Annotated in this window: 42 protein-coding genes (2 of these 42 running past the window's edge); 22 read left to right on the top strand and 20 right to left on the bottom strand. The window is 48.1% G+C overall.

Annotated features, from left to right (window positions below):
* On the top strand, positions 1-2,479 hold the 3' portion of the coding sequence (gene dnaE, locus AAHN97_RS08710; protein WP_343307188.1) for a DNA polymerase III subunit alpha. It extends 1,160 nt beyond the left edge of the window; the window shows 2,479 of its 3,639 coding nt (coding positions 1,161-3,639); the start codon falls outside the window, past its left edge; it ends in the stop codon at positions 2,477-2,479.
* 106 nt (positions 2,480-2,585) lie between these two features.
* Positions 2,586-2,903, top strand: coding sequence for a thioredoxin (gene trxA, locus AAHN97_RS08705; RefSeq protein ID WP_074238156.1), 318 nt, complete (start codon positions 2,586-2,588; stop codon positions 2,901-2,903).
* 55 nt (positions 2,904-2,958) lie between these two features.
* Here trxA and AAHN97_RS08700 read toward each other — a convergent pair whose 3' ends face one another.
* Positions 2,959-5,649, bottom strand: coding sequence for a T9SS type B sorting domain-containing protein (locus tag AAHN97_RS08700; RefSeq protein WP_343307187.1), 2,691 nt, complete (start codon positions 5,647-5,649; stop codon positions 2,959-2,961).
* A 186-nt stretch (positions 5,650-5,835) separates the two neighbouring features.
* Between AAHN97_RS08700 and AAHN97_RS08695 the strand changes: the two genes are divergently transcribed.
* The 5 genes from AAHN97_RS08695 (at position 5,836) to AAHN97_RS08675 (ending at position 12,573) form a co-directional block, all read left to right on the top strand.
* Positions 5,836-7,470, top strand: a complete 1,635-nt coding sequence (locus AAHN97_RS08695; RefSeq protein WP_343307186.1) for a NupC/NupG family nucleoside CNT transporter — start codon at positions 5,836-5,838, stop codon at positions 7,468-7,470.
* A 92-nt stretch (positions 7,471-7,562) separates the two neighbouring features.
* Positions 7,563-9,728, top strand: coding sequence for a M43 family zinc metalloprotease (locus tag AAHN97_RS08690; RefSeq protein WP_343307184.1), 2,166 nt, complete (start codon positions 7,563-7,565; stop codon positions 9,726-9,728).
* Positions 9,725-10,906 (top strand): aminofutalosine synthase MqnE, encoded by a 1,182-nt coding sequence (gene mqnE / locus AAHN97_RS08685; protein ID WP_343307183.1) that lies wholly within the window; start codon positions 9,725-9,727, stop codon positions 10,904-10,906. Before AAHN97_RS08690 ends, mqnE begins: the two co-directional genes overlap by 4 nt.
* A gap of 5 nt (positions 10,907-10,911) precedes the next feature.
* Positions 10,912-11,442 (top strand): DUF192 domain-containing protein, encoded by a 531-nt coding sequence (locus AAHN97_RS08680; RefSeq protein WP_343307182.1) that lies wholly within the window; start codon positions 10,912-10,914, stop codon positions 11,440-11,442.
* A 60-nt stretch (positions 11,443-11,502) separates the two neighbouring features.
* On the top strand, positions 11,503-12,573 hold the full coding sequence (locus AAHN97_RS08675) for a hypothetical protein (RefSeq protein ID WP_343307181.1): 1,071 nt from the start codon (positions 11,503-11,505) through the stop codon (positions 12,571-12,573).
* A gap of 53 nt (positions 12,574-12,626) precedes the next feature.
* Here the strand turns inward: AAHN97_RS08675 and AAHN97_RS08670 are convergent, their stop codons facing one another.
* The 3 genes from AAHN97_RS08670 to smc all read right to left on the bottom strand — a co-directional run bounded on the left by AAHN97_RS08670 (position 12,627) and on the right by smc (position 20,248).
* Positions 12,627-14,897, bottom strand: coding sequence for a DUF7133 domain-containing protein (locus AAHN97_RS08670; RefSeq protein ID WP_343307180.1), 2,271 nt, complete (start codon positions 14,895-14,897; stop codon positions 12,627-12,629).
* 260 nt (positions 14,898-15,157) lie between these two features.
* The gene (locus AAHN97_RS08665) at positions 15,158-16,621 is read right to left on the bottom strand and encodes an MFS transporter (RefSeq protein WP_343307179.1); all 1,464 of its coding nucleotides are present in this window, start codon (positions 16,619-16,621) and stop codon (positions 15,158-15,160) included.
* Between the two features lie 96 nt (positions 16,622-16,717).
* Positions 16,718-20,248, bottom strand: coding sequence for a chromosome segregation protein SMC (gene smc, locus AAHN97_RS08660; RefSeq protein WP_343307178.1), 3,531 nt, complete (start codon positions 20,246-20,248; stop codon positions 16,718-16,720).
* Between the two features lie 426 nt (positions 20,249-20,674).
* Between smc and AAHN97_RS08655 the strand changes: the two genes are divergently transcribed.
* The gene (locus AAHN97_RS08655; protein WP_343307177.1) at positions 20,675-22,912 is read left to right on the top strand and encodes an FUSC family protein; all 2,238 of its coding nucleotides are present in this window, start codon (positions 20,675-20,677) and stop codon (positions 22,910-22,912) included.
* Positions 22,913-23,380: 468 nt separating this feature from the next.
* Here AAHN97_RS08655 and bshC read toward each other — a convergent pair whose 3' ends face one another.
* Complete coding sequence (bshC, locus tag AAHN97_RS08650) at positions 23,381-24,970, bottom strand: bacillithiol biosynthesis cysteine-adding enzyme BshC (RefSeq protein WP_343308270.1); 1,590 nt, start codon at positions 24,968-24,970, stop codon at positions 23,381-23,383.
* A 212-nt stretch (positions 24,971-25,182) separates the two neighbouring features.
* Between bshC and AAHN97_RS08645 the strand changes: the two genes are divergently transcribed.
* Both AAHN97_RS08645 and AAHN97_RS08640 read left to right on the top strand, forming a co-directional pair.
* Positions 25,183-27,465, top strand: a complete 2,283-nt coding sequence (locus AAHN97_RS08645) for a glycosyltransferase family 4 protein (protein WP_343307176.1) — start codon at positions 25,183-25,185, stop codon at positions 27,463-27,465.
* Positions 27,466-27,478: 13 nt separating this feature from the next.
* Positions 27,479-28,489, top strand: coding sequence for a glycosyltransferase family 4 protein (locus tag AAHN97_RS08640; protein WP_343307174.1), 1,011 nt, complete (start codon positions 27,479-27,481; stop codon positions 28,487-28,489).
* Here the strand turns inward: AAHN97_RS08640 and AAHN97_RS08635 are convergent.
* The 3 genes from AAHN97_RS08635 to AAHN97_RS08625 are packed head-to-tail and all read right to left on the bottom strand — an operon-like array spanning position 28,476 to position 32,685.
* Entirely contained in the window at positions 28,476-29,939 is a 1,464-nt protein-coding gene (locus tag AAHN97_RS08635; protein WP_343307172.1) for a glycoside hydrolase family 130 protein, read from the bottom strand. The two genes, AAHN97_RS08640 and AAHN97_RS08635, sit on opposite strands and share 14 nt — an antisense overlap.
* 42 nt (positions 29,940-29,981) lie before the next feature.
* Entirely contained in the window at positions 29,982-31,259 is a 1,278-nt protein-coding gene (locus tag AAHN97_RS08630) for a glucose-1-phosphate adenylyltransferase (RefSeq protein ID WP_343307171.1), read from the bottom strand.
* A gap of 10 nt (positions 31,260-31,269) precedes the next feature.
* Positions 31,270-32,685 (bottom strand): glycogen synthase, encoded by a 1,416-nt coding sequence (locus AAHN97_RS08625; protein WP_343307170.1) that lies wholly within the window; start codon positions 32,683-32,685, stop codon positions 31,270-31,272.
* Between the two features lie 135 nt (positions 32,686-32,820).
* On the opposite strand from AAHN97_RS08625, the gene AAHN97_RS08620 reads away from it, so the two are divergent.
* Together AAHN97_RS08620 and AAHN97_RS08615 are read left to right on the top strand one after the other, a co-directional pair.
* Entirely contained in the window at positions 32,821-33,717 is an 897-nt protein-coding gene (locus tag AAHN97_RS08620; RefSeq protein ID WP_343307169.1) for a DUF72 domain-containing protein, read from the top strand.
* 32 nt (positions 33,718-33,749) lie between these two features.
* On the top strand, positions 33,750-36,671 hold the full coding sequence (locus tag AAHN97_RS08615) for an FAD-binding and (Fe-S)-binding domain-containing protein (RefSeq protein ID WP_343307168.1): 2,922 nt from the start codon (positions 33,750-33,752) through the stop codon (positions 36,669-36,671).
* Between the two features lie 8 nt (positions 36,672-36,679).
* Here AAHN97_RS08615 and AAHN97_RS08610 read toward each other — a convergent pair whose 3' ends face one another.
* Positions 36,680-37,084 (bottom strand): hypothetical protein, encoded by a 405-nt coding sequence (locus AAHN97_RS08610; RefSeq protein ID WP_343307167.1) that lies wholly within the window; start codon positions 37,082-37,084, stop codon positions 36,680-36,682.
* A 100-nt stretch (positions 37,085-37,184) separates the two neighbouring features.
* Between AAHN97_RS08610 and AAHN97_RS08605 the strand changes: the two genes are divergently transcribed.
* Genes AAHN97_RS08605 through AAHN97_RS08580 form a run of 6 tightly spaced genes read left to right on the top strand, consistent with a single transcriptional unit; the run spans position 37,185 to position 43,302 of the window.
* Entirely contained in the window at positions 37,185-38,639 is a 1,455-nt protein-coding gene (locus tag AAHN97_RS08605; RefSeq protein ID WP_343307166.1) for a TolC family protein, read from the top strand.
* Positions 38,636-39,625, top strand: coding sequence for an HlyD family secretion protein (locus tag AAHN97_RS08600; protein WP_343307165.1), 990 nt, complete (start codon positions 38,636-38,638; stop codon positions 39,623-39,625). The genes AAHN97_RS08605 and AAHN97_RS08600 overlap by 4 nt, the downstream gene beginning before the upstream one ends.
* On the top strand, positions 39,622-40,797 hold the full coding sequence (locus tag AAHN97_RS08595) for an ABC transporter permease (protein ID WP_343307164.1): 1,176 nt from the start codon (positions 39,622-39,624) through the stop codon (positions 40,795-40,797). Before AAHN97_RS08600 ends, AAHN97_RS08595 begins: the two co-directional genes overlap by 4 nt.
* The gene (locus AAHN97_RS08590; RefSeq protein WP_343307162.1) at positions 40,781-41,893 is read left to right on the top strand and encodes an ABC transporter permease; all 1,113 of its coding nucleotides are present in this window, start codon (positions 40,781-40,783) and stop codon (positions 41,891-41,893) included. Before AAHN97_RS08595 ends, AAHN97_RS08590 begins: the two co-directional genes overlap by 17 nt.
* Before the next feature lie 19 nt (positions 41,894-41,912).
* Positions 41,913-42,740 (top strand): glutamate racemase, encoded by an 828-nt coding sequence (gene murI, locus AAHN97_RS08585; protein WP_343307161.1) that lies wholly within the window; start codon positions 41,913-41,915, stop codon positions 42,738-42,740.
* 34 nt (positions 42,741-42,774) lie between these two features.
* Positions 42,775-43,302: a ferritin gene (locus AAHN97_RS08580; protein WP_343307160.1), complete on the top strand. Its 528-nt coding sequence runs from the start codon at positions 42,775-42,777 to the stop codon at positions 43,300-43,302.
* Between the two features lie 298 nt (positions 43,303-43,600).
* On the opposite strand, the gene AAHN97_RS08575 is transcribed toward AAHN97_RS08580, so the two are convergent.
* The 9 genes from AAHN97_RS08575 to AAHN97_RS08535 all read right to left on the bottom strand — a co-directional run bounded on the left by AAHN97_RS08575 (position 43,601) and on the right by AAHN97_RS08535 (position 52,329).
* The gene (locus AAHN97_RS08575) at positions 43,601-44,830 is read right to left on the bottom strand and encodes an MFS transporter (protein ID WP_343307159.1); all 1,230 of its coding nucleotides are present in this window, start codon (positions 44,828-44,830) and stop codon (positions 43,601-43,603) included.
* A gap of 9 nt (positions 44,831-44,839) precedes the next feature.
* Positions 44,840-45,592 (bottom strand): 3-ketoacyl-ACP reductase, encoded by a 753-nt coding sequence (locus AAHN97_RS08570; RefSeq protein WP_343307158.1) that lies wholly within the window; start codon positions 45,590-45,592, stop codon positions 44,840-44,842.
* Positions 45,589-46,740: a Gfo/Idh/MocA family protein gene (locus AAHN97_RS08565; protein ID WP_343307157.1), complete on the bottom strand. Its 1,152-nt coding sequence runs from the start codon at positions 46,738-46,740 to the stop codon at positions 45,589-45,591. The genes AAHN97_RS08570 and AAHN97_RS08565 overlap by 4 nt, the downstream gene beginning before the upstream one ends.
* Positions 46,741-46,753: 13 nt before the next feature.
* Positions 46,754-47,563: a sugar phosphate isomerase/epimerase family protein gene (locus tag AAHN97_RS08560; RefSeq protein WP_343307156.1), complete on the bottom strand. Its 810-nt coding sequence runs from the start codon at positions 47,561-47,563 to the stop codon at positions 46,754-46,756.
* The gene (locus AAHN97_RS08555; protein ID WP_343307155.1) at positions 47,560-48,897 is read right to left on the bottom strand and encodes a glycosyl hydrolase; all 1,338 of its coding nucleotides are present in this window, start codon (positions 48,895-48,897) and stop codon (positions 47,560-47,562) included. Before AAHN97_RS08555 ends, AAHN97_RS08560 begins: the two co-directional genes overlap by 4 nt.
* 86 nt (positions 48,898-48,983) lie before the next feature.
* The gene (locus AAHN97_RS08550; RefSeq protein WP_343307154.1) at positions 48,984-49,835 is read right to left on the bottom strand and encodes a chromate resistance protein ChrB domain-containing protein; all 852 of its coding nucleotides are present in this window, start codon (positions 49,833-49,835) and stop codon (positions 48,984-48,986) included.
* Between the two features lie 178 nt (positions 49,836-50,013).
* Positions 50,014-50,136 carry a hypothetical protein gene (locus AAHN97_RS08545; RefSeq protein WP_343307153.1) on the bottom strand — a complete coding sequence of 41 codons (123 nt, stop codon included), beginning with the start codon at positions 50,134-50,136 and terminating at the stop codon, positions 50,014-50,016.
* Between the two features lie 199 nt (positions 50,137-50,335).
* On the bottom strand, positions 50,336-50,773 hold the full coding sequence (locus tag AAHN97_RS08540; protein WP_343307152.1) for a nuclear transport factor 2 family protein: 438 nt from the start codon (positions 50,771-50,773) through the stop codon (positions 50,336-50,338).
* 41 nt (positions 50,774-50,814) lie between these two features.
* Positions 50,815-52,329: a M60 family metallopeptidase gene (locus AAHN97_RS08535; protein ID WP_343307151.1), complete on the bottom strand. Its 1,515-nt coding sequence runs from the start codon at positions 52,327-52,329 to the stop codon at positions 50,815-50,817.
* A gap of 94 nt (positions 52,330-52,423) precedes the next feature.
* On the opposite strand from AAHN97_RS08535, the gene AAHN97_RS08530 reads away from it, so the two are divergent.
* Positions 52,424-53,374, top strand: a complete 951-nt coding sequence (locus AAHN97_RS08530; RefSeq protein WP_343307150.1) for a nitrilase family protein — start codon at positions 52,424-52,426, stop codon at positions 53,372-53,374.
* A 60-nt stretch (positions 53,375-53,434) separates the two neighbouring features.
* Here AAHN97_RS08530 and AAHN97_RS08525 read toward each other — a convergent pair whose 3' ends face one another.
* The gene (locus AAHN97_RS08525) at positions 53,435-54,736 is read right to left on the bottom strand and encodes an O-acetylhomoserine aminocarboxypropyltransferase/cysteine synthase family protein (protein WP_343307149.1); all 1,302 of its coding nucleotides are present in this window, start codon (positions 54,734-54,736) and stop codon (positions 53,435-53,437) included.
* Positions 54,737-54,891: 155 nt separating this feature from the next.
* Between AAHN97_RS08525 and AAHN97_RS08520 the strand changes: the two genes are divergently transcribed.
* The 3 genes from AAHN97_RS08520 to AAHN97_RS08510 are packed head-to-tail and all read left to right on the top strand — an operon-like array spanning position 54,892 to position 56,984.
* A complete protein-coding gene (locus tag AAHN97_RS08520) occupies positions 54,892-55,419 on the top strand; it encodes a hypothetical protein (RefSeq protein ID WP_343307148.1) in 528 nt (175 codons plus the stop codon).
* A gap of 20 nt (positions 55,420-55,439) precedes the next feature.
* Positions 55,440-55,913 carry an SRPBCC family protein gene (locus AAHN97_RS08515; RefSeq protein WP_343307147.1) on the top strand — a complete coding sequence of 158 codons (474 nt, stop codon included), beginning with the start codon at positions 55,440-55,442 and terminating at the stop codon, positions 55,911-55,913.
* A gap of 12 nt (positions 55,914-55,925) precedes the next feature.
* Positions 55,926-56,984 carry a sialidase family protein gene (locus AAHN97_RS08510; protein WP_343308269.1) on the top strand — a complete coding sequence of 353 codons (1,059 nt, stop codon included), beginning with the start codon at positions 55,926-55,928 and terminating at the stop codon, positions 56,982-56,984.
* On the opposite strand, the gene AAHN97_RS08505 is transcribed toward AAHN97_RS08510, so the two are convergent.
* Positions 56,985-57,671: the 3' portion of a DeoR/GlpR family DNA-binding transcription regulator gene (locus AAHN97_RS08505; RefSeq protein WP_317044463.1), read on the bottom strand. It continues 84 nt past the right edge of the window; the window shows 687 of its 771 coding nt (coding positions 85-771); its start codon lies off the right edge, out of view; it ends in the stop codon at positions 56,985-56,987.

The following is a 57,671-nucleotide window of genomic DNA, read 5'->3' as shown; positions in this document are numbered from 1 at the left end:
TGCGGCAGGATCTGCCGTAGCTTATTGCATTGGTATCACCAATATTGACCCTATTAAATACGACCTGCTGTTTGAGCGTTTCCTTAACCCGGAACGTAAGAGCATGCCGGATATTGATACGGACTTCGATGATGAAGGCCGTCAGAAAGTAATTGATTACGTTGTTGAGAAATACGGCAAGCAACAGGTAGCGCAGATCATCACCTACGGTACCATGGCGGCTAAAATGAGTATCAAAGACGTAGCCCGTGTAATGGACCTGCCACTCATGGAATCCAACATCCTGGCCAAAATGGTACCGGATAAACCCGGTATTCAGCTCTCCCGCATTTTCAACGCGCCGCTGGAAGGTGAAAAAAGCCTCCAGGAAAAAGAAGGGTTGGCCGGTGAGGATATTGAAAATGTGAAGAAACTCCGGGAACTGATCAAAGGAAACGATCTGCAGGCAGAGGTGCTCCGGGAAGCCTGCGTACTGGAAGGTTCCGTACGGAACACCGGTATCCACGCGGCGGGTATCATCATTGCGCCGCAGGACCTCTCTGAACTGATCCCCGTTGCGGTAGCGAAAGATTCCGACCTGCTGGTGACCCAGTTTGAAGGAAACATCATTGAAAGCGCCGGCGTGATCAAGATGGACTTTTTGGGTCTGAAGACCCTCACCATTATCAAGAATGCTCTCCAGCTTATTAAAAAGAACCATGGTATAGACATTGTGATAGATGATATTCCGCTGGATGATGCCCTCACCTACGAATTATACCAGAAAGCAGAAACCAACGGTACTTTCCAGTTTGAAAGCCCGGGGATGCAAAAGTACCTCCGCGAGCTGAAGCCGGATAAGTTTGCTGACCTCATTGCCATGAACGCCTTGTACCGCCCCGGCCCGTTGGAATACATCCCCACCTTTATCCGCCGTAAGCACGGATTGGAGCCGGTGGTGTACGATGTGCCCATCATGGAAGAATACCTCGCAGAAACCTACGGGATCAACGTATACCAGGAACAGGTGATGCTGCTCAGCCAGAAGATGGCTAACTTCTCCAAAGGTGATGCGGACGTACTGCGGAAGGCCATGGGTAAGAAACAGAAGGCGGTACTGGATAAAATGAAAGCACAGTTCATGGCAGGCTGTAAAGAGAACGGCCATGATCTGAAAATGTGTGATAAGGTCTGGACGGACTGGGAAGCATTCGCCTCCTACGCGTTCAACAAATCCCACTCCACCTGTTATGCCTTTGTGGCTTACCAGACGGCTTATCTCAAAGCCCACTACCCTGCTGAATACATGGCTGCTGTACTGAACAACGCCAGTAACCTGGAAAAGATCACCTTCTTCATGGAAGAATGTAAACGCATGGGCCTGGATGTATTGCCACCTGATGTGAACGAATCTTACAAAGGTTTTGCCGTGAATAAAAGAGGCCAGGTACGTTTTGGACTGGCTGGCCTGAAAGGTGTGGGTGAAGCAGCTATTGAAAGCATTATTGAAGAACGGGAAAAAGACGGGCCATACGCTACCATTTTCGATATGGTGAAGCGGGTGAACCAACGTGCGGTGAACAAGAAGTCTATGGAAGCCCTGGCCATGTCAGGCGCCTTCGATTGCTTCCCGGAACTGCACCGGGCACAATACTTCTACAAAGCAGATGGTGATAACACCACCGGGCTGGATAAGATCGTGAAGTTCGGGCAGCAGGTACAGGCCGGCAGCCAGAATTCAGGCGGCCTCTTTGGAGATGACATGATGCTGGACATCCAGCCGCCCAAGATCCCCAACTGCGATCAGTGGCCGCTGACCATCAAACTTAATAATGAAAGGGATGTGACGGGGATCTATATCTCCGGGCATCCGCTGGACGATTATAAGTTTGAGATGAAGTATTACAATATGAACACCATCCAGGAGGTGCTGGACTACCAGAACCTCATTTCTGTGGCTTCTGACAACAATAAGGGCCGGGAACGCTCCTTCCGCATGGCTGTTTTTGTGACCAGCGCGGTGGAAAGGATCTCCCGGAACAATAAACAGTTCGGCATCATGACCCTGGAGGATATGACAGGGAAGTTCGAATTTGCCCTCTGGAGTGAGGATTTTCTGAAATTCACCACCCATTTCAAGGCGGGACTCTGTTTATATGTGAATGGCGCCTTCAAATCCAAGCGTTTTAACGAAAACGAGTACGAATTCAAGATCCAGGGCATGCACCTGCTACAGGAGGTAAAAAGGGCTCATACGAAGAAATTAGGGCTGGTTACCATGCCGCAGCACATTACGCCGGAGATTATCGACTTCCTGGTGGACAACGCGGCTAAAAACCCGGGGAAATGTGAGATTTACATGCAGTTGATAGACCGGCAGGAAGATCTGACCGTAAAACTGCATACTTTTAACCGGCATATTGAGATGAATGACGAACTGGCGCAGTTCTTAATGAAACAGCCGGATATCGATATCTATATTGACACAATCAATAAGTAGGCGTGTCAAAAAAGCAGTACTTTTACACCGGTTTAGTTTTTGCATATATTGCAGAGCGAAACACAGAAACCAATCATAGAAATTATAAACTTTTAAATCTATAAAAATGGCTTTAGAATTCACAGATGCGAACTTTCAATCCAGTGTATTGAATTCGGATAAATTAACCGTGGTAGACTTTTGGGCAGAATGGTGTGGTCCTTGCCGCGCAATCGGACCAGTGATCGAAGAATTGTCTAAAGACTACGATGGTAAAGTGAACGTAGGTAAAGTGAATGTAGACAACAACCCTCAGATCTCCATGAACTACGGCATTACCAGCATTCCTGCTATCCTGTTCATCAAAAATGGCCAGGTGGTAGACAAGCAGGTGGGCGCTGTTCCAAGATCTGTACTGGAAAAGAAAATTCAGGCAAACCTCTAATCTTTAGAGAAAGCATAAAATTGAAAGGGCCGCTCATTTGAGCGGCCCTTTTTTATTATCGTATCAGGGTAAAAGAACCCTGTTTCTTTTCTATCACTACTTTCCCGGTATCATCCCAGAATCCATACTCTACTACGTAGATATAAGTGCCTATATCCGCCGGAGCATTATTGAATTTACCATCCCATCCTTTCCGCTGATCTGCAGTCTGGTGCAGCAACTGCCCCCACCTGTTGTAAATGAGCATATGAAACACTACCAGCCCCTGGCTTTTAGGACGGAACAGATCGTTCACACCATCCCTGTTGGGAGAAAATGCAGTAGGCATCTGGAAAGATCTGTTATAAGTGAGCGTTACATTCACCGTATCTGAAGTGATACAGTTAGTGCCCGTAAGCGTACGCACAATATACCTTGTATCTCTCACCGGCCTTGCGCTGGTAATGGCGCCGGTTAAACTGCTCAGCCCGCCATCTATTGGTTCCCATACATAATCAGGTGCATTTTCTGCTCTCAGTATGATCTCATCCCCGATATTGATCGTTGTATCGTTATTAATGATCCGCACACGGTCTGTCCGGTTATTGGCAATGCTGAAATTTGTTGTGCTGCCGCAACCATTCACATCACTCACTGTTACACTGTAATCATCTGCAGACAGGCCCGTGAGTGTAGTATTGGTGCTGCCATCACTCCACAGGATATCGTAAGGCGCAGTGCCGCCTGTAACAGTAACACGGGCTGAACCATTTCCATTATCACACATCTCATCCAGGGTTGCTACCGTTGCAACAACCTGTGCAGGTGCTACCAGCGTCACCATCTGGCTATCCAGACAAACACCGTTCCGTGCATATATTTTATAGGTACCTCCCGCTAATCCTGTAAAGTCCGGTTGCGTTTGAAAAGGCGGCTGTGTTCCCAGCGCAAATTCAAAAGGAGGAATACCCTGTGTTACCAACACTGAGATAGTACCATCCTGTAAGCCAAAGCATGTGGGATTCTGCCCGGATGCGGTGAAGCGGATGATCCTTGTATTATCAATATTGATAGCAAAAGTTTCAGTGGTGATACATCCAACCGCATCCCTTACGCTGATGATATGATTTCCCTGCGCCAGGTTGGAGAACACATTACCGGTGGTTTCCGTTCCGTTGTCCATGGTATACCTGTAAGGCGCAGTGCCGCCCGTGACGCCAATAGTAGCGGTACCGGTGGAATGCGTACAATCAATATCTGTGGTAACCGGATTGACGGTCATGATATTATTGAACGTTACCTGTATCTGGTCTGTTGCTGTACATCCGCCATTGTCTACCGTTACATCATACAGTCCGTTGGTGGTCACAGATATCTGTTGTGTATTAGCACCGGTACTCCAGGAATAACGGCTGAACCCTCCGCCGGCATTCAGGTTAACGGTTGCTCCATTACAAACAATGATATCCGTTCCAAGTGTTACAACAGGAGGATCTAATACCACAATGTTCTTACAGAAACTCTGCTGGAAAGCCGTTCCTTCATCCGTGATCAGGTTCACCGTATAATGCCCGGGGCGTGTATAGTGGAAAGCAGGCGGCGTGGCGGTTGTTGCATTTGGAATGCTCGCATCCGAACAGCTCCTGAATGCCACGCGGGACATGGTGCCATTCTGCACATTTGGAATGAATGCATACAATTCATTATCCACACGGAACACAGAAGAAATGGAAGCAGGGAAAGCGAGTGTTGATCCCGGATTACCCAGGTCAGTACCACTGGGTGTTCCAGCTACCCCACCCGCAAAGTTCAGGCGGGAAATAGAGGGAGTACCATTGAGGATACCATTCACCACTACAGCCATCGTTTGGCCGCACTCTTTCACAACACTGATATCCCGGGGATGGTTAAATACATTTCCGGGATTACCAAGGTCTACCGCAGTGGGCGTGTTATTCAGCAGCGAAGGCCCGAAATTTAACCGCACCAGTTTATTGGAACCTTCATTGGTTACGAGCAGGTACCAGTTGCCGTTTTCCTGCACCGCAAAAATACCGGAAGGTCTGTTCATCAAACCACCGAAGTTACCCATGTTAAAACCCGTTGGCGGATTGCTGAAGTCAGTTCCAAAATCCAGCCGGGTAATGGTGGCGTCTTGAAAGTTATTGGTGAAGCCATAATACCTGCCTCCTTCCTGGAAAATATACAGATCTGTAGGATAAGCCATACCTCCTATATTCCCCCAGTTGGTAACGGTGGGTGCATTATTAGCCAGAGAAGCTCCGAAATCTACCCGCACAATCCTTGAACCCTGTGCCACGGTTCCTCCTACAATGATTGCATGCCAGCCTGCAGCATCCTGCACGATCTGGATACCTTCCCCGCTGGGCGGTACCAGGTTCGGCAGACGGATGGACGTTGGCGTATTCAGCAAACTGCTGCCGAAATCAAGTCTTACCAGGTCCCGATGCGTATTATTGACTACAAACACATAGTAGTTATTCCCTTCTTTGGCGATAGCAGAGAATACCGGGTCAGTAAAATTACCTCCCGGATTGCCAAGGTTGGTTAGTTGAGGCGCACTATATACCGTACCGGAACAAAAGTTCCATAAGTAATTGGTAATGCCGGCAGAAGTATTCTGAAGATTGATGGGCTCATTAACGCAGACCGTATCCGGTGCCAGGAATCCTGCAGTTTGTGCGGTTGCTATACCGGGAATAAAGAGTACGCATAGGCAGATAAACAAACGGTTGAATCTTAACATACTTAGGTAAGGGTAAAGGCCACTCGGGAATTATTGAAAAATCTGGCGCAAGTTAACTATATAATATTAATTTTCATATAACACCGCCGCATTATCAAATAAATTGCACACCTTTTTCTCTTCATATGGCTACTTTCCCTTATTTTGCTCTATAATATGCAACCTCACAACCAAACCTGTTAATGCATGCTACATTGGGAAAATCTTACCCGTGGATTCCTGGGAATGTTCTTTCTTATCCTGGTTTGTTATCTGCTAAGCAATAATCGAAAAGCCATTAACTGGAAACTGGTAGGGCTGGGCATCTTTGCACAGGTTATGTTTGCTATGGGCGTACTCAACACCCAGGCCGGCGGGCAACCCGTTTTCTGGGAGCTCTTCATCATCATGGTATTGATCTTCACCTATAACCGTTTCCGCAGGAAACAGCAGGAAGGTTTTGATCTGCCCAAAGATGCACTGAGCTGGCTGCTGGCACTGGCAGGATTGGCAGGTTTCTATTTTGGTATCATCCGCAGCCATCAGTATGCTTTTCCGGCCATTGCATTTACAATAGGTCTTGTGCCCATTGTTGCCATGATCAAAATACTGCAGAAGCGCTCTCTGGAATTGCTGAAATGGACCATCCTCACCGCCTGCATCCTTTTGGCTGTTTGTGTATTTACGCGTTTATGTAATCCTGAAATATTCCGCAGCGTTCTTTCTTCCGTATCCAGTTCTTTTGTGGCGCTGATCAATAACAGTCATGCCGGTACAGAATTCATGTTCGGCGCACTGGCAGATGCCAGCGGTAACTGGGCTTATATTTTTGCGGTGCAGGTATTACCGAACATCATTTTTTTTGCAGCGCTTTCTTCCATTCTTTACTACCTGGGCATCCTGCAAAAGATCGTATACATCTTTGCTTATCTCCTGAATAAACTGAAGATCTCCGGTGCTGAAAGTCTCTCTACCGCCGCTAATATTTTCCTGGGCCAAACGGAAGCGCCGCTGATGATCCGCCCTTACCTGGAAGGCATGAGCCGCTCTGAGATCCTTTGCATTATGATCGGTGGTATGGCCAACACCGCGGGTAGCGTAATGGCTGCCTATGTTGGTATGCTGGGAGGAACGGATGTAACACAGCAGGAATATTTTGCCTTACACATGCTCAGCCAGAGCATTATGAGTGCGCCTGCCGCCATCGTTTGCTCTAAAATATTATTCCCGGAAACAAAGGAACACCTGATCTCCAAGGAACTGAAGATACCGAAAGAAAAACTGGGCGATAACTTCCTTGATGCCCTTTCGCTGGGTACTACAGACGGGTTGAAACTCGCCGTGAATGTAGGCGCTATGCTGATTGTTTTTACCGCTATGATGTATGTGCTGAATGCCATGCTGGGATGGGTAGGTGATCAAACCAACCTGAATGCGGAGATCAATGCCATCAGCGGGGGAAGGTATAAGGAATTATCCCTGCAACTGATCCTGGGGTATGTGTTCTCCCCTATTGCCTGGATCATTGGCGTACCCTCGCAGGATATGCTCAGCATCGGCCAGTTATTAGGTGAAAAAACCATCCTGAATGAATTCCTGGCCTATAAATCCCTGGGAGAGATGAAGGCCGCTAACCTGATCACCAATCCCAAGTCGTTACTGATCGCTACCTATGCACTTTGCGGTTTTGCCAACTTTGCTTCTATAGGCATCCAGATCGGGGGGATCAGCCAGCTGGCACCCAATCAGCGGAAGAACCTCACGGAACTCGGCGTAAGGGCCCTGATAGGTGGCACCATCGCCTGTTTGATGTGTGGTTGCATAGCCGGCGCCTTATCCTGATCATTCAACCGGAAAAACAGTCCGTTAATCGAAAAATAACGCAGATTTCGCCTAGTGTGAGTACATTTACAGGAAGGAAAACCGTGCATTTTTTGCATATACTATTCACTATCACCTATAATGAACACAACTTGCGTAACTTTACCCTGATCTCCATATTCGTTTTCTTAGGTTTTGGAAGCTTTGCCCAACGCAAATGTGGTACTGCGGAAGTGCTGGCACAAAAGCTGGCGGCACAACCCAAACTGGCAAAAAGGATGCAGGCTATAGAACTGGACCTTCAGAAGAAAAGACCGGACAACAGGCTCTTCCGTGTAAATCCGCTCATCAATATCCCCGTAGTAGTACATGTTGTATTACCCAACCCTTCCCAGGTAACAGACCAGCAGATCCTGGACCAGCTGGCAGCACTTAACCTGGATTACCTGGCCGCTAATACAGATATCAATAAAGTACCAGCCGTATGGCAGGCCCGGACAGGCAACCCGCAGATCCAGTTCTGCCTGGCCGTACGTACGCCGGACGGGGACCCTTCTTCCGGTATCACCCGCACCACCACTACACATGCTGCCTTTTCAGTGAATAGCAGCGCCAGTGAAGTAAAATATACCAGTTCCGGCGGTGCGCCCGGCTGGGATAACACCCGCTTCCTGAACATCTGGGTATGTGACCTGGCCAGTGATTACCTGGGCGTAGCCACCCCTCCCGGCAATATATTCCCTACTGCAGAAGATGGCGTGGTAGTGGATTACAGGGCCTTTGGCAGAATGGGCAGCGCACAGGCTCCCTTTAACCTGGGCCGCACGCTGACGCATGAAATAGGGCACTTCTTTGGACTGAAACATACCTGGGCTGATGATAATGGTGGTTGTACACAGGATGACGGCGTGGACGATACGCCCCTGCAGAGCGATCACACCTACAACTGCCCCGCTTTCCCGCAGCTGGACAATTGCACCAACGTTGCTCCCGGTATCATGTTCATGAATTACATGGATTATGTGAATGATGCCTGCATGTACCTTTTCACCACAGGGCAAACAGACCGTATGCGGAATGCGATAGATGCACAAAGGGCTTCCCTGATCACTTCAGACGGCTGCACCCCTGTGAACCTGAAAACGAAAGACGCCGGCATTACTGCAATAGCCAAACCGCAGGGTTATCTCTGCGAAGCAGGACAAACACCCGTTGTGACTTTAAAGAACCGCGGATCTGAAACGCTCACCAGCGTAACCATCCGTTACACCATCAACGGCGGTACACCGGTAAATTACAGCTGGACGGGCAGCCTCACCATGCTGCAGCAAACAGAAGTTACCCTCCCTGTTCTTACGGCCGGGGAAGGCAATTCCACCTTAAAAGCATATACCGTTCAACCAAACGGCGCAGCAGACGATCAGCCGGATAATGATACGACGGCTGTGAACTTCAGCTACCGCCGTGAAGTAAGCATACCATTTACAGAAAACTTTGATAATACGCTCTTCCCTCCTGCCGGATTCAGTATCTCAAATCCTGACAGGAGCTTTACCTGGGAGCGTTCCACCATTGGCAGCAAAGGCAGCGCCGGTGCTGCATTGATGCGCAACCTCGGCTATGCCCGCAATGATGAAATAGATGACCTGCTTGGCCCGATAGTAGATGCTGCCAATGCAGACTCTATCTTCCTCTCTTTTGACCTCGCCGCTGCTACTGCCAGTCCTGTTGGCATGCCCAATAATCCCTGGGATACACTGGAAGTATTGCTGACAACGGACTGTGGTAAAACATTCATTCCCACCGGTTATAAGAAATGGGGCAGCTCGCTGGTTACCAGGACCATCCCTACCACCCAGGAATTTGTTCCTGCCGCCAGCGAATGGCGTACGGACACGGTAGACCTTACCCCTTTTATCCGGAATAAGCAATTCAGGGTAGTGTTCCGCAATACCACCAATTACGAGAACAATGTGTATATAGACCAGGTCAATATCTTCAAAAAGGATGTGAACAGCACCCTCCGGGATAAAGGCATTCTTATATGGCCCAATCCTTTCAGCCGGCAGTTTTATGTTGAGTTCAGCACCTGGCCGGAAGACCTGCTGGGCATTGCTCTTTTTGATGCCTCGGGAAGGCTTGTATATCAGCAGCAACCGTTAGCCCGCGTGGGTAACAGGGTGACAATTGATTTGGTAAATGGGGCAAATGGTGTTTACTTTGTGAAGTTGTTTTACACGCAACAGGTGAGGACTTATAAAATAGTGAAAGCAAAATGACGACGACCATAGCAACACAGCCGGGACTACTGACCATACTCAATGCCGCTTCTCTGGACAAGGATATACGCCGGATCGCTGACAAAGTTTTGCAACAGGAAAGGCTTACGCAGGAAGACGGCGTAACGCTGTTTGAGAAAGGAGATATCGGCGTACTCGGTGCACTGGCCAACCATGTAAGAGAAAGGAAACATGGCAACAAAACCTACTTCAACCGTAATTTTCATATAGAACCTACCAACGTTTGCGTATTTACCTGCAAATTCTGCTCTTATTCCAGGTTATACAAAAACCGTGAAGAAGGTTGGGAACTTAGCATCGACCAGATGCTGGACATTGTAAAGAAGTACGATAGCCAGCCTGTTACAGAAGTACACATTGTAGGTGGCGTACATCCCAAAATGAACCTGGATTTCTTTATTGAACTCATGCAAAAGATCAAGGCACACCGCCCTGACCTGCATGTGAAAGGTTTCACACCGGTAGAGCTGGACTATATGTTCCGCAAAGCAAAACTCAGCACGGAAGAAGGCATGAAAAAAATGCATGAAGCCGGCCTGCAGTCCTTACCGGGTGGCGGCGCAGAGATCTTCCATCCTGATATCCGCAACCAGATCTGCCACGATAAAGTGGACGGAGACGGCTGGCTGGAAATTCACCGCATTGCCCATAAACTGGGTATGCATTCCAACGCTACCATGCTCTATGGCCATATTGAAGAATACTGGCACCGCATAGATCATATGGAGCGCCTCCGCCAGCTGCAGGATGAAACAGGCGGGTTCAATACCTTCATTCCCCTGAAGTTCCGCAACAAACAGAACGACATGGCACATATACCGGAATCCACCATTGTGGGAGACCTCAAGATGTATTCCGTTGCCAGGTTGTACATGGATAACTTCCCTCACCTGAAAGCCTATTGGCCTATGCTGGGAAGGAATACCGCACAGCTCACCCTTTCCTTTGGGGTGAACGATCTGGATGGCACTATCGATGACACCACCAAGATCTATTCCATGGCAGGTTCAGAAGAACAGAACCCTTCCATGAACACCGCACAACTGGCCATGCTCATTAAACAGGCTGGCAGAGTTCCGGTAGAACGGGATACCGTGTATAATGAGATAAAGGATTATGGTGACGTTGTTTTTTCAGAAGAAGAATTACTCAACTGATATTTATGAATTTTAAGATCATCATACTGGCTGCATGGGGCAGCCTGTATATGGCTTCCTGCCAGAACCAACCAACCGGCACACAGGCGGACTCATCTGCTGTTTCTACCGTAACAGCTCCGGCTCCTGCAGCGGATAATGGCCCGGTTTTCAAAAAAGAAGGGGTACTTTCTTTCATCGGCAAGGAAAAAGGCGATACCATCAAAACCATTGATATTGAGATAGCTGAAACAGATGAAGAACGCGCCAGGGGGCTCATGGACCGCAAATCCATGCAGGATACACAGGGCATGCTGTTCATCTTTGCGGAAGCGGAAGAACAATCCTTCTGGATGAAAAACACCTACATTTCATTGGATATCATGTATGTAGGGGCAGACCAGGAGATCGTATCCATCCAGAAATACGCCACCCCTTTATCTGAAGAGAGCCTCCCCTCCTTCAAGAAAGCCAAATATGTAGTGGAAACCAACGCCGGCTTTGCTGATAAATACAAGGTGAAATACGGCGATAAGATCGTTTTTACAAAAAATTAAAATAAGGGGGTAACAAAAAGGAACATCTGCTGATCTACTTGCAAACAAACAAAAGCAAGTATGAAAACATTATCCTTAAAACCACTGTTCCTCTCTGCGATTGCAGCTCTCAGCATTATTTCCTGTAACAAGAGCGATGCGCCTGAAACACCGCAGAACAGGGATGCTGCCTTAATTACCGAATTCTTTGCCAAAAATGGCCCCGCCGTTGAACGCTTTACCGTGGACGCCAGCACCGGCGGCGTGATCAGTACCTCCAAAGGCACCAAATATAAAATACCCGCCGGTGCATTCGTTAACGCCTCCGGCCAGGTTGTTACCGGCAATGTGGTGGTAGATATAAAAGAGATCACCAAAGTGAGTGAAATGATCCTGGGTAACAAACCTTCCACTACTACAGATGGCGGCATCCTCGTGTCCTACGGAGAATTCTTTGTAAAAGCTTCCCAGAATAATAACCAGTTGCAATTGAAGAAGGATTCTGCTGTACTGGTACAGGTGATCGCTAAACCGGCAGCACAGATCAGGGAAATGCCTATATGGGATGGAGATTCCCTGGTTACTTATACTTCCACTGGTTATGACCATGAGAACACTGCGGTGACCATCACCCAGCAATACGCCGTGAACAAGGGTATCCAATGGACACAGGCGAATGGTTATGCCTTATTCAACGGCACTACCGGTACGCTGGATTTCAAACTGGATTCTTTGCTGAACTGGCGCAATTGTGATGTGCTCTATAATATCCCCGGCGTTAAAACTACGGTAATGGGTTACTTCGCTAATAACTTCAATGAGGAAACAAGTGCGGCCTATGGTGGTGAACAACCCAGCATGCTGTTCTTTAAACCGAAGAATGAGAACTCACTCGTTAAACTATACAATGTGATCCTGAATGCACCAGCTGGTAAAAAAGGATTTCACAGTTATCAGACATCTATCCCCATCGGGCTGGAAGGTACCTTCCTGGCTATCAGTGCAGTGAATGGCAAGTTCTATGCAGAGATGAAAGATGTAACCATTGCAGCGCCCCTGGCAGGCAAAACCTATACGGGTGTAACATTTGATCCGCAGGAAGTTTCAGAAACTGCGCTGCTCGCGTTGATCAATCAAATGAATTCAAAGTAGGCGTGGTACTGTGGGAGTATGTACCGGTACTGTTCAGCCAGTACCGGTTTTTTTTATTTAAATTCTTCCATGGTGAAAGACTTCTGCCGGCCTTTATATTTCCCCCGCACACTCAGTATATCCTTCTCCGTTACCTTCTCTGCTTTATTACCCCATGCGTTGCGGATAAAGCTCATAAGCTGCGCAATATCCCCGTCAGAGAATTCATCATTACTGCCAATCCCCGGCATGTCCGCATTGATCTCAGGGGCTTTGTACAATTTGCCATTCACTTCTACCGGACCGGTCAATCCAAACAATACAATGGCGATCAGTCTTTCCTTTTTACCGGTTACAATTTCAGAATGGTTCAAAGGTGGTGCAAGGGATTGGATGCCTTCTCCATCTGCACCATGGCAGGTTTGGCAAACGGTTTTAAATATCAGGTTGCCGCGCGGGAATTCTTTTGCCAATGCATCGCCCTGGCTGGCTTTCCGGCGGTTAGCGATGTCTTTTAATACCTTTTGCAGGTGACGGCGGATCACCAGGTTGGTATCCGGGTTCCATGCTATCACTTCATCCAGCAACGCTGCTTCCTGGTCTTTTGCATTACTGATCAGCGCATCTGCTACAAAAACATCTTTCGGGAAACCGTAGAAGAGCGCATCAGATAGACGTTTGGCCATGCCTGCATCCAGCTTTTTCAAAGCAGGGAGCACAAGCGCCAGGGAGGGCGCCAGCTGCTTATCTATTAACAAACCGATCAGGATATCTGCAACGGCTGCTTTATTACTGTTATTGAGGATAGAAGGTAAAGTCCAGATGGCCTGTGTTCTAATGGTTACATCCGGCTGCTTCGTCAATGCTTTTACATCTGCTACGTTCAATGCATGCAGGCCTTCCAGTGTCCATAAAGCGTGGAACAGGCCAATCGGTTTGCTCACATCGGCCAGGCGTTGCCTTAACAATGGAATAACAGATGCATATTTACCATCTACCAGCATTTGCTGTGCTTTATCCCGGATCCATCCATTTGGATGATCCAACGCTGCAACAAGTTGTGCCGGATCTGTTGTAAGCTTGAATGGCGTTGGTTTTGCACCATTAGGTAGTATACGATAGATACGCCCGCAGTTCAAAGGATCTGTGAGCTTACGTACAGCAATTTCATTTTTGAGATAAGGAGTGATGAAGGTCCTGTGCTGGATGATACCGCGATACATATCCAATACATACAAAGCACCATCCGGTCCAACATTAAGGTTTACAGGGCGGAAGCGTTCATCTGTACTGGCCAGGAATTCACGGCCTTTGTAAGCCTGTTTACCTTTCACCTGGTAACCACTGTCTTCCAGGATATTGCGCTTTATGAGGTTGGCGGAAGGTTCCGCCACAAAAGCATTGCCTTCATATGCCGCGCCGTATAGCCCTGCGCGGTAGATCACCGGGCCGCATGCTGCGGTGAACCTGATCAGGCGGAGACTATCGTCCAGCACCTTTTTCATGTAACCACGGTTCACACCCGGCGTTGGCCGGGCAGGATATACATTGTTATCCGGTACGATGTTTTCATCATACCCTTTTACATTGCGCTGATTAGGATTGGCGGCGCCCAGTCCCGGTGAGAAATAATCTCCCAGCAGGTTCTCTGAGTTGTTGTTATAGAACAGGCGGCCGTAATTATCCTGGGTAATGCCCCACTGGCCGCGGAAATGTGTATCCTCTTTCAACCAGCGGTTACCTTCTTTCCGGTATCTTTTATTGGATTTGGCATTGTAGATCCAGTTGTCCATAGCCCGCAGGAGGCCGTTGGGCTGGTGTTCCACATTACCACCTTCTGTATAGGCTGAATCCACAAGGGTGCGTTTGCCGGCTTTATCGCCGTTTATTTCAACAAACCAGAGCCGGGGAGGCTCGGCAACGAGGAGGCCATTCTCTATGATGCACAAGGCACGGGGTAATACCAGGGAATCCAGGAATACCGTACGTTTATCAATAGCGCCATCTCCTGTTGTATCTTCCAGGATCACGATCTTGCCGTTCATGGCATTTTCGCCGGTACCCGAAGTATCCGGCATATAACCGGTCATCTCCGCTACCCAGAGGCGGCCCTTTTCATCAAAGGTCATTGCCACGGGTACAATTACCTGCGGTTCAGCTGCTACCAGCTGAACACTGAACCCGTCTTCCGCTTTTAAATGTTGGAGGGATTGTTCTGCCGTCAGCACCGGGGATTCCGCGTATTGCTGACGCATGGCAATGGAATCAGCTTTGGGGGACTTCCCCTGGTTACCACACGACATAAGCGCCAGCCCCGCTAAAGCACATCCGATCAATTTAATCATAGCCCGAAAAGATATAACTCCCAAAATACTGCGCTTCCGCTAATATTCAAATCCACCCATCAAAAAAACCTGCGGCTGAAAATAAGAGGGGCTGGAATAATCACTTATCTAAAAAAACTTACGCCGGGAAAATCCTCCTGAAGGAAAAATAACCACCTTTCTAAAAAACTTACGCCGGAAAATCCTCCTGAAGGAAGAATAACCACCTTTCTAAAAAACTTACACGGGAAAATCCTCCTGAAGGAAGAATAACCACCTTTCTAAAAAAACTTGCGCCTGAAAACATTCTTAATAGTGGAATACCCCGTCATCAGGTTGCCTATCAGGAAGCTCTGCTTGAGGTTATGCCGGATGGTACTGCGCATGATCCGCACCACCATGTCCTTTTCCACCTCTCCGGTTTCCTTCACCCTGGCTAAACGGTTCACCGCTATCAGGGCCAGCAACGCCCCGAAAGCAAAGAGGAAGTTCCATTCATGCAGCTCCACGAGGTGAAAGGCTTTGGTCCAGTTAGGGCTCCCCCACTCTGCATCTATCTTCAGATGGCGGCCGGTGAAATAATCCGCCAGGTATCCACCCGCCAGCGGCGCGAGGGAAGAAAACACTGCTGTAATAATATTCTTTGTGGCAAGATAATAGATGGCGTCCGACTGCGGCGCCAGCTTCAGCCCTATATTGGTGAGGGACAGGTTAATACCCGCATTGGCAAACCCCATCACGATGTGAATACCCGTCAGCAACACCAGGTTAGGCCATAGTTGGGAATAGATACCCACAAAACACCAGCCCACGAGGCACAGAATATACAGAGGCGCACCAATGGCAATAATGGTTTTATTACTGTACCGGTCTGCAAACATACCCCAGAGCCGGATAGTGAGGATGCTGGACACCTGGCTGAGGATGGTGAGGCCAATGATATAAGAAAGCCCCAGCCCCATACTCTTCATCATAAAAACGGTAAAAAAGGGTGCCGCAATGTTCACCGCAAACACCCAGGCGGAATTGAAGATCAGCAGGCGCCTGAAGTTACTGTCCTTTAACGGGCCGCGTAATAAACGGAAGATATTCTCCTTGGTCATATATACCTGCGGTTCCGGCGTTTTGGAAAGGAAGATGGTACCGGAAAGCCCGATGATGCCCGCTGCAATGAACATCCAGCCATATACATTCAGTTCCATCAATGGCTGATGATCACGGATATAGTCTACGCCCAATGCCAGCAACAGGCTTAACACCGCATTCAGCGTTTGCATATAACTGCTGCGTTTGGCAAAATAAGCACCCAGCTGATTGCCCGGCACCAGGTCTTTCATCCATGAATTCCAGCTGGCACCGGCAATAGCACCGGAAAAATAATAGAAGAAAAGAATGGGGATGATCAGCTCTATGGTAGTCCATTCCGGCCAGAGCAGCGGAAATATGCCAATAATGATCAGGGGAAAACGGGCCAGGAAAGCACAGGTCACCGTTACAGCACGGCGGTTGTTAAACCGCCGGACCAGCCAGATAGAGATCAGCTGGAACAGGTTCACCAGGGTGGGCAATGCGGCTATTAACCCCAGCTGCAGGTTATTGGCACCCAGCAGAATAGCCATGGCCACAATGAAGGCACCACCTGTTAAGGTGGTCATCGCTTCGGAAGCCAGCCCATCTCCAATTACCAGTTTTAAACCCCTGCTTACGTCTGTTTCTGTAAGTGACTGACTTGGCTTCAGATCCATTACAACTATTTTTTCGAGGTAAGTGGGCAATCATTGTACCATAAAAAAAGGTGTACTGTAAGAACAGCACACCTTTATAAAAAGTTGATGTAAATTTTAATTCAGACTCCTGAAATCCACCGGTACCAGTTTACTTACACCGGCTTCCTGCATGGTTACCCCGTAGATCACATCCACAGCCGCCATCGTTTGCTTGTTGTGCGTTACGATAATGAACTGGGAGTTATCGGAGAACTTGCGGATCATATTGGTGAACTTACCTACGTTGGCATCATCCAATGGCGCATCCACCTCATCCAGGATACAGAAAGGTGCTGGTTTGATCAGGTAAATAGCAAAGAGCAATGCCGTAGCCGTAAGGGTTTTTTCTCCACCGGACAATTGTGTAATAGCCGCCGGGCGTTTCCCTTTCGGTTTAGCGATGATCTCAATACCCGTATCCGCCAGGTTGGAAGGATCGTTCAGGATCATATCGCACTGATCTTCTTCCGTGAACAAAGCCTTGAACACCCGGATGAAGTTCTCTTTCACCTGGTTAAAGGTATCCAGGAACTTCTGGTTAGCCGTGGATTCTACTTCCTGGATAGTTTGCAGTAAGGATTCTTTAGCCGTCACCAGGTCGTTCTTCTGTTCTAAGATGAACTCGTAACGTTTCTTCATTTCCGTATACGCTTCAATGGCTGTTGGGTTGATCTCACCCATGTTCTCCAGCCTTTTCTTGAGGCGTTCCGCATTGTTTTGCAGGTCTTCCACAGACTGGCTGCCCGTGCGGTCTTCATCCAGGATCTCATCCAGGTTGATCTTGAACTCCACGCTCAGCCTTTCCTTCATGGAAGAGAGTTGCAGTTTGAGTTCATTCACCTTGTCTTTGATCAGGTTCAGGTTCTGGTCCAGCAGATCGCGCGTTTTCAGTTTGGAACGCAGCGTGCTTTCCAGTTCCTGCAGGTGGTTACGGAAGTTGTAATACTCCTGGTCCTTTTCATTCACACTCTTCTCTTCTTCTTCACGGCGGCGGAACAGGTCTACCAGTCCGTCTTCAGAAGAAGCCAACCTGTCTTCCGCTGCAGCGATGTTACCCGCTGTATCTTCCAGTTGTGTTTTATTGCTTGTTACCTGTACATACAGGTCACTCAGCTGTTTACGTTTAAAATCCAGCTCCTGTTTGAGACCCTGCACTTTACTGTGCTGGCGGGTATGTTGCAGGTTCTGGTTATTGAACTGCACGCTGGCCTGGTTGAATTGCTGCTCTGCTTCCTGTGCTGCCCTGTCTGCCGCCTGAATGCTGTCGTGCAGGTTATGCACTTTTTCATTGAGGCCATCCAGTTCATCCCGTACGGATGCAATACTTTGTTCATTGGCTTCCAGCTGCTGCTCCATTTCTGTGAGGCGCTTGCTGCCGGTTTCAATCAGGTGATGGAAGTTCTCGATCCTGTTCTGCAAACCAAAGAGCTGATTGTTCAGCTGGTTCACTTTTTCCTTTAAAGCATTGATCTTGTTCTCATTCAACTGACTGTTGTAACCCAGCACCTGATCATGCTTAGCTTGCAATTGTGCTTTAAGGCTGCTGCATACAGCTTCCAGGTCTTTGATCTCCTGGTCCAGCTTCTCCAGGTTCTTGGCGCGGCCTAATTTCTTTCCTTCGAACAAACCCACAGAACCACCGTTCATGCTGTATTTACCACGGTGAACGCGGCCGCTCTTTTCGGTGATCAGTACATCCTGGTCCGGCAGTTCGGCGAAGTTCATGGAAGTGAGGTCGTTCGCAATGAACACCTTGCCCAGCAGGTAATTACCCAGCCCTTTATATTTCTCGTCAATCTCTACCACTTCCAGTGCGGAAATAGTGCCCGGAGGCGCAAACAGGGTACCTGCCTGGTGATTGAACTGGTCCAGTATAAAGAAGTTAGCCTTCCCTTTTTTGTGGAGGTCCAGCAGCTGGATAGCCTGGATGGCTTCCTCTGCATTGTTCACTACATAGAAGTTCAGGTAAGGTTCCAGCAGGTTTTCTATACAGGTGCGGTAAGCTTCCTGGCAAAAGAAAATATCGCTGAGGATGGGAGCTTTATTATTCCAGTCTGTGTTCTTTTTGAGGAACTTGATACTCTCGGGATAACCTTCCAGGCTGTCCACAAGGGATTTCAACAGATCGTACTCGTTCTTTTTCGAATCCAGTTTACGGTTCTCGTCTACCAGGCGGTCCCGCAGGCCTTCTATTTCACCTTGTGTGGTGAGGATCTTGCCTTTTGTTTCTTCCTGGAAGTTCACCATTTCTTCCAGCTCATCTTTGCTGTTTTCCAGTACTTCCTGCAAACCGCTCTTCTCTTCTTCCAGTTGCTGGATCTGCGTTAAGCGGTTGGTTTTTTCTTCCTGTAACTGCTGGATGCCGCGCTGGAGGTTCTGTACGGAAGTATCGGCGATAGCCACTTTCTTTTCCGCTTCAAATTGCTGGCGCTGCCATTGCTGCTGGTCTTTCCGGAGGTTTTCCAGGCTGAGTTTCTTCTCTGCAAAATGTTCTTTCTTCTCATCCACCATTTCGTGGAGGGTTTCCAGTTCATCCTGCATGGAATCAAATACTTCCTGCTCGTCTGTCACCTGCGTTTCAGTGAAGGCGATAGATTCCGTGAGGCCTTTTGCCTGGCCTTCCGCGTTGTTGAGGAAATCTGTCAGGCTTTTTTCCCTTTCCTTTAAGTAGGTCAGTTGCTGGGAAGCCAGGTTTTTATCATTCTCCTTGGTGCGGATGGTAGATACAAGTTCGTTGAAAGAGCGCTGCAATACCTGCAACTCCCTTTCTTTCGCCACAAAGTGCAGTTTATCCTGTTCCACCGCTGCCTCATCTGTAGAGATCTCTGCTTCGAGGGCAAACTTGCGGTCAGTTTCCTGCTGCTGCTGCTCTGTGAGGTCTTTAAAGGTGTTGTTGAAACCTTCCAGGGAAGCTTTGGCCAGCTCAATGCTGGCCTCTTTATATTCCTTTTTGATCTCGTAGAACCGTTCCGCTTTGCGGGCCTGGCTCTCCAATGTCTTGAGGTTGTTATTGATCTCGAAAAGAAGGTCCTCGATCCTGTTCAGGTCACCTTCTGTGGCGTCCAGTTTGGATTTGGCTTCCTTTTTCCGGGTTTTGTAGATGGAAATACCGGCGGCCTGTTCCAGCATCCGGCGGCGGCTGTTCTCCTTATCCTTGATGATATCGTCCACCATCCCTAACTCGATGATGGCGTAGGAGTCTGTACTCACCCCTGTATCCATAAAGAGGTTATGGATATCCTTGAGGCGGCAGACCACATCGTTCAAACGATATTCGCTGTCGCCATTCTTATAGAACTTACGGGTAACAGTCACCGTGGTGAATTCCGTAGGCAATACGTTCTTATTGTTCTCGAACGTAAGGCTTACTTCCGCCATACCACTGGCGGAACGGGTACGGGAACCATTGAACACGAGGCCAGCCTGGTTATCTGAACGCAGGTTACTGATCTTATGTTCTCCGATCACCCAGCGGATAGAGTCGATGATATTACTCTTGCCGCAACCGTTAGGGCCAATAACGCCTGTTACACCTTCATCGAAGTGTAACACCGTTTTGTCCGCAAAACTTTTAAACCCTTTGATCTCTAGTGTTTTTAAACGCACAACACCTCCTTTTTATGAGCCGCCAAAGATAATTGAATTAAGTTGATATCAGCATCATGGGGCTTGCCGCTTCGGGATAGCGGTACGCAGATATGGTCACACTCACACGTAAAATTCAATGATGCTGAATCATTTGGTAAGTTACCGGAGAACGTATAATATTTTGTATTTACTTATTCACAGTTGGGGATAATTTTTTCACAATCTGGCTATAAATAATTGATAGTGAGATAAATATTGAACTTATCTCATTTATTACCAGAAGTATGGGTAAAGGCCGGGATAAGGCCGATAAAGGCCGGTTCAAGGCCGATCAAGGCCGTCACGAGGCCGTAAAAGGCCATTACAAGGCCGTAACAAGGCCAGTACGAGGCCGTGGATAACAAGGAAAAAATCTCTGGTTCATATATTGTAATTTTGCACACGATGCAAGAACGTTGGCTCAAAGAAGCAAAAGCCTTTATTTTCAGTTACCATTTCAGCAACGGACTTCGTACTACCCTGAGCGTTGTTGTGCCCTCTGTTATTTTTGCCGCTATCGGGCAACTCAGCACCGGGATAGCAATATCTATGGGCGCTTTATGTACAGCCCTTGCGGATGTTCCCGGCACTATTATCCACAAACGGAACGGATTGATCATCAGCACCATCCTGATCTTCCTGCTGGCTTTAGGAACAGGCCTGCTGCTACCTCACATGGCGCTGTTGACCATCTGGGTGGGGCTTTGCAGTTTCTTTTGCTCCATGCTGCTGATCTATGGCAACCGGGGTGGAAACATAGGCATCGGAGGTATGCTGGTGATGGTGAGCATCATGGCAGAGCAGTACACCACCTGGCAAATGGCAGTGCAGATTTCCTTCCTTACCCTCAGTGGCAGTATATGGTATGCCCTGCTTGCACTATTATTCTGGCAGATCAGGCCCTACCTGACCGTGCAGCAGACTTTAGGTGATTGCATCCAGTCAACCGCAAAATACCTCCGCCAAAGGGCTAATTTCTACGAACCGGATCTCGATATCACCGAAACTTATAAAGATGTATTTGCCCAGCAGGTGATCGTGAATGAAAAACAGGAAGCCGTGCGCGAGCTCCTGCTTAAAATGCGTTCCGCACAACAGGGTACTACAAGTATCAGCAAAAGCATGGTGCTCATTTTCCTGGACCTGGTGGATATGCAGGAACAGATCATGGCCTCCCAGATCGATTATACCTCCCTGCAAAAACGCTTTGCCGGCACCAAAGTGATTGCACAATTGCATGAAACGATCATACAATTCTCAGAAGAACTAGACAACATAGGCATCGCAGTATCAGTGGGTTTTCGCTCTATGCCTAAAGTAAATTTGAAATTAGAATTAGAGAAGGCGCGCAAGGAATTCAAGAACTACCAGGCCAGCCTGCCTTCCCTCAAAGAACGGGCAGACCTGATCCCTTTCGAAAGCATCTTCGACAACCTGCAGCATATCACCCAGCGGATGTATAACATGCACCGCCTCACCAGGCTGGAAAGAGTGAAGGAAGCGAGTTTCGATCATCAGCTTGAGCTTTCCAAATTCACTACCCGCCAGTCGTACGATGTTACTACATTCCGCAACAACCTCACCTTTAACTCCCACATCTTCCGGCATGCGGTTAGAACGGGAATAGCCATGGTATCCGGTCTGCTGTTGGGCCAGGCGCTGCAGCTCAGCAGAACCTACTGGATCCTGCTCACTATTATGGTGATCATGAAACCCGGTTTCAGTCTTACTAAAACCCGGAGTTTCCAGCGGATCATCGGTACGCTGATCGGGGCTTTCTTTGCAGCGGGGATCCTCTATCTTACAAAAGACGATACGGTTATCTTCTGTGTGATGCTGGTTTGCATCCTGGGAGCTTACAGCTTCCAGACCTATCACTATATCACCAGCGTGGTGTTTATGACACCCTTTATCATCTTCCTGTTACACTTCCTCCATCCGGCGGATTTCAACAACCTCACCAACAGGGTGATAGATACGGTGATCGGTGGTACAATAGCCTTTATTTTCAATTACATCTTCTGGCCCAGCTGGGAATACAAGTTCCTGCCGGATTACATGGTCAAAGCCATCACCGCCAACAAACAATACCTCCAACAGGTCACTAACCTGTACACGGATAAACCCTTCAGCTTAATCGCCTATAAACTGGCCCGCAAGGATGTACATGTAAGCATTGCGAACCTTACTGCCGCTTTTCAGCGGATGTTATCCGAGCCAAAGAGCAAACAGAAACACGGCTCGGAGCTCTATCATTTTGTAGTACTAAGTCATTCATTATCATCGCATATAGCGCAGTTATCTGCTTATGCACTGCAACATCATTTGAAGTATAAGCGGCCGGAATACAAGGATATCCTGTTGTTCCTTCTTACCATTATGGACCAGATAGAGCAGTATGTATCAGTGGGTGCTATTATACCTGACCCGGAAACTCCAACGGCATTCCACCGCCTCGAAGAAAGACTGGAAGAACTGTTGCATCTGAGGCAGCAGCAGATCAATGATGGTCAGGGGCATACTGTTGAAAGGGAAGAAATGCTGGAGATCAAACATGTGCGGGATCAGTTCCAGGCGTTGTTCACGGTGCTAAAGGATATGAAGAAGGCTGCGGTACACGGGGCTGTGATTGTTGAAGGCTGAGGTTGGGCCGCGCATAAAAGGGCGGAGTGTTTTATATTTAGAAGGAAACATTCCTTTATTTAGATAGAACAGATTCCTTCTTCCAGATAGAAAAATCCCTTTGCCAAAAAAGAAAAAGCCGCTCTCTGATGCGGCAAAACCTTAAGGCAGCAGTAGAAGGTGTTTTTAAAGGAAGAAAACACCTTTAAAGAAAGGAAACATCATCAAAAAAGAAATGGCCAACCGGCCATTTCAAATATCTTTTTTAAATAAAAATTGTGCAGCAAAGGTCTAATCAAATAAAAAAGCCCTCTGGTAAAGAAAAACACCCTTTACAGTGCAGCAAACGTCTAATCAAATAAAAAAGCCCCCTGGTAAAGAAAAACACCCTTTACAGTGCAGCAAACACAACTTCTAATCAAATAAAAGTACGCTGGTAAAATAAAAAACAATCCGCCCTCTGCTGCGCGGCAAGGTCTAAGCAAGCCTCTACTCCTCCGAAATCACCCCAAACTGGTCCGTTACCGGCTTCACCGCCTTCAGCATCATATCAAACCAACCCGGCCCATATTGCGCGTAATAAGGCATAAAGTTCTCCTTCCGCTCCTGCAAAGAATTACCGGGAAACAACCGCTCTTTCAAAGCCCGGATCTGCTCTGTTTGCCAGGCAAACTTCTTCTTCTCAGCCCGCAGGAATTTATGCTCAAGCTTACCAATAGATTTCAATGCACGCGTGCGCTCTGCATTCACGGTAGCAATCAACGTAACGTCAATTGTCTTTGCTTTCTCTTCCAGTTCATTGAACAGCTTCTCCACCGCCGCATATTCTTCCCGCAACACTAAAGCTGCATTTGTATGCTCATGCACAAAACGGTTCACCAGCAACTCGGTATCCTCAAACAAGGCTTCCGTGCTGATCCCCAGCTTCCGCTGACGGTCATGCAGATCCTTCTTTATCCAAAGGAAAGAGTTACGCAGCAGGATAACAGGATAAGGTACTTTATGATGCTGGAAGAGCTCTTTTAATTCCAGCCAGTAAGCCACTTCTCCTCCACCGCCAATAAAAGCAATGTTCGGCAGAATGGTTTCCTGCAGGATCCCACGAAGGATCACATTCGGACTAAACCGTTCAGGATGTGTGTATAATTCCTCTTTCAATTGCTCCCCGGAAAACGACAACGATGTGTGTAGTATCTTCCACAATTCCCCATCTTTAACAATCCTTTCACGTTTATCCTCAATGAGATAAAAAAGATTTATTTCCCGCGGATTCGCCTGAACTTTATAATGTTCTGCTAATTTTTCGATGGTTTTGCCTACAATAGCAGCAGAACTCTGTTGCCATAATTCTTCCTCCATCACCGGAATCAGCTGTTGCTTGAATGCCGGATTGTCAGGTATCAGCACTAGCAGCCCGTAACAACCAAACAAATCGTTAACAAGGCTTAAAGTAGCCTCCTGGATGGTTTTATGCCCCAGGTAAGCCTTTTCCAGCATTTCCACCAAAGCAGGCCCATGGGGCTCAAACCCCACCGCATCTGCTACCTTTTTGATCATTTCATCCAGCCCGGTAGTGTTCATCCGGCCTACCGCCCCCTTCTGATCCGTATCCCAGGTAAGGGTTTTACCATTCAGCTGTATGGAGCCCAGTTCGTCCAGGTCCGCATCCTCGCTGCCCATGTAATACACCGGCACAAAGTGGTTCTTTGGGTACTTCACCGCTAAATCCCGGGAAAGCTTGATAGTTTGTAGTATCTTGTAGATGAAATAGAGATACCCTGTAAATATATTCGGCTGATGAGCCGTACAGATTGTAAAAGTATTGGTGGCCTGCAACAGGCCTATATTAGCCCTTACTTCCTCCCTTATTTCTACCCCCTGGTATTGTTTATATAAGGCATCTGCCAGTAAATCTCTCCGCAGTGGCTGCGTTGATTTGACATGCATGGCTTTATCAAAATCAGGATTCACCTGTATATACTCATAAAAAGAGCGCAGGGGCGTACGACCTGTCAAAAAATCCGCTATGATCGGACTGCAGAACCCCGTTTCCGTAAATGGCAGGTAATGTTGGCACATTACCGGTTGTATATGATTGATCACTCTTCGAAATTTGGATGCACGAATTTAGGGAATTTGATGCAGCCACTTTTAGAATTTGTTGATGAGGTTACTATAACGGATGGCTGGTAAATCTGGCAGCGAATTTGTAAAATGATCTATGTCCTGCAAAGCACTAAGCTTTCCTGCCCTATACCCCTCAATTAAAATGTAAATAATATTATCTCAATATGAAGATAGCCTATATAGCCTCGTATTTTCCGCGGGAATGCGGAATAGCAACGTTCACCGAGCATCTCATTCGTGCGATCTCTAATGAACAGGATTCAACAGCGCCGGAAGTATCTGTGATTGCGATGAACGATGAAGGGCAAACGTACGAATACCCGCCGGAAGTTACCTTCACTATCCGCCAGCATCATCTGCAGGATTACCTCAACGCGGCGGACCATGTGAATGAAAGTGGTGTGGACTTCGTGATGGTGCAACATGAGTTTGGTATTTTCGGTGGAGAGTCCGGCGTATACCTCTTGCCGTTCCTTCACCGTTTGAAGGTACCTTACCTGGTCACCTTCCATACGGTACTGAAAGAATCTTCTTTCATGCAGCGGATGGTAGTGAAAGAAATTGCACAACATGCGGCGAAGGTGGTCGTAATGAGTAATCTCGCCATCAACTTCCTGGTGAACCTCTACGATATAGAGCAGGATAAAATACTGATGATACCGCATGGCGTACCTGATTTTGAAAAGCTGAGTATTGATGCTGCCATTCTTCCGAAGGTATTACGTGAACGCAAAGTTCTCTTCACCTTCGGATTGCTGAGCAGGAACAAAGGAATAGAGACTGTTATACAGGCACTCCCCGCCATTATCAGCAAACATCCTGATGTATTGTATGTGGTAGCAGGCAAAACCCATCCCGGCGTACTGCGTCATGCAGGTGAAGAATACCGGGACTACCTGCGTAAGCTGATCACAGAACTGGGTGTGGAAGATCATGTAATGTTCATTGATAAGTTCCTTACGGAAGACGATCTGTTTGCGTACCTGATGCACAGCAGTATCTATATAACACCGTACCTGAACGAAGCGCAGATCACCAGCGGCACACTAACGTATGCCATGGGTGCCGGAGCTGCTGTAATATCAACACCTTACTGGTATGCAAAAGAATTACTGGCAGAAGGCCGTGGCCGCCTCTTTGGTTTTTCACAACACGAAGAGCTGGGCGCCATTATCACAGAATTGCTGGACAACCCTGCCATGCTGGAAAGCCTGCGGGAACGTTCGCTGAACTTCGGAAAGGAATTACAATGGAGCAGGATGGGTGCACGTTACCGCCAGGTGGTCCGCAGAAGGCTGCAGAACCCGCCACCAACGCCCATGCTTACACGTAATCTCCCGGAGCCATCCATGCTGCCGCATTTGAACCTTACACATATTCGCCGTTTAACAGACAATACAGGTATTATACAACACGCCAAGTTTGGTATACCCAACCTGAAAGAAGGGTATTGTGTAGATGATAACGCGCGTGCATTGATGATGACACTTATGGTGGTGCCGCACCGCCCTTCCAAAGAGATCCTTGACCTGCTGCCCATCTACCTCAGCTTCCTGCATTACATGCAATTGCCGGATGGTAACTTCAGGAACTTCCTCAGCTTCAGCCGGCAGTACCTGGATGAAGTGGGTTCAGAAGATTCCTTTGGCCGTACTATCTGGGCACTGGGTTACCTGATCCGTTATGCACCTAATAATTCCTACCGGGAATTTGCGCAGGAAATGTTCCATGCTGCCATCCCTCACTTCAAAGACCTCGAACATCTCCGCGGACGCGCCAATGCGGCCATTGGGGTTTGCCATTACCTCCATTATCATCCTTCCGATGAAAGGTTGTATGTGGCCCTGCGGACGCTCATTGAACCTTTAACTGACGGATGGGAAAAGAACAGTAACGAGGCATGGCAATGGTTTGAAAAAGATATGACCTACGATAACGGCATCCTGCCGCTGGCACTACTGCATGCGGCAGAGTTCACAGGTAATGAAAAATGGAAAGAGATCGGGTTGCAAAGTCTCTCCTTCCTGGAAAACCTCACCATGCGCCAGGGTTACTTTACGCCCGTAGGCAACGAGGGCTGGCATTGCGAAGGCGGTGATTGTCCTTTATTCGACCAGCAGGCGATTGAAACAATGGCCATGGTGTTACTGTATCAGCAGGCGCATGTTATTACCGGTAACAAAGTATACCTGCAACGTATGTATACCTGCTATAAATGGTTCCTGGGAGATAATGCATTACGCCTCTCTCTGTACGACCAGGAAACACATGGCTGCTGTGATGGACTGGAAGCAAGAGGACTTAACCGTAACCAGGGCGCTGAAAGCACATTGGCTTATTTCATTTCACACCTCAGTGTGCTGAATAGTTGTGCAGCCGTTCCCAAACCGGAAAAGATCCTCAAAACGGCCGTTATTTCAGGAGGCATTGTGAGCAAGATCATTTAGACAGTAAGCAGATATGAAGATTGCAATACTCTCGCCCGTAGCCTGGCGTACTCCGCCGGAGCACTACGGGCCCTGGGAGCAGATGGCCTCAAATGTAGCGGAGGGATTAGTGCAGCATGGTTGGGATGTAACACTTTTTGCCACAGGCAACTCGCACACCGCCGGTACATTGAAGGCCATTTGCGCAACAGGGTATGAAGAAGACAAAACCCAGGATGCTAAAGTTATGGAGTGTATGCATATCAGTTACCTCATGGAGCAGGCAGCTGATTATGAGATCATTCACAATCACTTTGATTTTCTACCCCTCACTTATTCCCGGCTGATCAATACCCCCATGGTCACCACCATTCACGGTTTTTCATCTGAGAAGATCATCCCGGTGTACAAGCGGTACAACGATATCAATCATTACGTATCCATCAGTAATGCAGACCGGCATCCGGAGTTGGATTATGCCGGCACGGTATACAATGGCATCGATCCCGCAGGTTTTGATTATTGCGAAACACCGGAAGATTACCTCCTGTTCTTTGGCAGGCTGCATCCGCATAAAGGTGCGCATGATGCCATTACCCTGGCTAAGAAAACAGGGCATCGTTTGATCATTGCCGGTATCATACAGGATGAAGCGTATTATAATGAGAAGATAAAACCACATGTAGACGGTGAGCAGATCCAATACCTTGGCCCGGCAGGTCCGAAAGAACGGAATACTTTACTGGGAAAAGCAAAAGCCTTATTACACCCCATCTATTTTGAAGAACCTTTTGGTTTAAGTGTGGCGGAAGCCATGATGTGCGGTACGCCTGTGATCGCTTACCGCAGAGGATCTATGCCGGAACTGATCATTAACGGGGAAACCGGTTACCTGGTGAACGACCTCCATGATGCGGCAGAAAAAATAAACACGCTGCCCGAAATAAGCCGGGCAGCGTGCAGAATGTGGGCCATCGAACAATTCAGTATGCAAAAGATGGTAAAAGATTATGTACGGATCTACGAATCCCTTAACCTTCTTTGATCTTCGCTAATAGTTTATCCAGCTTCACGGTTGCAAAGGAAGAGGCGTAGTCAGACAGGCCATAAGGAATGATCAGTTCATCGTTATGGATCAGTGAACCGCAGGAATACAGTACGTTGGGTACATACCCTTCTCTTTCATCCTTATTGGGAATGATCAGGGGTTCCTTCAACCGGCCCAGCTCAATGGTTGGGTCTTCCAGGTCCAGCAGGGTCATACCCAGGCAATAGGTACGCATAGGTCCCACGCCATGGGTGAGCAACAGCCAGCCTTCAGATGTTTCTATCGGGGATCCGCAATTCCCTATCTGCACAAATTCCCAGGGATATTTGGGCGTTTGCAGGATCTGCGGGTTTTCCCATACATTGATCTTATCCGAATACATGATGTAATTGTTGATCCCGTCTATACGGGATAACATGGCGTACTTGCCATTGATCTTCCGGGGGAACAGCGCCAGGTTCTTGTTCTGTGCGCCCTCTCCATACAGCGGCATGATCTTGAAACTGTAGAAATCCCGTGTTTGCAGGAGTTTGGGCTGAATAGTGATACCGTCAAATGCAGTATAAGTAGCATAATAGGTAACACCGCTTGTATCGCCGGTGTACTTCACAAACCTGGCATCTTCAATACCCCTGCTTTCTGCTTCGGAATAAGGGAAGATCACCCGGTCTGAAATATCGGTATCCAGTGAAAAGTTAATGTCGTAATAAGAATCTCCCAGCCATAAGAGGCGCTCCAGGTTCCTTTTCAGCAAATGGTCCACCTGGTACCGCTGCTGCATTTCCCTTATGGCCTGTTTCAGTGCCACATACTCAAATGTATCCGGCAGCATCCCCTTCACCTCGTTCATCACGGAGTCCGGCAACTTAATGGAAACAGCATTCTGAAAGAAAGTTTCTTTATGGTAAACGGCATTGCGGATGATCTCGGGTTCATCCACATAGTTCCCGGCCGGTACAAAACTTACTTCATTATCCTTGCCTATCAGGCCACGGCGGAAAACGATGGAAGAAACGTGCCCTTCCCCTACTGCGCGGAAGCTCATGATCACCCGCTTCTCCCCATCTTCCAGACCACTCTGGTCAACATCCTCCACAATGGAAGGATTGAAGAAAGCAGCAGATTCAATAGAGAATTCGTTGGTGAAGAAAGAACCGATCAGGAGTTTCTTTTTGTATTCTACCCCACTGTAGTCGATGTTCATAGCCAGGAACAGATTGCGCAGCTTCTCTGCATGGCGTTCAAAGATACGAGTGATGTTACGGTGACGTTTGGAGAAATCCCTTAGTATAGGCGTAATGGTGATATCCACTTCTACTTCTGACATTTCCAGTACCTTCAGTATTATTCCTTTGGCTCTCGCATCTCCGTTAAAGAAAAAACGTGCTACCACACGTTTAAGGTCGGGGGTGATCTTTGTTGCCTGTCTTTCAATAGATAATCGCATATACCTTATTTAATCAATAATAAATCCCCCGGGCAGCATAGTCTATGCGAGGCATTGAAAACCATCCGGGAGTATTGCTCCTTTCTTCACAACTACAATGCCATCTTTCACGGTATATTTTTCAAAATCTCCATCTTCCATATGTTTACCGCCATTGATCCTCACATCATTGCCGATGCAGGCATTTTTGTCGATAATGGTATTGTTAATATAACAGCGGTCCCCGATACCAATGGGAGGCCTTCCGTGACTCCGGGCAGCGTTGATCTCGTCCAGCGTCTGGTAGGTATCATTCCCCATCAGGTAACTGTTACTGATAGTAGTACCTTTCCCGATACGGGTACGGATACCCACCACACAGCGTTCCAAACGGCTGGCGTTAATGATGCAGCCATCCGCGATCACGGTTTTCTCCAGTGTGGTGCCGGAGATCTTGGCAGGCGGCAGCATGCGGGCGCGGGAGAAGATGGTCTGGTGATTATCGAACAGGTTGAACTGTGGAATATCATCGGTAAGGCCAAGGTTGGCTTCAAAGAAAGAAGAGATGTTCCCGATATCCGTCCAGTACCCTTCATATTGGAAACTGAGCACCTTATGTTTGTCGATGGAATTAGGGATGATCTCCTTACCAAAGTCCGTTGCTTCCGGCGTGCCGCTCAGCAGATCGAACAGTAATTGTTTATTGAAGATGTAAATACCCATGGAAGCCAGGTAATTCCTTCCCTCCCGCTGCATATCCGGGCTCACCTCGGAGGTCCAGTCCGGCAGCAGGTCTTTCTTCGGCTTCTCTATGAAAGAAGTGATAAAGCTCTCTTCATTTGTTTTAAGGATCCCAAAGTCCGTAGCATCCTTTGCATTCACGGGGATGGTGGCAATGGAAATGTCTGCCCCCTTTTCCATGTGATGCTGGATCATTTCGCGGAAGTCCATCTGGTACAGCTGGTCCCCGGAAAGGATCAGTGCATATTCAAACTCAAAATTCTCCAGGTGCCGCAGGGTCTGGCGTACCGCATCCGCAGTACCCTGGAACCATGTGGGGTTATCAGGCGTTTGCTCCGCAGCCAGTATGTCTACAAAAGCTTTACTGAAATGAGAAAAGTGATACGTGTTCTTGATATGCTTATTGAGCGAAGCAGAGTTAAACTGCGTCAGTACAAAGATGCGATGCAGATCGGCATTGAGGCAATTGGAAATGGGGATATCCACCAGGCGGTACTTGCCTGCAACCGGTACGGCAGGTTTAGAACGACTGCGGGTCAGCGGGTACAGCCGCGTACCGGCTCCTCCCCCAAGGATGATTGAGATCACTGCGTTAGACATAACGTTATTTTTATTTTAGGCTGGTGTATAGATCTAAATATTGCTGCGCTGCTTTGTCCCAGGAATGATCCAGCTGCATGATCGTTTTCCTGATCTTTGAAAATTTGGTTTTGGTGTGGAATAATTCCAACGCCCTGCCGATGGCATGACACACATCCCCAACACTGGCATGATAAAAACGGATCCCGAATCCATCCTCATCACCAAAGTCGATAACGGTGTCTTTCAGGCCGCCTGTAGTACGTACAATGGGCACTGTACCATACCGCATGGCATACATCTGGTTCAGGCCGCAGGGTTCCACGCGGGAAGGCATCAGCAAAAAGTCGGCCCCGGCATATAGTTGATGGGAAAGGGCCTCGTTATAACCGATATAAACATTAAAGTGTTCTCCTGCATACTGCCTTGTTTGCTGCAACATCCATTCCGTATGTGCATCTCCGCTCCCTAATATAAGGAAATTCAATGCACCCGGGTTTTCAAACAGGGAACGCCCGATGATCTCGGGCAGCAGATCTGCCCCTTTATCACCTACCAGCCTGCCGATAAACACAAACAACGGCAGTTCAGGGTCCAGCTTAAAAGTTTCGCAGAGATGCTGTTTATTGGCCTTCTTTCCTTTCAGCTGGCTGCTCATGGTATACTTAGCTGCAATCATACCATCTTTGGCAGGGTTCCAGACTTTGTCGTCTATACCATTGAGTATACCGGTGGCTTTCCCTCTTTCTGTATTGAGCAGGGCCTCCAGTCCGTTTGCGCTGGTAAAAAGCTCTTCCATGTAACTGGGAGAAACCGTGTTGATGCGCCATGCACATTTGATAGCTGCCGCCAGTGGGTTGATACTGCCTCCCCAGTCCAGCATACCACTCTTCCACAGGTCAAAAGAAGGGATGAGGTATAATTTATCCCATCCAAACTGGCCCTGGTACTGTGCATTGTGAATGGTGAGCACCGTGGCGATGTTCTGCAGGCGGTTGTACTTGTAACCGAAGCGGACGAGGAAAGGGATCAGGCCGGTATGATGATCGTGGCAATGGATCACATCCGGCTGATGCTGCCATTCATTCAGCCAGTCCAGCACCGCCACCTGGAATCCGAGGAAACGCTCTGTGTCATTCATGTATCCATATACACCGGGGGTATCCAGTAAACCCGGGATATCCACCTGGTAAAGATCAAAGCCCAGTTCATTGGAGTCTTCTTTCCATACATTGAAATGGAACCATGCATGCCCCACCCATAAACCGCCCTGGTGAACCAGTTCATAGGTATGTGATTCCCGGAATTTTGTCAGATATGCGGGCATCACTACTTTGGCAATTGTTCCTGCCTCCTGTTGATATTTGGGCAGGGCGCCCACTACATCGCCCAAACCACCTACTTTTGCCACCGGATAACACTCCGCGCTAACGTGTAAGATCTCCATGCTTTTTGTATTCGTTTATAAATTAAACCGGAAAAGCCAGAAAACAAAGGGCTTGCTAAAATATTGATAAACAAAGATGAAATGCTATGGTTGTCCACATGTTGTCAGTTGATTAAAAATTAATATTTTAACAGCATGCAATTCGGACGTACAGACCTCGACCTGTTGAACGACATCGACTTCAAACTCCCTGCGGAACCGGTTTTCAACCAGGGCGTACTGCCCGGCAGACCGGCATCAAAGCCCTCCTTTTATCTCGGCGCCACCAGTTGGAACCGAAAAGACTGGGTGGGCAGTGTATTTCCAAAGGGCACCAAAGAAAAGGATTTTCTGGAGCAATATGCCAAACATTATAACTGTGTTGAACTGAATGCCACGCATTACAAGATCTATCCGCCGGAAACTATCCGCAAATGGGCAGAGAAAGTAAAGGGCCGGAATTTTCGTTTCTGTCCCAAGGTGCCTCAGAGCATCAGTCATTACAGCAACCTGGTGAATGCCAAAGAACCCACCACCGCTTTCCTGGAAGGCGTGATGGCTTTTGAAGAATACCTGGGCCCCATCTTTTTACAGATGGGCGAACAGTTCTCCCCTGCCCGCAAAGATCAGTTATATAATTACCTGGCCTCCCTTCCCACAGACCTTACCTTTTTCCTGGAGCTGCGTCACCCGGAATGGTTCATTCAGCCGCAGGAGTTGTACACCACCCTCCGGCAGCTGGGCATCGGGCTGGTGATCACGGATGCTGCGGGGCGGCGGGATTGTGTGCATATGCATCTGCCCCTTCCCAAAGCCTTCATCCGGTATGTGGGCAATGGCTTACATCCAACAGATTATGTACGGGCAGATGATTGGGTGAACCGCCTGCATTACTGGCTGGAGAACGGATTAGAAGAAATCTATTTCTTCCTGCATATGCATGACGATGTGGCGGTTCCGGAAATGAGCATTTACCTGGCAAGCAAGCTGGAAGCGGCTTCCGGGCTTAAACTCACCAAACCGGTCATTCACCGCGATAATACCCTCTTTTAAGTCACGTGTAGAAATGTTAATTTCGCACCATTATGATCAAGCGTGAAAAGCTGGTACAACTCGGCCGGGAATTACGGGGAGAGCTGTACCTGGATGATACAATGCGGACCCTCTATGCCACAGACGCTTCAGCTTACCGTGAAATGCCTTTGGCCGTAGCCATTCCGGAAGATACAGATGATATTAAGACACTGATCCGGTTTGCCCGGGAGCACAAAACCTCCCTGATCCCGAGAACCGCGGGTACTTCGCTGGCGGGGCAGGTAGTTGGGAACGGCATCATTGTGGACGTTTCGAGGAAATTCACTTCCATCCTGGAGATCAATACTGAAGAACATTGGGTACGGGTACAACCCGGCGTGATCCGCGATGAGCTCAATTACTTTCTGAAACCATACGGCTTTTATTTTGGCCCGGAAACATCTACCGCCAACCGCGCGATGATCGGTGGCATGGTGGGCAATAACTCCTGCGGTTCCAACTCCGTTGTATACGGCAGTACCCGGGAACATCTCCTGTCTGTTAACGCCATCCTCAGCGATGGGTCTGAAGCCACGTTTTCCAGCCTTTCACCGGATGAATTCCATGCAAAATGTGAAGCTACGGACGATAGCCTGGAAACCAGTGTATACCGCCAGATCAGGAAGATACTGGGTAATGCGGATAACCAAAGTGAGATCCGCAAACAATTCCCCAAACCTTCTATCCTCCGCCGTAACACGGGATATGCGATAGATATGCTGCTGGAAAGCGCACCTTTCACCGCAGGTACAGAAGACTTCAATTTCTGTAAACTGATAGCCGGTTCAGAAGGTACCCTCGCTTTCCTCACAGAGATCAAACTCAATATATCCCCGCTGCCGCCAAAGGAAACCGGCCTGATGTGTGTACACTTCCCCACCATCGATGATTCCCTTCGCGCCAACATCATTGCCATGCGCTATAAACCCAGCGCGAGTGAGCTGATAGATCATTATATACTGGAATGCACAAAAGATAATATTGAGCAAAGCAAAAACCGCTTCTTTGTACTCGGCGATCCCGGCGCCATCCTGGTGGTGGAGTTCTGCAGGGATACCCGCGAAGAGATAACGGTTATTGCCAACCAGATGAAAGCAGAAATGGAAGCAGCCGGTTTAGGTTACCACTTCCCCCTGCTGTTTGGAGACGATACCAAAAAGATCTGGACACTGCGTAAAGCAGGATTAGGCTTGCTCAGTAACCTGCCCGGCGATGAAAAAGCCGTACCTGTGATTGAAGACACAGCCGTTGCAGTAGAAGATCTGCCTGATTTTATCGCAGACTTCAATGAAGTGCTGAAGAAACACAGCCTGTACGCTGTGCATTATGCACATGCCGGCAGCGGGGAAATACACCTCCGCCCTATCATCAATCTGAAAACCGTAGAAGGTAACCAGTTGTTCAGGACCATCGCTGAAGAAATAGCCATCCTTGTAAAGAAATACAACGGCTCTCTCAGTGGTGAACATGGAGACGGCCGCCTGCGTGGTGAATTCATCCAGCAGATGATAGGCCCGAAGAACTATCAATTATTAAGAGAAGTTAAATATACCTGGGACCCGGAAAACATCTTCAATCCGCACAAGATCGTAGATACACCTTCCATGAACAGCTTCCTGCGTTATGAACCGGGAAAGAAAGCGCCGGACCTGAAAACCGTGTTCCATTTCCCGGAGCAAACCATCCTGCAGCATGCAGAGCAGTGTAATGGTTCCGGGGATTGCCGTAAAACAGAACTGAGCGGCGGCACCATGTGCCCCAGTTACATGGCCACCCGTAATGAAAAGGATACCACCCGCGCACGCGCCAATATCCTCCGCGAGTTCCTCACGCATTCTACCAAAGAAAATAAGTTCGATCATAAAGAGATCTACGAAGTACTGGACCTCTGCCTTGCCTGTAAAGGCTGTAAATCAGAATGCCCTTCCAATGTGGATGTGGCCAAACTGAAAATGGAATTCCTGCAACATTACATGGATGCCAATGGTGTGCCCATGCGCACCTGGCTGATCGGTAACTTCCGCATGATGACCAGCCTGGCGGCCATTGCTCCCGGCATTTACAACTGGCTTGTTAAAACGCGCTTCACTTCCCAACTGATCAAAAAGATCTGCGGTTTTGCGCCTGACCGTTCCATGCCCACGCTGGAAAAGCAAACACTGCGTAGGTGGCTGCGTGCTAATCCGCAAAAAGGAGTGGAAAGCAGGAAAGTATATCTCTTCGTAGATGAATTCACCAATTACAATGATACCTATATTGGGATCAAAGCGGTGAACCTCCTGCGTAAATTAGGATATGAAGTGATACCGGTGGAACATCCGGAGAGTGCAAGAGCTTTACTGTCCAAAGGATTTTTAAGAAAAGCGAAAGTGATCGCGGAAAAGAATGTGCGTTTATTCAGCACACTCATCACAGGAGAAACACCGCTGATAGGCATAGAACCTTCCGCCATCTTAGGTTTCAGGGATGAATACCCTGATCTTGTGGGCGATAACCTGCGCGACACGGCTAAGATGCTGGCAAAAAATGTGCTGCTGATAGATGAATTCATTTCCAAAGAAATAGACCTGGGGCATATCAAAGCAGCACAGTTCAAAGGCGCTAAACAACATATTAAACTGCATGGGCACTGTCAGCAAAAAGCATTGTCCAGCGTACTGCACAGCAAAAAGATGCTGAGCCTGCCGGAAGGTCATACCGTAGAAGTGATCCCATCCGGTTGCTGCGGTATGGCGGGGTCTTTCGGGTATGAGAAAGAACACTTCGACATCTCTTCCCAGATCGGAGAACTGGTATTGTTCCCGGCAGTTCGCAGTGCGGCGCAGGGAACCATCATCGCGGCGCCGGGCACCAGTTGCAGGCACCAGATCAAAGACGGTACCGGAGCTTTGGCCAAACACCCTGTTGAAATATTGTATGAAGCATTGGTTTAACCAATGCTTCATTTTTTTAAGAAGAACTTACCGCCTGTTGAACCCCAGGAGCCTATACGCCAGATACCGGCTAAACTATCCGGCTTATGCAGGGTAGCCTGTATAGAAAAGGTACTGCTGGAGCCACGCACATACGTATATTCACCAAACAGTTTCCCGTTTTTCATGCTGTAGATCCCCTCCGCCATTAACGCAGCGTCTTCCTTACGGCCATCGTAAACGGTCATGGTACCATTGTCTTTAAAATCGATCGTGTAAACGGCGGTGAGCGGCCCAAATGCAGTATCTCCGGGTTCAGGTGAATTGATGTTACCATATCTGCCCACCCAGTTGCCGTTCAGCAACTTTGGTTTAAGGGGGTCTTTTTTACAGGCAGAGAATACTAATAAGACCAGGCATAGTTTCCGAAACATAATATGGGGTTTAATTTGCAAAGTTACATTGGCGGGTGGTCGCCTTCACCCACATAAATATGTGAACAATTCTTTCAGCGGGATGTTAATAATCCTGAATATGAACCCAAAAGCAAGTATCAACATCCTGCTGATATGTTTAACAGCCTGTACCCCGGCTGCAGCGCAATCCGGAGAACTTAGCCTGGCAGACTGTTTCCGGATAGCCAGGAATAAGAATCTCGCGGTAGAACAGGCGCGCCGCTCCCTGCAGGCCAGGCAATACCAGCTGAAAGCAGAACAAAGCACCTACTTCCCCAAAGTGGACCTGCTGGCAGGTTATAACTATCTCAGTCAGCCACTCGAAGTAAACCTGCAACAGGTAAAGAATGGTATTGTAGAAGGTTCTTCGCAACAAAGTGTATCCACTGCCAATTCCGTGTATCAGCAGATCACGGGCAATCCTCTTCCCCAACCGGTACAGGATGGTATTTACAATACCACCAAAGGCATCATTAATACAGTATATCCCAATTACAACCCGGCCCTCAGCAAGCAGCAATACTTCACGGCCGCATTAGGGCTGCGCCAGCCTATTTACCTTGGCGGTAAACTGGCCACCGCAAGAGACATTGCAAAAGCAGAATATGAATCCGGCATCGTGAATGTGGAACTCGTGGAAAAGCAAATGGATTTTTTATTAGCTGCTGCTTATATCCGCATCCTGTATTTTAATGCCGTACTGCTTTCCCAGGAAAGGATCGTAGCATCCATGGAGCGTAATGAACGTTTTGCCATTTCCCTCGTCAATAATGAGATCATTCCACCTTATCAAAGGAACTGGGCTACCGTAGCACTTACTTTCGCACGCTCCCGCCATGAGAACATAGCATTGGAAAAGATCAATGCCATGGTGGAACTTAAACGCCTTATGCAATTACCGCAGGATACCACACTCACTATCACGGATACACTGCATTACAAACAGCTGGAAAGCATCCTGCCGCCGGAAGGGTTCTATAAAGGCAATCCCACATATAAAGCCGTGGCCAGTAAAACAGCCCTCGCAGAAAGTACCGTGAAAGCCAGCAGATCGCTTTCACTGCCCAACATCTTTGGTATTGCCAGCCTGAACCTCTATCAGCGCGATCTCCCCATTACCACGCCACCCTGGCTGGTAGGTGTGGAAATGCAATGGAACCTGTTCAGCGGTTTCTCCCATCAGAAAAAAGTAAAGGCCACTAAGCTTTGGGTAGATGAAGCAAAGATTGCTGCAGATAATACACAGGCTTTACTGGAAGCAGGTGCTGCCGTAGTAAGGAATAAAGTAACGGTGCTGCAAAGGGATATGCAATCCCTCTCACAGGCAAGGGCACAGGCGCAATTAACCACTGCACAGGTACAGGAAAGATTAGCCAACCAACTCTCTTCCGTAAAAGATGTAAATGATGCGCTGCTGATAGAAGAAGAAATAGGCAAAGCCTATTATACCGCGCTGTTCGGCTACCTGCTGGCAGCTGCGGAATATTATAACATTCTTGGAACACCACAACAAATCACTACGCTGCTACAATGAAAAAATTCTTCTCACAATACTGGGCACTGTTCATTCCCGTCATCATCCTGCTGATTGCATTACTGTTCCTGCTGCGTAATCCTGCCGGCAACGATAACACTTTTCTTGGCATGGTGGATGCCTCTTATGTGGATGTAGCCGCAGAATTCCCCGGCAGGCTGGATACCCTGCTCGTAGAAAGCGGCGATACCGTAAAACAGGGACAGCTCCTCGGCGTATTAAGGACCACAGAGATCAACGCTATCCGCCGCCAGGCAGAAGCCGCTATTGAAGCAGCTTCTTCACAGGTTAAACTACTGCAAAAAGGCGCGCGGCCGGAGATCATTAAAAATGCCGGTAACCTCTACAACATTGCGCAGGAACAGTATAACCTCGCACAGAAAACATACCAGCGTATGGAACGCCTGTATAACGACAGCGTAATATCCGGCACGGAAAAAGACCTTATCCACTTCAAATACCAGGCAGCTAAAAAAGAAATGGAAATTGCTCGCCTCAACCAGGAGATGCTGGAAAAGGGCACACAGCCGGAGATCATACAAACAGCTACCGCTATTTTAAAACAGGCGGAAGAAGGATATGAACTCACCAAAGCACTCACAGACAACACCCGCATTTATGCACCGGCAGATGGTATTATCTCTTCCTTAGTGATCCACGAAGGGGAGATTGTAAGCATCGGGTATCCGATGATGACCCTGCAAAAGCATTCATCTTATTTCATCCGTTTCAATATCCGGCAGGATAAAGCCGGTGCACTGCCGCTCGGTGCTAAAGCCCGCGTGAAAGTACCGGGCTGCCAGCCGGAAGAATTTGATGTATATGTTTCTGCCGTAGCACCATCGCTGGAATTTGCGAACTGGGTGCCTGTAAAAGAAAAAGGGAAATTTGAACTGCGCACTTTTACAGTAGAATGTAAACCTGTTGATGTAAACACTATAAAGGGTCTCCGGCCGGGTATGACCGCAGCCCTGCTAATCCCATGATCAAGGCCCTGCTACAGATCACCCTGCGGGAATGGAAACGCATTCTCACCCGCCCGGAGCATAACCTTGTGCTGCTGGTGATCCCGCCGCTGCTTTTCTTTTTCTATGCATTCATCTATAACAAACAACAGGCAGAAGACCTGCCCGTTGCCATCTGGGATGAAGACCACTCCCCCGTTTCAAGGCAGATCACTTTCCTGCTGGAACAAACGGCCAGTATTCATATTACTGAACAGGTGAGCAGCCAGGCAGAACTGGAGCAACGCATGCAGGAACAAAAGATCATTGGCGCTATCCACTTCCCCAAAGGCATGGAAAAAGATATCAAAAGCCGTCACCCTGTAAGCGTTACTATTTACACCAATGCTGCCTCACTGGTGCCGGGGAAATTAATTTATAAAGATGCATCCACCGTGATCATCACTGCAGGCTCCGGTGTGAACCTGCAGAAGTTCATGAAAACTGGTATGCCGCAGGAGAAGGCCATGGCATTGATCATGCCGGTGAGCCTCACGGTTTATCCCTTATACAATCCCACTTATAACTATCAACATTACCTGGTGCCCGGCCTGATCACGGTAGCCCTGCAGATGATGATCATTATGGTGGCGGTACTGATCATTAACCAGGAATGGAAAGAAAGTACGATGGAGGCATTGCGTGTTACAGCACGTAACAGCGCAGGACTGATCATCACAGGTAAAACCATTGCACACCTCACTACCTCATGGGTGAATTTTGTGCTGATGACGGGTGTGATCTTTCCTATCTTTTCTTTAAGTCATCCCGGTACACTCTGGCAGTTGTTTTTATTGTTTAACTTATTAGCGCTGGCCTGTATCGGTATTGGCATAATGGCTTCCGTAATTGCCAGTGATGTAATGCTGGCACTGGACGCAGGGTTGTTCTATACTTCGCCGGCATTTGTGTTTAGCGGTTTTACATTTCCCCGTTGGGGCATGCCCTGGTATGATCAGTATTATGCCAGCCTGATGCCTTATACGCCTTTCCTGGATGGCTTCTTCAAATTGTATTTCATGGAACTGCCTTTGCGGTATGCCATGCCGGAGATCACCCGGCTGCTGCTATTCATTGGCTTTACTTTTTTTATAGCGGTATTCTTTTTACAGATCCGGTTGAATAAATCAGTGAGATATGCTATTACTCCGTGAAGTAAAACTGGTGGCTAAAGATCATAGCCTGCTGCTCACCTTGCTCATTGCACCATTGCTGTATGCTTTCTTCTACGGTAGTATCTACTCTTATAAAACGGAAGAAGAAGTACCCATTGCCGTGGTGGATGAAGATCATACCGGTTTATCCCGTTTAATGATCCGGCAGATAGACAATACGCAGATGGTGCATGTTGCTGCCGTTACCAATCTCGCTGCCGCAAAGGAAAGTATGCTGCAGGGAAAAGTACAGGGCTTCCTGTACATCCGTGAAGGCATGGAGAAAAAAGTGCTCTCCCTGCAGCAGACCAATATGGTATTAGCCGTGAACGCCGCACGTTTCCTGCCTTCCAGTGATGTGATGGGCACCATTACACAGGTAGGTTTAACAGTGGGTGCAGGCGTACGTTTGCAATATCTTCAGAAGAAAGGGATGAACACGGAAGCATCTTTGCAGGAAGTGATGCCTGTGAAGCCTGATTTCCGGCCACTCTTTAATAACAGAACAGATTACGGCACCTTTCTCCTTCCCGGCCTGCTGGCTATGATCCTGCAGCAGACTTTATTGCTGGGGCTGGCGGGAGGTGTGGCGGCGGAAAGACAAAGGGGTTCTCTTTTTTATGAGGAAAAAAATCTCTCCTCTGCCCTCTGGGGTAAAGGCCTCTTTTACTTAATCCTCTTCAGTTGTTATGCCTTCTTTTTCCTCACGGTGAACTTCGGGGTACTGGACCTTCAGTTACTCGGTAATCCCTGGGAGCTGGGTGTTGCTACAGCACTGTTCCTGTTATCTCTCATTCCAATGGGCATTTTCATTGGCCTGTTATTCCGCAGCCAGTTATTGTGCACACAGCTGATGGCTTTTTCCACCTACCCTATTTTCCTTATCACCGGTTACACCTGGCCCATCCAGCAATTACCGGATGCCTTAAAAGTAGTGTCCGGCATTCTGCCTATCACACCTTTCCTTTCACTTTATCAGGGCATTGTGCAACAGGGTGCGCATATCAGTGACCGTATGCCGGAACTATTTCACCTATGTGCCCTCTGGCTTTTTTATACCTTTATCTGTCTGATGAAAATGAGAAAGTGGGCATAAAAAATACTTACTTTGTAGCATGGATAAAAAGAAAGGACCAATAGGCGTATTTGATTCAGGATATGGCGGTTTAACGGTACTGAAAGAGATTGTGAAGGAGTTACCGCAATACGATTACATCTACCTCGGGGATAATGGCCGCGCACCTTACGGAGGGCGTTCTTTTGATACCGTATATCACTATACGCTGGAGTGTGTACAGCATTTATTCAATATGGGTTGTCACCTCGTAATCCTGGCCTGCAATACCGCTTCCGCAAAAGCATTGCGCACCATTCAGCAGAACGACCTGCCGAAGATAGATCCGGAACGCCGTGTACTGGGCATTATCCGTCCTACTACAGAGATCGTAGGCAATTACACACAGAGTAAACAGGTAGGGATCTTTGGCACCAATGGTACCGTTACTTCCCAGAGTTACCCCATTGAAATAGAAAAATTCTTTCCGGATATCACCGTTTACCAGCAGGCCTGCCCTATGTGGGTGCCCCTGGTGGAGAACAATGAATACAATAGCGAAGGGGCAGATTATTTCATTCATAAATACATCCGGCAACTGATGGTGCAATCATCAGATATAGATACCATCGTACTCGGATGTACCCATTACCCGCTGTTAATGGATAAACTGCAACAACACCTGCCACCCAATGTAACACTGCTTTCCCAGGGCCCCATACTTTCACACAGCCTGAAAGCTTACCTGGAAAGGCATCCGGAAATGGCCGCAAAATGCAGCACCGGCGGCAGCCGTACTTTTTATACCACAGATGATATTGAAACCTTCGACAGGCAGGCTGGCATCTTCTTCGAAGAAACAGTTAAAAGCCGTCACCTATCCTTATAATTCGTATATTTAAATCAACTAGAACGATCTCTATATGTTAAGTAAAACTATTCAAGAAGCGCTGAACGCACAGGTGGCGCTCGAAGCAGCCTCCTCGCAGGCATACCTGGCTATGGCATCCTGGGCAGATATTCAACCCGGCCTTCCCGGCGTATCCGAATTCTTCTACAAACAATCAGATGAAGAGCGTGTGCATATGCTGAAACTGATCAAGTTCATCAATGAACGCGGCGGTTTTGGCGTGGTACCCCACCTGGGTCAACCCATTATCACCTTCCTCTCTATCAAACGTGTGTTTGAAGAATTCCTCTCACATGAGATCAAGGTATCAGAAAGCATTAATGAACTTGTTCATATGTCTCTCCAGGAGAAAGATTATGCTACCCATAACTTCCTCCAATGGTATGTTTCGGAACAGATTGAAGAAGAAAGACTGGCCCGCACCCTCAACGAGAAGCTGGAAATGATCGGTGAGGACAAGAGCGGTCTTTACCTGTTTGACCGGGACATCCTTAACTTCCGCATGCAGCAAAGCGGCGGCGGTGGCGGCAGAGGCCACTAAAAATACCAGGGAGAGCGGCCAGGCCACTCTCCCTTTTTATTACCATTAAAAAGAAATCCCTGAAATGCTGCGTAACGATTAACCCAAAAATAAAACCACGCGCGAAGCGTGGTTTCTGCAATTTTAGCCCTGACGGTAGCAATCTTTTTTTGGGGCTGTCAGGGTTATAAAATTTCGCTAACGTTAATGCGTTGAGGCAGGCAAGTATGATGCCAAGCACTAACCAATTCATTATCAATACTATATTTCTTCTTTCCCTGTGCGATCCCGCACAATTTTGTTCGAAGACGGACAGTTGTTATTCTAAGTAATCGAGATCCTTTTCAAATGTTTCATCCATCCACCATAATGCAATCACGGCCAGCACAACAGTGAGCAATCCCACTACACCTGCACTGTTCAGAATGCCCCAGTACTGCTTCAGCCAGAGGAATAAGATCGTTAAAGGAATAGTAGCGCCCCGCACAAAATTAGGAACGGTAGTAGCTACCGTTGCGCGGAGATTGGTGCCAAACAACTCTGCCGCTACTGTTACAAATAAAGCCCAGTAACCATTGGCAAACCCTAGCAGCACACAAACGATGTAAAAAGTATTTGCTTCTTTAAAGGGCAATAAAAGATAAATGCCTACCATGATGGCAGACATGCCGATGAACAAGGCAATGATCTTCTTCCTGCTGTGAAAGAACTGGCTGAATAAACCACTGGCGATATCGCCCACCACCTGCCCTGCAAACGCCAGCATCACTGCTTTACCTGCCACTATAGGCATGTTAAGCCCCATGGCCCTGCCGAACTCCGGTGAGAAGGTGATCAGTATACCCACCACAAACCAGATGGGTAACCCAATGGCAATGCACTGCAGGTATTTCAATAGTTTCTTTTTGTGTGTAAAAAGCGAAAGAAAATTCCCCCTGGATACCTGCATGGCTTTTGTGCGCAGGTAGATCCCCGATTCAAAAACACGCATTCGCAGCACAAGCAGTAATAAACCCAATCCGCCGCCTATAAAGTAAGAGATACGCCATTGAAACAGATCGGCCATAAAGTACGCCAGGATCGCCCCAATGACCCCAAGCGTGGCAACCAGGGTGGTACCGTATCCCCTGATGCGTTTAGGCAGTACTTCGGTAACAAGTGTTACCCCTGCGCCCAGTTCACCTGCTAATCCAATGCCTGCAATGAAACGCATCAGCGCATATTGCGGAACGGACTGTACAAGACCATTGGCGATATTTGCCAGTGAGTAAATGAGGATGGAGCCGAACAACACAGAAAGGCGGCCTCTCTTGTCGCCCAGCACGCCCCAGATGATACCGCCGATCAGCAGGCCGGCCATTTGCATATTCAGAAGCAAAGCGCCTTTACCTAACATTTCTTCTTCCGGTATACCTAACGACTTTAAACTGGGAACACGTACTACGCTGAACAGGAAGAGGTCATACATATCAACAAGGTAGCCCAATGCAGCTACGATCACGGGCAGGCGGAGCAGTTCTTTTCGCGTGGAGTTCTTTTCTTCGGGCATAACAAAAATTTATAAACGTGGTAAGGTCAATCCGCCATCTATCATAATCACCTGGCCGGTTGAATAAGGCAGGTCGCCTGCAGCCAGCATGGCCACGGCTTTTCCCACATCCTCCGGCAATCCCCAGCGGGGCTGTACCAGCAGACCGTTGCCGATCAGCTGATCATATTTTTCTTTTACGCCGGCTGTCATATCTGTTGCAATGATGCCCGGTCTTATTTCATACACGGGTATCCGATGTGCGCCTAAACGTACGGCAAACAATTGCGTCATCATACTGAGGCCGGCCTTTGAAATGCAGTATTCTCCCCTTGTTACAGAGGCTACCGTAGCAGAGATGGAAGATACATTGATGATGCATCCTTCCTGCTGTCTGATCATCATATTGGCAACAGCCTGTGTAAGAAAGAAGGCGCCTTTGAGGTTCATATTCATCAGGCGGTCGAAGCTTTCTTCTGTTGTTTCCAGTATGTCTTTTCGCTCTTTGGGTGCAACACCCGCGTTATTCACCAGCACCTGTAAAGTGCCGTAATGATCAGTTACCTGCTGCAACATCTCCGCACGCTGCCCGGCATTTCCAACATCCGCACGGCAATAGATCACCTCTCCGCCATAAGACTTCAACTGCGCAATAGTATCCAACACAGCATCCTGCTCTCTCACACCATTGATCGCAAGATCAAACCCGCGCTGTGCAAGCTGTATGGCAATGCCTAATCCTATGCCACGGCTTCCGCCGGTAATGAGTGCTGTTTTTCTCATAAAGGGTCAATATTAATCCAACAACGTTTTGCCCAGCTTTCCATTCCTTTCTCTGCCAGTTGTACCCCTTTGGCACCTTCCTTCAGGTCCCAGGGGAAAGGCGTATCTATCACTACATGTTTCAGAAAAAGTTCCCATTGTACTTTGAACGCATTCTCAAATACTTCCTGCTCCGGTACTTTCGCCCAGCCATCAAAGAACTTTACCGGCTGTTCAATATCCGGGTTCCATACCGGTTTGGGCGTATGGCCGTAGTGCTGTACGTAACATTCCCGCAAACCGGCTACTGCGGAACCATGTGTGCCATCTACCTGGATTGTGAGCAGATCATCCCGGCGCACACGGGTTGTCCAGGAAGAATTGAACTGTGCAATGATGCCGCCTTCCAGTTCAAAGGTGGCATATGCCGCATCGTCTGCTGTGCATGCATAAGGTTTCCCCTGTTCATCTATCCTTTCCGGAATATGCGTGGCGCCGAGGCAGGATACGGCTTTCACTTTGCCGAAGAGATGGTCCAGCACATAACGCCAATGGCAAAGCATATCCAGTATAATACCTCCTTCATCTTCTTTCCGGTAATTCCAGGATGGGCGTTGCGCAGGAATGGAATGCCCTTCAAACACCCAATAACCGAATTCTCCTTTCACGGATAATATGCGTCCGAAGAAACCCTGCTGCATTAAGCGCTTTAATTTCAACATACCCGGCAGCCACAATTTATCCTGCACCACACCGTGTTTAAGGCCTGCGCTTTTGCACAGTTCGTATAACGATAACGCCGTAGCCGTATCAGCAGCTACCGGCTTTTCACAATAGATATGTTTGCCTGCGGCTACTGCTTTGCGGATACTTTCTGCGCGGCGGCCTGTAGTTTGTGCATCGAAATAGATACTGTATTTGGGATCGCTGAGCAGGCTGTCTAAGTCTGTGCTATAAACCAAAGCGATGCCCGTTCTTTCCGCCAGTTGTTGCAGGCGTGCTTCGTTGCGGCCTACCAGCACAGGTTCCGGCAGTATGTATTCTGTATCGCTGATCTTTACGCCGCCTTGTTGTATAATAGGTACAATGGAACGCAGCAGGTGCTGATTGGTTCCCATTCGTCCCGTGACGCCATTCATGATAATACCAATGCGATGGATCTTTGTCATCTTGTATGAATTTTCAGGAGTGATGGAGATATGCGTGTTTGATCTTTTGTAAGAAAAGCTGCTGATCGCCGGACCAGTATTCCGTGGAAAAGACCTCTACTTCATGGAAACCATTAAAGCCCGTACCTTCCACCCATTCACGGATCTGTGCGATGGGGATACAACCTTCTCCCATTAAACCACGGTCCAGCAGAAGATCCCGCGTAGGTGTGCGCCAGTCGCAGATATGAAAGGCAAACAGGTACTGGCCGCAGCGTTTGATCTCCTGCTGCAATGCAGGGTCCCACCAGAGATGATATACATCCACTGCCACACCCACCCAGGGAGAAGCAAATGCTTCCGCCATATCATTGGCCTGTGCCAGTGTATTGATAGCGGAACGTGTATCTGCATACATGGGATGCAGGGGTTCTATGGCCAGTTTGATACCTGCTGCTTTTGCATAAGGTTCAATCGCAGCAATCCCTTCCTTGATCTGCTCCCGCGAGGTTTCCAGGGATTGGCCTTTTGCTGCGCCGCATACCAGCACGATCATCGGCGCGCCCAGTGCTGCAGCTTCTTCTATGGCTTTTAAATTATCATCGACCGCTTCTTTCCTTCCGGCTGCAGTAAGGTGTGGGAAAAAGCCACCGCGGCATAAAGAAACTATTTCCAGTCCTTCTCCCCTGAGCATATTACCGGTAGCGCGTATATCCCTTCCTTCCAGTGCATCCCGCCATACCGTTATGCCCCGGATGTTCTCCCGGCAGTAGCTCTTTGCCGCCTCTTCGATGCTTAAAGGTTTTGTAGTGATGGTATGTACACAGAGTCTGTTTAAGTTCATAACACACAGTTATAGAACGTATAATAAGGTTCGTTCCTGATCAGGCGCTGTACGGTAAGGGCCAGTTCGCGGATGTGATAATCGCCCCACATGCAGGATTCCCCGTAAGGTACCTTGCTGCCGGGAGGTGTGTAATCCCATCCGTTAGGCTGGTGATAAATGGAATGTAATAACAGTCCCTGGTGTTCTGTGTCCGTACTCAGATAAGGCGCCTGTAACAGTGTATGCAATACCGTGAGGCCTGCCTGGAAGTATTTGCCTTCTCCCAGATACCTTCCCAGGCGGATCAGGCCCTGGGCCGCAATGGCAGCAGCAGAGCTGTCCACCGGTTCAAAGGGATTGAAAGGATTGGAAGGCTGGTTCAGGTATCCTTCAAAATGCGCCAGTTGTGGTGCGCCTGTATCCCAGTATGGCACCCCATCTGTTGGCGTGTTGGCGATATAGAAATCACAGGTGGCTTTCGCTGCTTTCTCCATCCAGGGCAGGTGTTCCTTTGCGGCCGGTTCGGTTGCCAGGAATTCCAGTTCTTCTGCAAACCCCAGCATGGCCCATGCAAGGCCGCGCGTCCAGGTAGTGAAGCCGGAAAAACCCTGTTGTGCATTGGGTGCGCGGAAGTTACCATCTTTCACATTGAAGATGCATTCATGCGCTGTACGGCCCGCAACATCGTAGGTATCCCTGCCTTCTCCGTAATAGATATTAAAGTCTGCCGTTGCTTTCATGTGCTGCACAGCACGTTGCAGCAGGTTTGTTCTCACATCATTCTCTCCCTGCAGCAGATGGCCCAAACGATGGCTGAGCATCAATATCCTGCAGGAGCGCATGGTATCCACAAATAAAGAATGCGGGCCATTGAATGAATAAATGAAACCTCCATTTTTAATGGGTGTCCAGCGTGCAGCTTGTGTAGCGCCGGAAACTTTCAGCGCCAGTTCATAGAAATGCCGTTCCCATTCATTATACGGGATGCGTTCTTCTTTCATCAGGCGCAGGAGATTGCCATAGGTGCTCACGTTATTGAAGCCGTGATCATGAACACCGGTATGGCTCACATGCGGAGCCATGGCCTCTACTGTTTTCTGCCTGCCTATTTCCAGGAAGGCATCATCGCCGGTTGCATCAAACTGGAGAATGGCAGCACCATACTGGAAGCCCTGCGTCCACTCCGTCCAGCCCCGGGTGGTATATTTCCCTTCGCGGGTAAATACCGGTGCGCCCTGTGCGGCATCATAATGTTTTTCGATGTGAAGGATCTTGCCGGCGGAAAGTTGCCAGAATTGCTGCAAAGGTCCGGCCAGTTGATGTGGCTGTAATGAATAGTTGATCTGGAGCATTCTTAGGGGATTTCATACGTGGTCTGTAATAAGCAAACGATTGTCTGCCTATCAATATAATCCAAATTTTACAAGAAATGAAACAGTTATTCTGGCTGGGGCGGCAGGGTTTTCAGATAACCGGAAGGTGTTTTGCCCGTGTAGTCCCTGAAAACGCGGCCAAAGTGGGTCTGGTCGGAGAAACCCGTCATGTAGGCAATCTCTATTAAAGTGTATTTCTGTTCATGGATCAGTGCTAATGCCTTCTCTATGCGCAGCTTACGCATGTATTCGCCAAATTTAAGCTCATCCCAGTATTTGGAGAACTCCCTGGAGAGATGTTCCGGATTCACATCCAGGTGGCGGGATAAGGCCTTTACATCCATCGTGAGGTTGGTATCTATCTGGTCCTGCACAATCGACTTCATCTCCGTCATCCATTTCGGCTGCTCTAATCTTTCGCTGTATTTGAGCGAGAGGAACTGGTGAAATACTTCCATCAGGCGCAGCGAAGAATAATCATAGGTATGTTTCTCCTGCCTCCCGTTTTTGGCCCAGCTATACAAACCATCATAAATGCGCAGGCCATATTGCAGTAACTCCTGGTCGTCCTGGATATTGCTGGCCATACCGGATGCAATGGCCAGGAGGCCTGCTGCTTCTGGGGCAAGGTCGTGCCGGTCTTTATCCGCGCCTCTTATCACCAGCGCTATTTCATGCAGGGCGGGTTCCCGGAGTGCATATTTATGCAGGAGGTAATCGTACGTGCAATACTCTTTATAAGCCGTTAGTTCTGTATCAGGAACATTAAAGGGAGTGGCTCCCAGTGAAGCTGCTTTATCCAGTACTTCCGCTGCAGGTGCGAACAGGAAGACGGCTTCAGTGTCAATAAAACGGAGGATCAGCCATGCACTTGCAATACTATCAATTTTGGAATGATGTGCAGATATCCATTTCATAGTGATTGGTTTGATTGTGCTTATGTACGCAGATAATAGGAATAATGATCTTTCGGTAAAAAAAGTACCTGGTTAAGGTAGTAAATTATTTGTTCTTTTTGGGTTACAATACAGCAAAAATGGAATTAAAAAAGGTATGAAATATTCATACCTTTTTCCTTGTGTATTCTGAAAATGTTCACCGCTGCACTCCTTTCTCCAGGACCTGCACACAGGACGAAGGCCCCAGGTCCGGATCTTTCCATTGGTGCAAAGCCCATACTACTTTTTTATCCGGCGTTACTTCTATGAGCTGCACCACTTTATTCCAGTCTTCTTTCCTTAAGAAGCGGCCAGCAAATGAATATCGCTGTATTTATTGAGCTGCCCTGCGGCATCTTTGATGGGAATAGCATACTGCCAGGCAATATGCCCTTTGCGGACCATGGAAATTTACACCAGTGCAACCGTTTGCACTGAAAACATAAAAAAAGGCATGAATTGCTTCATGCCATGTTTTTTTATTTCTTTTCAGGGATCTTCACTGCCTGACGGCCAATCAGTTTCCATTGCCTGCCTTCCTTACTCCACACCAGCATCACATAAAGATTCACCGTACCGGTTTTACCATTATCGTTGGTCTGTGCGCTGAGCGTATGCCTTACTATGGCCGTCTGCCCTGTTACGGTAATGGTCTGCGCACTGAGGTCCATTGTCACAAAATCAGATTTACCGCTGGAGATGTTGCCGATGAAAGTAGCCTGGTCTTCAATATTACCACCGGAATGCCCGTAACTTAAAGTAGGCGCGGTGATCTTTTCAAGTCCGGCTTTATCAGCATCTATCATGGCTTTACGCAATGATTCTACAGCTTGTGCTACAGCAGCTTCGTCTTTTGTTTGCGCTGCTGCCACATTGAAGAAAGAACTAAACATAATGATTGTCAGCAAGTTTTTCATGTTTTCATTTTTGTGGAATACCACCAAAATACAAATATTTCCTATTGCTGCGGGGGGAAATTATAAGGCATCCATTCCGGCAGGCTGCTCAGCTCCTTCTTTACCGCATCACTGACGGGAATGCCCCATTTCTCAAAGAAAGGCGCCACATTACGGCCTGCAGCACGGGAAAAAGTACCTGCCCAGAGGTCCCGCTTCTGCACATCTGTTTTAGCATAAGTACCATCCGGATCTTTAGCGGCCAGGGCCTGGTATTCTCTGAAGAACTTTTTGAAAGTTTCCCATCCAAATGCTTCCTGCAACTGGCGGAACATGATCAGGCCCAGGAAAGGGCTGCTCTTCCACTTTTCATAATCTGCGCCTTCGCTGAAATATTTCTTCATCATGTCCTGTGTTTCTTTATTGGATACACCGGTATGTGCATCATCCCTTCCTCCTAATAAACGGTCGAACATATAGAGGGAAAAGAAATTACAACTCACTTCGGTAGTACCACCAAACACCCAGTCCAGGTTCTGCATGTTATGCCCTATCTCGTGGAAGAAACCCCAGTTGGCGCCACCTTTACTACCTACCATCAGCTTAAGCGGATTGGCGATCACATCGGCAGATAACATCCGGCGGGTGGGTGAATGATGGATCATTACAGGATACCCGCTATGCATAAAACCACCACCGATATGTTCATCTATCACCATGCGCTGTGGCCGGTAAAAGGGCTGCGGGATCTGTGCCAGCTCTGCTTCTCCGCCAATGATCAGGTCCCAGATCTTCATCACGTAGGCAGGGTCTGCTACCTGTTGCAGGATAGAATCAGGAATGGTGAGTACAATCTTTTCCGTAGCCAGTTCTCCCCAGGGTGCTTTATTGTTCTGCAGCTGTGCTTTCCATTCTTCCGGTGTGGTGATCCCCGCCTGATATAAGGGAGCTTCAATGGCCTGGCTGATCTTTACATCCCCGGCCCAGGAGGCTGCTTTCGGAGCAGTGGTTACATAGATCAGACCACCAAAGGGAGACGCGATCCTTGTAGTAGTCGCTTTCAGTTGCCGGGTACTAACAATGAGGGGCATACGCCGCCAGTCCTCTTTCCCTGCTACCCATTGGTTCAGGTTATCTGAATGTGCCCCCACCTGGATACCGATGCCTTTATCCAGTAATTCTTTGGGCACCGTTACTTCAATGTAAGCACCAGGTGCTGCATATAAACCGGTGCTGTAAAGGTTCTCGCGCCAGGGTTGTGAATAGTTGAGGCGGGATACCACGGGTACCAGCGCATCGCTGATCTTATTATGCGTAATATGCACCGTTTTGGTAACTGGCTTTGCCCCTTCCTTTATTTTGCCCGGAAAAACCGCTGCAGAAGGATGTGCTTTCAGGGCTTCGTAATCATCGCTGTTCAGCTGTGCTTTACTCCATTCATATACCTGTTTACGCAGGCCGGTGTTTTTGGAGGACAAGGGTTGGTCAGGACTGATCACAATAGTGGCAGCTTCCTGTGCATGGGATAACATCGCGATCATCATCATCGCGGAAGTAAGAGTAGCGTGTTTCATCATACAGTTTTCAAATTAAGGAGATCAAGATAGGGGAAGAAAGTTATTTCTCACAGCAGTTTATGGATGACTGGTCAACAATACGTAGCTTAGCCTGATGAAAACGATCAAGATAGCCACAGCGCAGTTTGAGAACCGCAGTGGCGATAAGAAATATAATCTTTCCGTGATACGGGAACTGGCCCAAAAGGCCGCAGCAGATGGTGCAGATGTGATTGCTTTTCATGAATGCTCCATCACCGGTTATACTTTTGCCCGCCACCTGGATGTTTCACAGATGCTGGACACTGCAGAATTCATACCTGATGGCCCCAGTGTTAAAACCCTCACGGCCATCGCGGAAGAACTGAACATTGTGATCCTCGCCGGGCTGTTTGAAAAAGATGCGAACGACAATTTATTCAAAGCATATGTATGTGTGGACAGGAACGGCCTGGTAGCCAAATACCGCAAGCTGCATCCTTTCATCAATCCGCATCTCACACCCGGCAATGAGTACGTGGTGTTTGATCTCCTGGGCTGGAAGTGTGGTATACTGATCTGTTACGACAATAACATCATCGAAAATGTAAGAGCCACTACCCTGCTGGGTGCAGACATCATCTTTATGCCGCACGTAACCATGTGCACTCCTTCTACCAGGCCCGGCGCCGGGTTTGTAGATCCTGCATTATGGACCAACCGGTATAACGACCCAACTACACTGCGCCAGGAATTTGATGGTTTAAAAGGCCGTGCATGGCTGATGAAATGGCTGCCCGCACGGGCTTACGACAATGCCATCTATGCGGTATTTTCCAACCCTATTGGTATGGATGATGACCAGTTGAAAAATGGCTGCTCTATGATCCTCGATCCTTTTGGCGATATCATTGCAGAATGCCGTAAGCTGGATAATGATTATGTGATAGCCACCATCACACCGGAAAAATTACAGCAGGCCGGAGGATACCGGTATAAGAAAGCCCGCAACCCGGAACTGTATAAAGATATTATCGGGCAGGAAAATACGCCGGAGCAGAAAGTAGTGTGGATGAAAGAAAAGTAAAAAACGAAGAGGTGTTGCAAGATCTGCAACACCTCTTTTTATTCATACACCTAGTGAGTTTTATATTTTATCAAACGCCTGCTGCAGATCACCTTTGATATCTTCAATATGCTCGATACCCAATGAAATACGCAGCAATCCTGGCTCTACACCTGCGGCTTTCTGCTCTGCCTCGCTCAATTGCTGATGCGTGGTGGTAGCAGGATGAATGATCAGCGTTTTTGAATCGCCTACATTTGCCAGGTGGTAGATCAGTTGCAAGGATTGTACCAAAGTGTCTGCCGCCTCTTTTCCACCCTTGATCTTAAAGGACAACACGCCACCGAATCCGGCTTTCAGGTACTTCTTACCCAGTTCATGATATTTGTTGCCAGGCAAACCGGGATAATTCACGGAAGCTACTTTCGGATGTTTTTCCAGCCATTGCGCCAGTGCCAGTGCATTCTCTACTGTACGCTGTACACGCAGGGAAAGTGTTTCCAAACCCTGCAGGAACAGGAAGGAGTTCTGCGGCGCCAGGGAAGGGCCCCAGGTGCGCAGGCCGGTCACCCTTGCACGGATGATATAGGCAATGTTCCCGAATGGACTATTAGCCCCGAAAACATCCCAGAACTGCATGCCATGGTATGCTTCATCAGGGTCTGTGAACTGCGGGAATTTACCATTGCCCCAGTTGTAATTACCGCCGTCTACGATCACGCCGCCGATACTGTTGCCATGCCCGCCGATCCATTTGGTGGCAGCCTGTACTACAATGTTGGCACCATGTTCTATCGGGCGGAACAAATAACCTGCTGCGCCGAAAGTATTGTCCACCACCAGGGGCAGATCATGTTTCTTAGCCAGGGCCGTTATCTTTTCAAAATCAGGGATGGCAAAACCGGGATTACCAATGGTTTCCACATAGATGGCCTTGGTGCGGGCATCTATCTTCTCTTCAAAACTGGCCACATTGTCCAGGTCCGCAAAGCGGGCTTCCACCCCTATCCTTTTAAAACTTACTTTGAACTGATTGTAGGTACCGCCGTACAAATAAGAGGAAGTAACAAAATTATCCCCGGGCAGGAGAATGTTATGCAAAGCAATGAATTGTGCTGCTTGGCCTGAGGCTGTGGCCAAACCGGCTACACCGCCTTCCAGTGCTGCTACACGTTTCTCGAACACATCCGTAGTGGGGTTCATGATACGGGTGTAAATATTTCCGAACTGCTTCAGCTGAAAAAGGTCCGCCGCATGATTGGCATCATCGAACGTATAAGATGTTGTCTGATAAATGGGCACCGCAGCCGCTTTGGTAGTTGGGTCCGGCTGATAACCGGCATGTACTTGCAATGTCTCAAATCGTAATGGTGTGTTTGACATGTTTAATTGTTTTGGGATTAAGTCTACAAATTATGTAGACTATCCGAATAATCAAAATAAAAAATGCCTTATGTCAAGAAAAAGGTGCACATCATCAAAGCTTTTCCTTACTCATGCTGTATTTGCCTTGTTTTGTGGTATAAAACATACACATCATGAAAACACTCACCAACATCCTCGGAAAGGCAGCAGCCCTGGCTATTGTCTGCCTTAGCGTATTCTCCATCCCGGCGAAAGCAGGCGGAGATTATTTCAAGGTATACCTGAACAATAAACTGATCCTTGAAAAACATGTGAATGATGCTTTTGACCTGAAACAGCTGCAGCTGGATAAGTCCAACATCAACGACAAGCTGGTGTTCCACTACAGCCATTGCGGTCAGATAGGCAACGGCCGTAAGATTACGGTGAAAGATGCCAAAGGGAATATTATCAAAGAATGGAAATTTGAAGATGTAAGCGGCAAACATTCCGGCATGATCATCCCGGTAAAAGAACTGTTGCAGTTGAAGCAGGACGACCTGCAATTTGTATACACCGCGAAAGAACTGCCCAAAGGCCAGCTGATGGCATCCGTACGCTTAACAGATAAAACTACCGGGTACCGTTCTGTTACTCCGCAGGCACGCGGCGGTTGGTTAATGGCCATTATTTTCAGATGGAACAATGCTGCCGTTTGTTAGAGTTTTGGTAGATTTACGGTATGTCCCGCACTTACCGCATCAAGTCAGTACAGGTAATGCCTGTTACTTTGGAACAGGCCTGGAAGTTTTTCAGTGATCCGAATAATTTACAACATATTACTCCGCCGGGCATGGGCTTCACCGTTAAAAGTGAGGCCCATGGCGATAGGATCTATCCCGGCCAGGTCATTGAATATTCCCTTAAGCCCATGCTCGGCATCAAAGTGTACTGGATGACGGAGATCACGCATGTAAAAGAAAACAGTTTTTTTGTAGATGAACAACGCTTCGGGCCTTACAGCCTCTGGCATCATCAGCATCATTTTAAAGCCATTCCCGGCGGTGTTGAGATGACGGATATTGTTCACTACCGCATTCCCCTTGGCTGGCTGGGAGACCTCGCCAACAACCTCTTTGTACGCCGCAAACTGGATAAACTTTTTGCTTACAGGGCAGATGTTATTTCCCCGATGCTTATATTAGGGCCTCAATAATCCAGATCAGTGATGATACGCGGCCTTACTGCCTTTTTCTTATTGCTTTCTTTATCTGCCGGCGCACAATCCATAGGCGCATTGCTGGATAAAAGGGTGATGATCGTAGCCGATCCTCCCTTTGAAGCCTGTCATGCTTCTACTATTACCGCCCTCAGCAGCAACCGCCTGATGGCTGCCTGGTTTGCAGGGAAACAGGAAGGCAGTAAAGACGTGGGCATCTGGATAGCTGTGAATGAAGATGGAAAATGGGGCGCGCCGAAAGAGATCGCCAATGGTATTATCAACGATACCCTGCGTTATCCCTGCTGGAATCCTGTACTCTTTAAAACCAAAGCAGGCAAACTGTTCCTCTTTTATAAAGTAGGTAAGAATCCCCGGGAATGGTGGGGTATGATGATGACTTCTGCCAATAATGGCAAGTCCTGGTCCAAACCGGAACAATTACCGGAAGGTATGCTCGGCCCCATCAAGAACAAACCTGTTCAGCTACAGAACGGCGATATCCTCTACCCTTCCAGCACTGAAAGCCTTGATGAAAAAGAATGGCATATACACCTGGAAAAGTCTGACAAAAACGGACAGCACTGGAGCCGTATTCCCATCAATAACGATACCTTCAGCGTGATACAGCCCGGCATATTGCAGTATCCGCATGATTCACTGCAACTGATCAGCAGAAGCCGCCACAACTTCCTGGTGGAATGCTGGTCTAAAGACAATGGCGCCACCTGGGGGCCTTTAAAGCTGACTACATTACCTAATCCCAATGCCGGCACTGATGCGCTGACATTGAAGAACGGCATCAAAGTACTGGTGTATAATCCGCTGTTCAAAGGGCAGGAATGGTGGGAAGGAAGAAGCAGGTTGTACGTGGCTGCTTCTGAAGATGGTATTGAATGGAAGAACATCTTCTCCCTGGAAAACGGGGATAAGGGTGAATTCAGTTACCCGGCTGTTATTCAAACGGATGATGGAAGTGTGCACATTACTTATACGGCGGACAGGAAGAATATCCGGCATGTGGTGTTGCAGGTAAGGAAGAAGGGAGCGGATGGATTAATGGAATAGTTACACGATCACCACTTCAATACCCATATCTTCCAGCACCTTCACCATGTGCTCTGAGATACCTTTATCGGTAATGATCTGGTCCACATCTTCCAAACGGCATATTCTGCCGAAACCGCGTTTTCCGAACTTGGAAGAATCCGCGAGTACGATGGTTTTCTGTGCAGCCGCCATCATTTGCTGGTTAAGATGTGCTTCGCCGATATTGGTGGTGGTAAGGCCGAACTCTACATCAATCCCATCTACTCCCAGGAACAGTTTACTACAGGAAAAATCGCTGAGGATCTTCTCTGCATAGGAACCTGCCACGGAAGAGGAATTGTTGCGGATCACACCGCCCAGCTGCAATATTTCAATATCATGAAAACGGTTCAGCTCCAGGGCTACATGTAAGGCAGAAGTAATGATCATGAGCGGGCCCCGGGGCTGTATGTGTTTGGCCAGTGCCAGTACGGTGGTACCCGAAGCAATGATGATAGCATCTCCCGGAACAATGAGGGATGCGGCAGCTTTACCGATATTGTTCTTTTCTTCCCGCCGGATCTTCTCCTTTTCATTCACAGGCTTATCGTTCGTATAGGGGTTCTGTACGGTAGCTCCGCCGTGAGAGCGGTATAACAGGGATTTATCTTCCAGCAGTTTCAGGTCTTTACGGATAGTAACCCCTGAAACATCTAATTCTTTACA

Origin of the sequence: Chitinophaga niabensis (assembly GCF_039545795.1) — a bacterium.
GTDB lineage: Bacteria > Bacteroidota > Bacteroidia > Chitinophagales > Chitinophagaceae > Chitinophaga > Chitinophaga niabensis_B.
Note: the sequence above shows the minus strand (reverse complement) of the source record. Positions and strands in the feature narration are given on the sequence as shown.

Excerpts from the sequence above, each read along its gene's own strand:
- trxA (WP_074238156.1), top strand. The coding sequence starts at position 2,586 with ATGGCTTTAGAATTCACAGATGCGAACTTTCAATCCAGTGTATTGAAT.
- AAHN97_RS08700 (WP_343307187.1), bottom strand. The coding sequence starts at position 5,649 with ATGTTAAGATTCAACCGTTTGTTTATCTGCCTATGCGTACTCTTTATT.
- AAHN97_RS08695 (WP_343307186.1), top strand. The coding sequence starts at position 5,836 with ATGCTACATTGGGAAAATCTTACCCGTGGATTCCTGGGAATGTTCTTT.
- mqnE (WP_343307183.1), top strand. The coding sequence starts at position 9,725 with ATGACGACGACCATAGCAACACAGCCGGGACTACTGACCATACTCAAT.
- AAHN97_RS08680 (WP_343307182.1), top strand. The coding sequence starts at position 10,912 with ATGAATTTTAAGATCATCATACTGGCTGCATGGGGCAGCCTGTATATG.
- AAHN97_RS08675 (WP_343307181.1), top strand. The coding sequence starts at position 11,503 with ATGAAAACATTATCCTTAAAACCACTGTTCCTCTCTGCGATTGCAGCT.
- AAHN97_RS08670 (WP_343307180.1), bottom strand. The coding sequence starts at position 14,897 with ATGATTAAATTGATCGGATGTGCTTTAGCGGGGCTGGCGCTTATGTCG.
- AAHN97_RS08665 (WP_343307179.1), bottom strand. The coding sequence starts at position 16,621 with ATGGATCTGAAGCCAAGTCAGTCACTTACAGAAACAGACGTAAGCAGG.
- AAHN97_RS08655 (WP_343307177.1), top strand. The coding sequence starts at position 20,675 with ATGCAAGAACGTTGGCTCAAAGAAGCAAAAGCCTTTATTTTCAGTTAC.
- bshC (WP_343308270.1), bottom strand. The coding sequence starts at position 24,970 with ATGTGCCAACATTACCTGCCATTTACGGAAACGGGGTTCTGCAGTCCG.
- AAHN97_RS08645 (WP_343307176.1), top strand. The coding sequence starts at position 25,183 with ATGAAGATAGCCTATATAGCCTCGTATTTTCCGCGGGAATGCGGAATA.
- AAHN97_RS08640 (WP_343307174.1), top strand. The coding sequence starts at position 27,479 with ATGAAGATTGCAATACTCTCGCCCGTAGCCTGGCGTACTCCGCCGGAG.
- AAHN97_RS08635 (WP_343307172.1), bottom strand. The coding sequence starts at position 29,939 with ATGCGATTATCTATTGAAAGACAGGCAACAAAGATCACCCCCGACCTT.
- AAHN97_RS08630 (WP_343307171.1), bottom strand. The coding sequence starts at position 31,259 with ATGTCTAACGCAGTGATCTCAATCATCCTTGGGGGAGGAGCCGGTACG.
- AAHN97_RS08625 (WP_343307170.1), bottom strand. The coding sequence starts at position 32,685 with ATGGAGATCTTACACGTTAGCGCGGAGTGTTATCCGGTGGCAAAAGTA.
- AAHN97_RS08620 (WP_343307169.1), top strand. The coding sequence starts at position 32,821 with ATGCAATTCGGACGTACAGACCTCGACCTGTTGAACGACATCGACTTC.
- AAHN97_RS08615 (WP_343307168.1), top strand. The coding sequence starts at position 33,750 with ATGATCAAGCGTGAAAAGCTGGTACAACTCGGCCGGGAATTACGGGGA.
- AAHN97_RS08610 (WP_343307167.1), bottom strand. The coding sequence starts at position 37,084 with ATGTTTCGGAAACTATGCCTGGTCTTATTAGTATTCTCTGCCTGTAAA.
- AAHN97_RS08605 (WP_343307166.1), top strand. The coding sequence starts at position 37,185 with ATGAACCCAAAAGCAAGTATCAACATCCTGCTGATATGTTTAACAGCC.
- AAHN97_RS08600 (WP_343307165.1), top strand. The coding sequence starts at position 38,636 with ATGAAAAAATTCTTCTCACAATACTGGGCACTGTTCATTCCCGTCATC.
- AAHN97_RS08595 (WP_343307164.1), top strand. The coding sequence starts at position 39,622 with ATGATCAAGGCCCTGCTACAGATCACCCTGCGGGAATGGAAACGCATT.
- AAHN97_RS08590 (WP_343307162.1), top strand. The coding sequence starts at position 40,781 with ATGCTATTACTCCGTGAAGTAAAACTGGTGGCTAAAGATCATAGCCTG.
- murI (WP_343307161.1), top strand. The coding sequence starts at position 41,913 with ATGGATAAAAAGAAAGGACCAATAGGCGTATTTGATTCAGGATATGGC.
- AAHN97_RS08580 (WP_343307160.1), top strand. The coding sequence starts at position 42,775 with ATGTTAAGTAAAACTATTCAAGAAGCGCTGAACGCACAGGTGGCGCTC.
- AAHN97_RS08575 (WP_343307159.1), bottom strand. The coding sequence starts at position 44,830 with ATGCCCGAAGAAAAGAACTCCACGCGAAAAGAACTGCTCCGCCTGCCC.
- AAHN97_RS08570 (WP_343307158.1), bottom strand. The coding sequence starts at position 45,592 with ATGAGAAAAACAGCACTCATTACCGGCGGAAGCCGTGGCATAGGATTA.
- AAHN97_RS08565 (WP_343307157.1), bottom strand. The coding sequence starts at position 46,740 with ATGACAAAGATCCATCGCATTGGTATTATCATGAATGGCGTCACGGGA.
- AAHN97_RS08560 (WP_343307156.1), bottom strand. The coding sequence starts at position 47,563 with ATGAACTTAAACAGACTCTGTGTACATACCATCACTACAAAACCTTTA.
- AAHN97_RS08555 (WP_343307155.1), bottom strand. The coding sequence starts at position 48,897 with ATGCTCCAGATCAACTATTCATTACAGCCACATCAACTGGCCGGACCT.
- AAHN97_RS08550 (WP_343307154.1), bottom strand. The coding sequence starts at position 49,835 with ATGAAATGGATATCTGCACATCATTCCAAAATTGATAGTATTGCAAGT.
- AAHN97_RS08540 (WP_343307152.1), bottom strand. The coding sequence starts at position 50,773 with ATGAAAAACTTGCTGACAATCATTATGTTTAGTTCTTTCTTCAATGTG.
- AAHN97_RS08535 (WP_343307151.1), bottom strand. The coding sequence starts at position 52,329 with ATGATGAAACACGCTACTCTTACTTCCGCGATGATGATGATCGCGATG.
- AAHN97_RS08530 (WP_343307150.1), top strand. The coding sequence starts at position 52,424 with ATGAAAACGATCAAGATAGCCACAGCGCAGTTTGAGAACCGCAGTGGC.
- AAHN97_RS08525 (WP_343307149.1), bottom strand. The coding sequence starts at position 54,736 with ATGTCAAACACACCATTACGATTTGAGACATTGCAAGTACATGCCGGT.
- AAHN97_RS08520 (WP_343307148.1), top strand. The coding sequence starts at position 54,892 with ATGAAAACACTCACCAACATCCTCGGAAAGGCAGCAGCCCTGGCTATT.
- AAHN97_RS08515 (WP_343307147.1), top strand. The coding sequence starts at position 55,440 with ATGTCCCGCACTTACCGCATCAAGTCAGTACAGGTAATGCCTGTTACT.
- AAHN97_RS08510 (WP_343308269.1), top strand. The coding sequence starts at position 55,926 with ATGATACGCGGCCTTACTGCCTTTTTCTTATTGCTTTCTTTATCTGCC.